This is a genomic window from Massiliimalia timonensis (genome assembly GCF_900186585.1).
Taxonomy (GTDB): Bacteria; Bacillota; Clostridia; order Oscillospirales; family Ruminococcaceae; genus Massiliimalia; species Massiliimalia timonensis.
Genome location: NZ_FYDD01000003.1, coordinates 288,358 through 346,028, shown reverse-complemented (window position 1 = coordinate 346,028; position 57,671 = coordinate 288,358). Strand labels below are relative to the sequence as shown.

Here is a 57,671-nt window from a genome sequence, read left to right as displayed (position 1 = left end):
GTGAAATCGGCCATAAGCACGGGATCCCGGTGATTGCGGATTCCACCTTTACCACCCCGTACCTTTGCCGCCCGATCGAATTCGGCGCGGATATCGTGATCCATTCCGCCACCAAATTTTTGGGCGGTCACTCCAACGTGATGGGCGGGATCGTTGTGGATTCCGGGAACTTCCAATTTAAAGGGAACCCGCGTTTCCCGCTTTACAATGAACCGGATCAAAGCTATCACGGCGTTGTCTTCGGTGATCTTGGCAGTCAGGCGTTTATCCTGCGCCTGCGCGCGCTGGTCACCCGCGATTTAGGCGCCTGCCTGTCCCCGTTCAATGCGTTTATGCTGTTACAGGGGATTGAAACCCTTTCCCTGCGGATGCAGCGCCACTGCGAAAACACCAAAAAGGTGCTGGAATACTTATCTTCCAACGATTCGGTTTCCTTCATCAACTATCCTACCCTGCCGGACAGCCCATACCGTCATTTAGCTGAAAAATACCTTCCTTTGGGCGCGGGGGCTGTGTTTACCTTCGGCCTAAAGGGCGGAAAGGAAGCAGGGCGCAAATTTATTGACAGCTTAAAGCTGTTAAAACACGTCGCCAACGTTGGGGACGTCCGTTCTTTGGTGATCCATCCGGCGACCACTACCCACAGCCAGCTTTCTTCCGAACAACTGAAAGCCGCAGGGATCAGCGAAGAAACAGTGCGCCTTTCCATTGGTCTGGAGGATGCACAGGATATTATTGCCGACCTTGACCAGGCTATTAAATTGGCTGTAAAATAAGGAAAACTTTCAAAAAGCGTTTCCCGGAGAAACTCCGGGAAACGCTTTTTTAGGTGTCTCGTCTAAGGGGAGTTATTGATTTATCTTTGCTAACATCCATCGGGCCGCTTCTTGGGCTGTTATGCCAGTTACGTCAAGATGTATCGTTTCCATCTTTTCATAGAGAGAACGCCGCTCTAAGCTTCTTTCTATCGTTTCTTCATCGCGTTTTCCCTCCCGAATATCCTTTTCCAGCCGCCTTACCAGTTCTTCCTTGGAACAGTTCAAGGTAAAGCAGGAAAGCCTGTCATATCCCGCTGTGATTCGCCGCAGAATCTCTTTTATGATTTCTTCCTCCTGCATCACCCAACAAAACAAAACCGTTTCATAAACAGAACAGCGCAAAAAGTTAGAAAGCAGTGTGCTGATATTTTCCAAGACCATCTCTTTTGTTTCCGGAGTCACCATAAAAGGATTCATATCCCAGCACCAATCACCATCTAAAAATACGCAATGGGTGAGCATACTTTTTAACTGTTGGCAGACAGTGGTTTTCCCTACTCCCATTGTCCCATTGACAAAAACCAGATGCTTCACCTATTTCCCGCCCCTTTTTTGATTCTATACCGCCGCCGATGATAAAAACAGGAAGCCTATCGGCTTCCTGTTTTTTAGTGAATTTTACTTAAGTACTTCGGCTTGATATGGAAGACGTACATGGAGATCAGCCGGGTCACTGCAATATCGTAAAGGAAAAACACCGCGTTTCCCAGTACCAATAAAATCCACACGCCGACCTTCAGCATTTCAAAATCCTGCATGACCTCGCTCATGCCAAGGACATAGATCATCACACAGTAGGAAACGACTGCCGCCGCGTTAAACAGGGCAAATTTCACCACCCACTGCACCGCCTTTTGGCTCAGGGTTTCAATTTTCCCCTTAACGATCGGATAATATCCCAAAAACGCAATAAACAGTACCACCGCTTCCTTGTTTGGTGTAACTACCAGCGATAAAAACGATACGGCCGCAAAGGCGATCAACGCACTGCGAAAGCCGAACTCAATGACCAGCACCGTTAAAAGCACCCCGGAAATAGCCGGCAAAGCGTATTCCGCAAAGGGAAACACGCCGGTAAAGAACATCATTACAAGGCTTAAGCAGGAAACGATCCCCCCAAGGGCTATCCGCAAACTCTGTTTCATCACAGCACCCCTTAACAGCAGGAGATCAGGTCACCGCCCATGCACTCACAGCAGCAGTCCGCACAGATAAGTCCGCTGCACATATCGCACGCTGAGCATCCGCCGGCATTCTGTGTAGTGCGGTATGGATTTGGGTTATTGTTATACCCGTTTCCAAAGTTGCCCTGCTTCTGCCACATGATGCGGTTCATTGCCGCACGGTATTCCGGATTATTCGGGTTTAAACGGCATGCTGAGGAGAAGTGGTTCGCCGCATCTTCCAGCCATCCTCGTGAGAAGTAAATGCTGCCCTTTAAGAAATACCATTCCCCGTCACGCATATTGGCTGGGACCCCGTCAAGCAATTCTTCCGCTTCCACCAAACGATTCTGCTGTATCATTCTGCGAATATCCCCCAAATGATTCGAGGAGGAAGAATAAGAAGCTTCGCCCGAAGCCTGATAGCTGTCGCGGCTAGTGGCAGAAGTATCTACTGTCTGCCCCTTGACCGGGCCGTGTAGCCGGCGTTCATTCATGATCAGCTCAAACGCCTCGTCGATCTCTTTCTTCTTTTGCACCGCAACATCCTTAAGCGGACTTTCCGCATAGCTATCCGGATGATATTTTGTCACCAGATTCCGATAAGCCTCTTTTACTTCATCATCACTGGCAGAAGAATTGATTCCCAATACGTCATATGGATTTGTCATTCCTTAATTTCCTTCCCACTGGATTCTAGTTCCGCTAAATTCTGCGAAACCTGATTTTTTTGATTTTTCTCTATTACTGATTTTAAGCTGCTGTGCAATCCCAGATAAATCAAATTATCCAGAATCGTCTTGTACCGTTTGATATTCAACAGTTCATATGCCGCCGCGATCTCTCCCACCGTCAGGTTTACGGCTCCGGCCGCATATTCCCGGATCTTTCCAAAATCAGGCGTACCCTGTACGGCTGCCCTGCGGTAAAAAATATTGTAGCTTCCGGTTTTGGCATCGTCCTCCAAATCGTCCAAAGCATCGATAAAGTATACATAACGCCCTACGAGATACCCCAAACGGGACAACACCTTTTTTTCTGTTTCCTGTTCGGAAAGTTCGGCAAATATCATCGACAAAGCCCTTGCCGACGGTTCTGCCGCCCGGTCCACACTCAGGGAATCGCTATGCTCCACCGCAAACTGCTCGGCCATACATTCGCCGACGATCCGGTCGATCTCCGGATGCATACGCTTTGCCTTTTTGCGTGCACAAGCAGCAAAAGGAAGCAAAGCGTATGCCTTGATTTTCCCGCTAAGCCCGCTATCCAAAATATTATCTTTTAACTTGTAATAAAACATGATCATCGCAGTAGAAGCACTGAATGTCAGATCATCACATGCCATCAGGCACGGCTTCTTTTTTAACGGATTCACCATACATTTTTCCAGCCTGAATCCACCGCACTTCTGCTGCAAAGACAGGGAAATCATAGCAAGAAAGGTAAAATCATAGCTTAAGGTCATTCTGGCAAATGGGCCATATCCCTTTCCTAATTGCTTGCACAAACCACAGTAAACCGCCTTATAGGTGTCAAATTCTTTCATCTTCATTTCCGGCTTAAACGGTTTGATATATCCAAACAACCACGTTCCCCCGTTTCTATTACTTGCAATACCATTATCTTACTGTAAATTCAGCATAAATTCATGAAAAATCTGTAAAATCTCTTCCTATTCCGCCTCATTTGAAAAATCAAGCTTTAAATTGTCACTGTCAGCGCTTAAAGAAAGAACTTTCGGCGGGTGTTCAAAGTGTTCGATCAGCAGGTTCGCCACCTTGTCCTCCACTTCTCGGCGGATTACCTTGCGCAGGTCACGGGCCGCAAATTTGCCGCCCTCCGCAAGAGTTGTAACAGCTTTCAGCGCGCTGTCGTCATACCGGAACGAAATTCCCTTGTCTGACAGCGGCTCTTTCAGTTCATCCAGCATCAGGCCGGTGATCTGTTTCAGGTTTTCCTCGGTCAGCGCGTGGAACACGATGATCTCATCCACACGGCCCAAAAATTCCGGCCGCAAAAACTCTCCTAATGCTTTCATCGCCTTTTCCTTTGCCAGTTCGTCAACAGACCGGTTAAAGCCTACAATCCCGGATTTATCAGAAGACCCTGCATTAGAGGTCATCGCGATCACGGTGTTTTCAAAGTTCACCGTTCTGCCCTGAGCGTCTGTTACCCTGCCCTCGTCCAAGATCTGCAATAAGATATTCAGCACATCCGGATGCGCCTTTTCGATCTCATCAAATAAGATCACCGAATAGGGCTTTCTCCGCACCTTTTCAGTCAGCTGGCCTGCTTCGTCATACCCGACATATCCCGGAGGAGAACCGATCAGCTTGGACACCGAATGCTTCTCCATGTATTCGGTCATATCCAAACGGATCAACGGTTCTACCGAGTCAAATAATTCCTCGGACAGCACCTTGACAAGCTGTGTTTTTCCTACCCCGGTCGGCCCGACAAAGATAAAGGAGGCCGGCCTTTTTACTTTAGAAAGTTGGACCCGGCTGCGACGGATCGCATTGGAAACCGCATGGATCGCCTCGTCCTGCCCAATGATCTTCTCTTTCAACCGGTCGTCCAAGGTAGCCAGCTTTTTGTATTCATTTTCCTGAATCTTGGCCGCCGGAATCCCAGTCCACAGTTCAATGACCCGCGCAATATCCGAAACTTCTACTTCAATATTCGCAATCCGCGGTTCGATCTCTTTCAGTTTTTCTTTCACAACGATAATATCCGCTTTTGCCTTCGCTATTTTTTCATAGTCAATCGCTTCCGGATCAGCTTCCAGCTCCTCTTCCTGATCCAGCAGGGTTTTCAGCTGTTTGGTCAACTTTTCATACTCTGTCAGATCCGCGTTGCGGATCGAACAGCAGGAACAAGCTTCATCCAGCAGGTCGATCGCCTTGTCCGGCAGATAACGGTCGGTAATATACCGTTCCGACATAGTAACGGCGAGGTGCGCGATGTATTCAGACACCTTGACCTTATGGTGCGCTTCATAATACTTTTTCACACCCATTATGACCTTTAAGGTGTCCTCCAGGCTCGGTTCCTGTACCTTGACCGGCTGGAACCGGCGTTCCAGCGCGGAATCCTTTTCAATATTTTTGCGGTATTCGTTAAAGGTAGTCGCGCCGATCACCTGAATTTCCCCGCGGGAAAGCGCAGGCTTTAAGATATTTGCCGCGCTCATCGAGCCCTCTGAATCGCCTGTTCCGACAATGGTATGGATCTCGTCAATAAACAGGATGATATTTCCGGCGCGTTTTACCTCGTCGATCAGCCCCTTGACCCGGCTTTCAAACTGGCCGCGGAACTGTGTCCCTGCTACAAGGGCTGTCATATCCAGCAGATAGAGCTCCTTGTCCTGCAAGCGGAACGGCACCTCGCCTTTTACGATCCGTTGCGCGATCCCCTCCGCGATCGCGGTCTTTCCTACGCCCGGCTCCCCGATCAGACAAGGGTTATTTTTAGAGCGGCGGGAGAGGATCTGGATAACGCGGTAAATCTCGCTGTCCCGGCCAATCACCTCATCCAATTCCCCGCGCGCGGCGCGTGCAGTCAGATTGGTGCAGTAGGAAGTCAAAAATTTCCGCTTTGGTTCATTCTTTTGATTCTTTTTGGCATCTTTCTTTTTCCCGCCTCCAGCCTTTTCCGCTTCTTCCGAAATGGCATATGTGCTGGAAGGGTCGGCGTCTTCCGCATCAGAATTTATATTTCCGCCCCCAAACATATTCTGCAAAAATGGCGGCATGGTGTCCATCCCTCCCATTTCAAAGGAATCTCCATCCATGAAATCCGACATTTGGTCGCTCATTTTTTCAATATCTTCATCGGTTAGCCCCATCTGCTCCATCAGGGAATTTACCTGAGGAATCCCAAGCTCTTTGGCGCACTTCAAGCACAGGCCCTCGTTGACCGCCTTATCCCCTTCCATTTTAGAGATGAACAGGACTGCCATCCTCTTTTTACATCTGCTGCAAATCATTTTTCCTTCTCCTTAAACTTACCTGTCCTACGACTGATGTCCGGTATGATCCGTCTGCTGCACAGACGCTTTCAGGATCTCTTTACAGGTCTTGTTTCCTTCTGTTTCCTTATTTTTCAGCTTGAAAAATTCCGGAATGTATAAAATAAATGCGAGCGCCGCAAATCCTACCATGATCCACACCAAAGACGCCAGCAGCATATTGGAAATATGCACGTTGAACACAGCGTAGATCATCACCAGATAGAACACCACGGTAGACACCTTCCCAAACCATCTGGAGGAAGGCAGCTTATGCCCTTTGCGTAACAAACGGTATCCCGCTACCAACATTATAAACTCTTTGGCGACCAACAGGCATAGAATAATTATAAATTCTTTGTGTCTAATCGCTAAACAAATACAGACCGACAACTGGGTCAGTTTGTCTGCCAAAGGGTCCAATATCTTTCCCAGATGGGTGATCTTATTATATTTCCTGGCAATAAACCCATCTAAAAAATCGGTGATTCCGGAAGCCATCAGGATCAATGCCGCAACCCAGCTGTAATCGGGCGCAGCAAAAAACAAAATGACAAATACCGGAACCAAAACGATCCGTCCGAGTGATAGCACATTAGGAATGTTCATAATCCTTCTTTTCTCCACTTCTGAAGCTTTTGCTTCTCCTTTTTATCCAAACCGGAAGAACGGCATCAACCCGTTCAGCCATTGAAATACATAAGTCCGCTCTACGATCTTAACCCCACCTGCAACACAGGACAATACAATACTGATCAGCAGCACGAAAAAGAACACGGCAAGCAATGCCTGCAAAATGCCGACCAAGCCGCCCGCCAGATGATTCAGCCCACCTACAACGGGGATATGGTCTAATATCCCACACAGGCCGGCAACCCACCGCACCAGAAACAGGCAGATAAAAAACAACACCAAAAAAAGGATCACCCCGGCCGCCGACGCTACCAGCGGCATGATCACATATTCTGCGATCCCTTCCGCCGCGCTCTGTGCCGCCTCCTGCGCCGAGGAGGAGATCTGCGCCGCCAGTTCTTCCTGGGTACCGAAGCGCGCCATCCAGCTTTGCAAAAAAAGCGGCGCATTTTCATACATCTGCTCCACGGAAGCCGTTAAACTATCGTTGCTCCCGGCGATCTGTTCTGTTGTGTAGGACACGATCGGAGCACGGCACCATTGCGCAATCTTGTTGCCCAGCCACTGGCTCACCCATGAGGCTGCGGCGGCTGAAACGACATATCCAACGACATAAACTGCTGTGCGCACAAACCCTCTGCGATAGCCCAGCCAAATAAAAAAAATGGCAATCAGCACGATCGCTGCATCCAAAATGATCGGCCAAAATTGTTCCACGATTGTTCTCCTTTTCCTACTGTTATTGTATCAAATTTCTTTCCTGCTATCCCAGTTCCTCCAACCGGTCTGAGGAAAGGCCGTAGATCCCGCCATTTAACACAGCAAGATACTGGCTTTCGTTTTTATTATCAACAGTTTCACCCTTTTCTAAGGTTTTAGAATAAGAGTAAACCTTGTTTTTTGTCAACACATAAATTTTATGATTTTCACAAGCAATATCAGTTATCCGTTCCGGGATCGTCACACCGGCTTCTTTTTTCCCTTCCAGATCCACTGTGATAAGATCCGTAGAATTTGGGTCGGAAGCATTCGTCACAGCCAGAATGAATTTTGCGTCATCTGACTGCTCAACCCATGCCAAGGTTCCCGGATAGGTATAAGTGCCTGTTTGTTTGCCGGCTTTATCGAAAAAAAATGCTTCTTGTTCGCAGGCCAAGACAATGTTTCCGCCGTCTTTTACCGATATGGAAACCGCCATGGAGCCGGTTACCGCTGTTTTAAAGATCTCTGTTTCTTTATTAAAGCGTATCCCGTACACTACAGTCGAAAACGAACTCCCCTCCACTGTCTGTGCGGCGATCACGCAGCTGTCATCCCCTGAAAAGTCAAGAGCCATCACATATTCGTTCATGTAATAATTGCATACTGGTTCGCCAAGCGTATTGTCATAAACACTGACCCCGCTGGTATAGCTGCTGTCCGAATACGCGACTGCCACATACCCTTTTTCGTTAATTTCCGCAAACAAAATCTGATTCTTTAACTTTAAGGTTTTCACTGTTCCGTTTTTGTGGTCTACCCGCAGGGTGTACCCTCCCTGCCCGTAGGTCAGCGCATATTTTCCAGACGTTTTTGTAACCGGCTTGGAAAACCCATGCACGACGCTGTTCTGACGCTGTGCCAGCCGGGAATAAAAGTTGACCGCCCCACCGGTCGTAACAACTAGACTTTCATCGGCAACCTGCAGGTCTACCGGAGATTCCCCCCGCATATTGATGGGAAACTGGGCAGTTTCTTCCTCTTTCGGCAGCTCGTTTTCCACCCATTCCCAAACCATCAGGCCAAGTGCCACGGCAGCAATCACCACTAAAGCCGCTGTGATCCATTTTTTATATCGTTTCTTTTTTTCCTGCTTTTGCCGGTACTCATTGATATTATACAGTTTTCCCAAACCATTCATCTCCATATTCTACTCGATTCAGATATAACCCCTGTGGTTTGGCAGTCCTTCCCGCCAGCGTCCGATCCCTTTGTTCGATGATTTCCCGAATAGAATCCGGCGGGATTTTCCCTTCGTTGATCTCTAATAATGTTCCGACCATGATCCGCACCATATGATACAAAAAACCGTCCCCGGATACCCGAAAGCAAACCATATCGTCCTCTTCCCGGCAGATAGAAGCCTCGTAGATCGTGCGGACCGTTTCCATCTCTTTCCCTCCGGCCGCACAAAACGCCCGAAAGTCGTATGTTCCGACAAAATCCTGCGTCGCCTTTTGCAGGCACGGAAGATCCAGCGGGTATTTGTACTCGCTGACCAGCCCATCCAAAAACGGGCTGCGGATCTCCGAGTTCCAGATCCGATACAGGTATTCCTTTCGCAGACAATGGTACCGCGCGTGAAATTCCATTGGGACTTCCTGGCAGCGCTTCACCGCAATATCCGGAGGCAGCGCATGATTGAGCGCGATCGGAAACCGATCCTCCGGGATACGGCTTTCCGTCTTCATATTGAAATAAAAGGAATTTGCATGCACGCCTGTATCGGTGCGGGAACAGCCTGTGATGTCATCCCTTGAGCCGGTCACTGCCTCAATGGCATCCTGTAGCACCTGCGCCACCGAAAGCGCGTTTTCCTGCACCTGATAGCCATGGTAGCGGGTCCCTTGGTAGGCGATCTCAAACAACAGATTTCTCATGCTCAGTTCCTTTCCAGTAAAATTTAAAGGAGCGTTGGGGCAAACAGGTTCAGTACGATCACAACCGCAAAACACAAGGCCATGCAGGCCGCGCCGTACCAGTCCAGCCTGCTGTAATGCAGCTGGCGCATCCGGGTGCGCCCCTCGCCCCCGCGGTAGCAGCGGCATTCCATGGCAAGCGCCAACTCTTCCGCCCGTCGGAATGCCGACACAAACAGCGGGATCAAAATCGGGATCATCGCCTTGATACGCTGCCGCAGTCCACCTGATTCCATATCAGCGCCGCGTGCTTTCTGCGCCGACATGATCTTATCGGTTTCCTCGATCAAAGTCGGGATAAACCGCAAAGCAATGGTCATCATCATCGCCATTTCATGCACTGGAAACTTGATTTTATTCAGCGGCTTCAGCAGCTGTTCAATCGCGTCGGTCAGGGCAATCGGCGAGGTGGTATAAGTCAAAAGCGAGGTTCCCATGATCAGGAAAATGATACGGATCACCATTTTAAGGGCAACCAGTATCCCCTCCAGGCTGATCGTCAGAAATCCCCATTGAACCAACGGCGTACCGCTGACAAAAAAGATGTTCAAAACCGCGGTAAAGATGATAAGCGGCAGGATCGGCTTAATTCCCTTGAGCACCATTTTCATCGGGATCTTGCTGATCTGGATCGCGACGATCAAAAAGACGATCGGCACCAGAAAGCCTATTTCCGTACCTACGCAAAACAGCATCACAATATAAACCAACGACAGGATCAGCTTCATTCTCGGGTCCATGCGGTGGATCACTGATTTTCCCGGGAAATACTGACCGATCGTAATATCCCTAAGCATGGAACCCCTCCTTTTTCTGTGTATAGAGCCGCAGAATCTCCCTCTGGGCCTGCTCTACCGTATAAACATTCTGGGATACGGAAAGCCCTTCGGAGGAAAGGCGTTCAAACACCCGGCTCACCTGCGGGACAGAAAGCCCCATACGCGTCAGTTCCGCACTGCGGGAAAATACCCGCTCCACGGTATCATAATCAAACACCCCGGCATGGTTCATGACCAGCACCTTCCCGGCATATTTGGCAATGTCCTCCATACTGTGGGACACCAGAAGGATCGTGCTTTGCGTCTGCTGATGGTATTCCCGGATCTGCCCTAAGATTTTGTCACGGCCTTTCGGGTCCAGCCCGGCGGTAGGCTCGTCCAAAATCAAAACCTTGGGCCGCATGGCGATTACCCCTGCGATCGCTACCCTCCGTTTTTGTCCGCCGGAAAGATCAAACGGGCTTTTTTGCGCATACTTTTCCTTAAGCCCTACAAATTCCATTGCTTCTGACACCCGGGTGTGGATCTCCTCTTCAGATAATCCCATATTTCCCGGCCCAAACGCAATATCTTTATAAACAGTTTCCTCAAACAGCTGGTATTCCGGGTATTGGAACACCAAACCAACCTGGAAACGGACATTTCTGATATTCTTTTTGTTTTCCTCCGCCCAGATGTCTTTTCCATCTACCATAATCTTGCCGGAAGTGGGCTTTAATAGCCCATTAAAATGCTGAATCAGGGTCGATTTTCCAGAGCCGGTATGCCCGATCACCCCAACAAACGCTCCCTGTTCGATCTCTAAGCTGACATCCCCCACCGCTACCTTTTCAAAGGGCGTTCCCTCACTGTAGACATGGGATAGATGCTCTGTTTTTATGATTGCCACGTTTTTATCAGCCTTTCTGTTTTCTGTGGTCACAGCCTGATAAGGTCTGTGCCGGATTTTTCCTTTTGTCCTACTGTAAAAGCTGTTTTAAAACCGCCGTACATTCTTCTTCTGTGATCACATCATCTGGTACCGGAAGCCCCTCCTGTTTCAGACGGTGGCATAGCTCCGTCACCTGCGGCACATCCAGTCCAAGCTCTTTCATCTTATCCACCTGAGAGAAAATCTCCCGCGGGGTCCCGGTCATTACCACATCGCCGTGGTCTACTACGATGATCCTGTCAGCGTGGACCGCTTCATCCATGTAATGGGTGATCAGCGCAATGGTGGTGCTGTGCTCCCGGTTTAATTCCATCACCGTGTTCAGTACCTCCCGCCGGCCCTTGGGGTCCAGCATTGCAGTCGGCTCATCCAATACGATACATTCCGGACGCATCGCAATGATTCCCGCAATGGCCACCCGCTGCTTCTGCCCGCCGGAAAGCTGATGCGGCGCATGCTCTTTAAACTCATACATATCCACCTTTTTCAGCGCATCGTCCACCCGCTTCCGGATTTCAGCAGGCTCTATCCCCAGATTTTCCAAAGCAAACGCCACATCCTCTTCCACAATGGTCGCGACAATCTGGTTATCCGGGTTTTGAAACACCATTCCGATCTTTTGTCGAATATCAAAAACCCTGTCCGGCTGCGCGGTATCAATTCCATCTACCAGCACTTTTCCGCCGGTTGGCAGCAACACCGCATTAAAATGCTTGGCAAGGGTGGATTTTCCAGAGCCATTGTGCCCCAGTACCGCCACAAACTCCCCTTCATGGATCGAAATATTGATGTCGTTCAGGACAAGGACATTTTCCTCCTCAGCCCTGACATATTCAAAATGCAAATGTTCGGTCGAGATCAGTTCCTTCACTGTTCACCATTCCTTTTACTCTTCTGCTTCCCACAGCGCGGTGGAGCCGCAGGGAAGCACATATCCGCTTTCTTCTACCAAAAGCCCGATCTCATCGGCAGAAACCCTGCCCTTATGCTGTTTTCCAACTGTGACGCCCAGCAAATATTCCATCACCGACGGCGACAGCCCGGTCGTATAGGAATTCAGCGCAAAGAACAGCGGATCGTCAGACATCACCTGCGCGCATAGATCCACCAGCCGGTATACCTGCTCTTCCAGCTTCCAAACCTCACCGCCCGGCCCCCTGCCGTAAGACGGCGGGTCCATGATGATCCCGTCGTACCAGTTGCCGCGGCGTATTTCCCGCTGGACAAATTTTTCACAGTCGTCTACGATCCACCGGACCGGCCGGTCTGAAAGGCCGGATAGCCCGGCGTTTTCCCGCGCCCATGCCACCATGCCCTTAGAAGCGTCCACATGGCACACGCTGGCCCCCGCGTTTGCACACGCAAGCGTTGCCCCGCCGGTATAGGCAAATAAATTTAACACCCTTACAGGCCGGCCGGCAGACCGGATCTTTTGTGCAAAATAATCCCAGTTGACCGCCTGCTCCGGGAACAGCCCGGTATGCTTAAAGCCTGTCGGCCTGATCTGGAAACGCAGGTCCCCGTACGAGATAGTCCAGCTTTCCTTTACCTTTTTCTGAAACTCCCAATGCCCGCCCCCTTTATTGGAACGGAGATAATGCCCGGCAGCTTTCTGCCAGCCCGGGTTTTCCCGCGGGGTGTCCCAGATGATCTGCGGATCGGGGCGGATCAGCAACACGCCGCCCCAGCTTTCCAGCTTTTCCCCGCCGGAAGTATCAATGATTCGGTAATCTTTCCAATTTTTTGTAACTCTCATCTTTACTCCTGTTTACTGCTGTTGTGCCTCAATCACCGCGCAAACCTCATCGCAGTAACGCTCGATCTCAGCAAGGTCGTTTCCTTCTACCATCACACGGATCAGCGGTTCTGTCCCGGATGCGCGCACCAGTACCCGTCCGGTATCTCCCAACAGGTCCTGAATTTCCCGGATCTTCTGCTTAATTACCTGGTTGGAGGCCAGCAGTTTTTTACCATCTTGACGGGCAGTCACACCCTTTAAAACCTGCGGCACCCTTTTCATGATAGAAGCCAGTTCCGACATTTTCTTCCCGGAGCGCTTAAAGATACTCAAGATCTGCACTGCGGTAAGCTGGCCGTCGCCGGTCTGCGCATAGTCTTTAAAAATAATGTGCCCGGATTGTTCACCGCCAATGACATACCCGTATTTGAGCATTTCTTCCAGCACATAACGGTCGCCTACAGAAGTACACACCAAATTGATGTCGTGCTCCCGGGCAAAATTCTGCATCCCAAAATTGGACATAACAGTAGCCACCAAGGTATTTTCATTCAGCCGTTCCCGCTGCTTCAAATCATAAGCGGCAATCGCCATCAGCTGGTCACCGTCGATCATTTCCCCGTTCTCGTCAAAGGCCAGGCAGCGGTCTGCGTCGCCGTCAAAGGCAAACGCCATATCGCAGTGGTTATCCAGCATAAATTTACGCAGGCTTTCCATATGGGTAGAACCGCAATTTTCGTTGATATTCAGCCCGGTTGGGGAAGCATGCAGTACATGGACCGTAGCCCCTAGCTGAGTGAACAAAGTTTGGGCTGTCTGGGCGGCAGAACCATTTGCACAGTCCAGCGCCACCGAAATCCCGGTAAAATCATCCTCTACTGTATCCACAACATGGTCGATATAGTCCAGCATCGCCGAATCCCGGCGGTAGACCCGGCCCAGTTTATTTGGCGCGGCCAACACGATTTCCTCCGGCGCGTCTAAAATCAGCCGTTCGATCTCATTCTCCACATCGTCCGGGAGCTTATACCCGGTACGGGAAAACAGCTTGATCCCGTTAAATTCTGCCGGATTGTGGGAAGCGCTCACCATAACGCCGGCATCCGCGGAGTATTCCCCCACCAGCCAGGCGACCGCCGGTGTCGGCAGTTCTCCCAGCAGCTCCACGTCCACCCCGACGGAACAAATCCCAGCCGATAACGCGCTGACCAGCATCTGCGAAGACAAGCGGGTATCCTGCGCAATGATCATTTTCGGGCGTCTGCGCGCCTGGCGGATCAGCACCTGGGCGGCGGCCCGCCCAATCTGCATCGCCATTTCGCAGGTCAGGGATTCATTCGCGATCCCTCTCGCTCCATCAGTTCCAAACAATCTACCCATCTTTATAAAATTCTCCTTCAAACAAAATACAAATTTTTATAAAAACTGCTGCCCCTGCGGAAGGATCCCCAAATGCTGGTAAGCCAGCGGGGTAGCACATCTTCCACGCGGCGTGCGGGACAAAAATCCAAGCTGCATCAAATAGGGCTCGCAAACGTCTTCCAGCGTCACCGATTCTTCCCCCATAGCCGCCGCCAGCGTTTCCAGCCCCACCGGGCCGCCGCCGTAATTGCGGATAATGGTCGTCAGCATGCGGATGTCGTTGGTATCCAGCCCCAGTTCGTCAATCTCCAGCCTTTCCAAGGCAATATCTACAATCTCTTTGGTAATGGTGCCGTTGCCTAACACCTGCGCAAAATCACGCACCCGCTTTAACAGGCGGTTCGCAACACGGGGCGTCCCGCGGGAGCGCTTCGCCAGTTCCAAAGCCCCTTCTGGGTCGCAGTCGATCTCCAAAATTCCGGCGCTCCGCAGAATGATCTGTGAAAGCTGTTCCGGCGTGTATAACTCCAGCCTCAGCAGCATCCCAAACCGGTCCCTTAACGGGGAGGTGAGCTGTCCCGCACGGGTGGTAGCGCCCACCAGCGTGAATTTCGGCAGGTCGATCCGAATAGAACGCGCCGCAGGGCCTTTCCCGATAATAATATCCAGCGCAAAATCCTCCATAGCGGGATAAAGCACCTCTTCCACCGCCCTGGACAGGCGGTGGATCTCGTCAATAAACAAAACATCGTTCTGGCTTAGGTTTGTCAGCAGCGCGGCCAGATCTCCCGGCTTTTCAATCGCCGGCCCGGAGGTGATGCGGATATTGACGTTCATCTCGTTTGCAATGATATTCGAAAGGGTGGTTTTCCCCAGCCCCGGAGGGCCGTAAAGCAAAACATGGTCCAGCGCCTCATCCCTTGCCTTTGCCGCCTGGATAAACACAGACAGGTTTTCTTTGACCTTTTCCTGCCCGACATATTCGTCCAGCGTTTTAGGACGGAGGGAAAACTCTACATCTACATCCTCCTGGGTGAACTCAGGTGCAACCATTCGATTTTCAAAATCCAGTTCTTTCCCGTTTTCAAACACCTTGATCCACTCCCTGCTATAAGTTTGACGCCAAGCCCTTCAGCCCGGCCTTGATCATATCCTCCACCGAAGTGGACGGATCCAGCGAAGAGATGACGGCCGCGGCCTCGGACTGGGGATACCCCAATACCACTAAGGCGCTGATTGCTTCGGCCGCATTCCCGGTCGCCACGGCCGCCGGTGCTGCGCGCCTGCCGGTCACGCCATCCGCCACCTGTTCTTTGGAAACCTTGTCTTTTAATTCCAGCACGATGCGCTGAGCCGTTTTCAGCCCGATCCCCGCGCTTTTTGTCAAGGCCTTTGCATCCCCGGAAGCAACACACAGCGCGAACTGCTCCGGCGTATGATCGGACAAAATGGAAAGCGCCGCCTTCGGCCCTACCCCATTGACGCTGATCAGCATTTTATAGCAGTTAAGCTCCGACGCGTCATAAAAGCCGTAAAGCTCCATCGCATCCTCACGGACATGCAGATAAGTATATAAAAAAACCTCTTCCCCGACCGGAGGTAGGGTCGAAACGGTAGTCAGGGTCGTTTTTACACCGTACCCTACCCCGCCGACGTCCACCACCACAAAGTTTGGTTCCGTCACCTTTAAAATCCCATGTAAACTGTAAATCATTCTTTTTTCGTTCCTTTTCTATTTCCCGGCCGCCTTCCATTGCTTGGCAAGGCGTTTCTGGTTCATCAAAGAGGGGGCAGTATGCGCATGGCAGATCGCGATCGCCAAAGCGTCTGCAACATCGTCCGGCTTGGGGATGGCCCGCAGGTTTAAAAGCTGTTTGGTCATCTCCTGGACCTGAGTCTTAACTGCTTTCCCATAACCCACCACCGCCTGTTTTACCTGAAGCGGCGTGTATTCAAAGCAGGGCACCCCATGCAGGCTGGCCACCAGCAAAATGATCCCCCTGGCCTGCGCCACGTCGATCGCCGTTTTCTGGTTGGTGGTGAAAAACAGCTTTTCGATCGCGACTGCGTCCGGTTTGTGAAGCTCGATGATCTGCGTAAAATCATGGTAGATGATCTCCAAGCGTTTGGAAAACTCCGTTCCCGCTTCGGTGGTGATCGCGCCATAATCCAATGTGGTAAAGCGGGAACTATGGTATTCCACCACGCCAACCCCCACAATCGCATATCCCGGGTCAATTCCAATAATCTTCACGTTCCGCCCCACCTGTTCCAGCGTTCTTTTCTTCTTTAAATGCCAATCACGCATGATTCAAATTATTATATCATATTTTTGCTTTTGGGGCAAATATTACCTGTTGATAAGAAATACAAAAAATAAATCCTTCCCTCTTGATTTTCCGTGCAAATAGAGGTATTATAAAAAAGCGGAAAAAACTTTGTCCCAACCGCTTTACAAATATAGGGGCATATGCTATAATTTATTTACTTTGCCGTGGTTTGCGGGATATTGCCCACTAGGTTTGGCAACCTGCCAAACGGGATTTCATCTGGCCCCTTACTACGACGAAGCAGAATTTGAATGAGGTGAAAACAAATGCTGAGAAAAGAAGAAAAAAACGCAGTTATCGCTGACAACCGTCTGCACGAAACCGACACTGGTTCCCCGGAAGTACAGATCGCTGTACTGACCAAAAGAATCAACGACCTGCAGGAACACTTTAAAGCGCATCCGCATGACCACCACTCCAGAAGAGGGCTTCTGAAAATGGTCGGCCACCGCCGCAACCTGCTTGGTTATCTGAAGAAAAAAGATATCGAACGTTATCGTGCTGTGATCGCAAAATTAGGTTTGCGTAAGTAATTGTTGCACCCAAAAGGGCAGATGGAAACATCTGCCTTTTCGTGTGTTTACCAAAGGCTGATCCCTGCGTGAACATTTTTCAAAAACCCAGGCTGTCATACTGAAAACGGTAGGATTTTAGCATTAAATCGTACGCTGAAACATTTGTTTCAGCGCAGGATTTATTGCTAACCCTGCCGACTTTCCGCAAACAGCAACATCAAAAAGGAGGCAGAATATATGCTAAATAATCCAAGAACCTTTACCACCACCTATGCCGGCCGGCCGCTGACCGTTCAGACCGGCAAAACCTGCGAGCTGTCCAACGGCTCCTGCTGGGTGCGCTATGGCGACACTGTCGTTATGGCGAATGTCACCGCTTCCCCAAAACCGCGGGAAGGGGTAGACTTTTTTCCTTTATCTGTAGACTATGAAGAAAAATTATACGCAGTCGGGAAAATCCCGGGCTCTTTCTTAAAAAGAGAAGCACGGCCAAGTGAAAATGCGATCCTGACTTCCCGTATGGTGGACCGCCCGATGCGTCCTCTTTTCCCGAAAGATATGCGCAACGACGTTTCTATCGTCATGACCGTTCTGGCCACAGATATTGACAATTCTCCGGAAATCGCCGGTTCTATCGCGGCTTCTATCGCGGTCAGCATCTCCGATGTTCCGTTCAACGGCCCAATCGCAACTATCAGCGTTGGCTTAGTAGACGGCGAGATCGTGCTCAACCCGATTACCGCGCAGCGTGAAAAATCCGATTTGAACCTGACCGTTGCGGGTTCCCGCGACAAAATCGTCATGATTGAAGCGGGCGCCAACGAGGTGGACAATGAAACCATGCTCAAGGCGATCGAGACCGGTCACGAAGAGATCAAAAAAATGGTCGACTTCATTGCTTCTATCCAAGCGGAAATCGGAAAAGAAAAGTTCACCTTTGAATCTCAGGAAGTTCCGCACGATATGTTTGACGATGTGGCGGCGATCGCTTACGAAGATACAAAGCTTGCTCTGGATACCGACAACAAGCTGGTTCGCGACGAACGCCTGCTGCCGATCTACGAAAGAGTTTACACCGAACTGGAAGAAAAATATCCGGATTCTCAGGTCAAATTAGACGAATGCATGTACAAGCTCCAGAAAAAGATCGTCCGCGAATGGCTGTTTGAAGGCAAGCGTGTAGACGGCCGCCAGATGGACGAGATCCGTCCGTTGGCCTCCGAAGTCGGTGTTCTGCCGCGCGTTCACGGAAGCGGGCTCTTCACCCGCGGCCAGACACAGGTCCTTTCTGTTGCGACCTTAGGTCCGATCCGGGATATTCAGAATTTAGACGGAATTGATGAAAATTCCACCAAACGTTATATGCACCACTACAACTTCCCGTCCTACTCGGTTGGGGAGACCCGCCCAAGCAGAGGCCCGGGGCGCCGCGAGATTGGGCATGGCGCGCTTGCTGAAAAGGCATTGGTTCCGGTCCTCCCAAGTCTGGAAGAGTTCCCGTATGCGATTCGTGTAGTTTCCGAAGTCCTTTCTTCCAACGGTTCTACTTCTCAGGGTTCCATCTGCGGTTCTACTTTAGCGCTGATGGATGCGGGCGTTCCGCTGAAAGCTCCGGTTGCCGGTATCTCCTGCGGTTTGATCACCAAAGAAGACGGTTCTTTCACCACCATGGTCGATATTCAGGGACTGGAAGACTTCTACGGCGACATGGACTTTAAAGTGGGCGGTACCCACAAAGGGATCACTGCAATCCAGGTGGATATCAAGGTTGACGGCCTGACGATGGATATTATCCGCGAAGCCTTTGAAAAGACTGAAAAGGCAAGAAATTACATCTTAGACGAAATCATGCTCAAAGCCCTGCCGGCTCCGCGTGAAACGGTTGGCGAGTTCGCACCGAAAGTGCTTCAGACCAAGCTCCCGGTGGACAAGATCAAAGACGTTATCGGCAAAGGCGGCAGCGTAATTCAAAAGATCTGCGCGGAATGCGACGTGAAGATCGATATCGACGACGACGGTTTGTGCGTGATCATGGGTGTAAACCTTGACAATGCAAGACGTGCGCTCTACATGGTGGAAACCATTGCAATGGATCCAGAGGTCGGCGCGATCTATAAAGGGGTTGTGACCCGCCTGATGAACTTCGGCGCGTTTGTAGAGATCGCACCGGGCAAAGAAGGCTTGGTACACATCTCCAAGCTGGAAAACCACCGTGTTGAAAAGGTGGAGGATGTTGTTTCTGTCGGCGATGAAATCGTGGTAAAAGTGATCGAGATCGACGACCAGGGACGTATCAATCTTTCCAGAAAAGATGCGATCGCTGATATTGCTGCCAAACAGGCTGAAAAAGAAAACCAGTAACACTAAAATCTGCAAGAGAGGGAATTTCGGTTCCCTCTCTCTTTTTTCCGTGATATTTTTCCCAAACTATGCTATAATAAAATCAAAAAGAAAAGGAGATTGGCTGTGAGTAACTTAGAACCAAAATATGTTGCGGACTCCTTGACCGAACAAACACAAATGATCCTGTCAGAGCACATCAATGGTTTCGGACGTTTATTCGGCGGCAGGCTGATGGAATGGATCGACATTGTTGCCGGCGTTGTAGCCCGGCGGCACTGCAACCACAATATCACAACCGTCTGCATTGATAAACTGCATTTTAAGGCCCCCGCTCACGTCAACGACATTGTTGTCCTGCACGGAAAGATCACCTATGTGGGACACACTTCTATGGAAGTACGGGTAGATACCTTTGTGGAAGACTTAAACGGGCGGCAGCGTCCCATTAACCATGCTTATGTCGTTATGGTAGCGATCGATGACAACGAAAAGCCAACTGAGGTTCCCGGGCTTATCCTGACCAACGAACAGGAAAAAGCCGAATGGGAGGCCGGAAAGCGACGCTCTGAGCTTCGGCGGCAAAGACGCAAGGATCTGTTTTAAAAAAAGACCGGAACTGCAAAAGCAGTCCCGGTCTTTTTCATCTGTTCGATTTAAAAACAGAACCCCGCCCTCTCTGTCAAAGAGGGCGGGGGCTATGTATGCTCAACAGATCAGCGTATCAAGTGTCACCATCGAAAGCTCATCCTTCAGCATTTTTGAGATTCTGCCAAATTCCTTTTTCACCTTACATACCTTGACCTTTTGTCGGTTACAGCCTACTGCAGTGTCTAAACAGCGGCTCAGGTAGCAGTCTCCCTCTATCACGCAGACCACATCATATAAACTGATCTGCTTGGAATTGCGAGCGATCTCATAACCGCCTTTAATGCCTTTAAACGATTTTACCAAATCCTCTGCAACCAGCTTTCGCAGGATCTTTAATGCAAAGCGCAGGGTTACATCGGTTTCCTCTGAGATCTTTTTTGCATCGACCCGCTGGTCCATTTTTGCCAAATACAGCATGATGCGGATCGCGTAGTCGGTCTCCAAGGTAATATGCATATCCTTCCCCCGTTCCGATGTAAATAGTATATTATTTTAGTCTAATTATACCACAAAACATTCGGAAAGTAAAGACCAACTTAATCAATGAAATCTTTCAGCTTTTTGCTGCGGCTGGGGTGGCGGAGCTTTCTAAGCGCCTTTGCCTCGATTTGGCGGATCCGTTCACGGGTCACGTCAAATTCCTTCCCAACTTCTTCCAAGGTACGGCTGCGGCCGTCCTCCAATCCAAAACGCAGGCGCAGAACCTTTTCCTCCCGTTCCGTCAAAGTTCCAAGCACTTCGCTTAACTGCTCCTTTAACAAGGTATGGGATGCAGCGTCAGCAGGGGCTGGGGCGTCATCATCCGGGATAAAATCGCCCAAGTGGCTGTCTTCCTCTTCCCCGATCGGCGTTTCCAAAGAAACCGGTTCCTGTGCCGCGCGCATGATCTCGCGCACCTTATCCACCGGCATATCCAGCACCTCCGCGATTTCTTCCGCACTTGGGTCATGGCCGTTTTTGTGCAACAACTGGCTGCTGACCTTTTTGACTTTATTGATGGTTTCTACCATGTGCACCGGAATCCGGATGGTGCGTGCCTGATCTGCAATCGCGCGGGTGATCGCCTGGCGGATCCACCATGTCGCATAGGTGGAAAATTTAAACCCTTTGGTATAGTCAAACTTTTCCACAGCTTTAATCAACCCAAGATTCCCCTCCTGGATCAAATCCAAAAACTGCATTCCGCGCCCAACATAACGCTTCGCAATGCTGACTACCAAGCGCAGGTTTGCTTCCGATAAGCGTTTACGCGCATAGGCATCCCCTTCGTTCATACGGGTCGCCAGTTCGATCTCTTCTTCTGCGGATAACAGCGGTACCCGGCCGATCTCCTTGAGATACACTTTCACCGGGTCGTCGATATTTACCCCTTCCGAAGCCAACGCGGCCTCTAATTCCAGATTCAAAGATTCATCTTTGGTAAAATCCACATCCTCTTCCGGATTATAGTCCTCGATGATCTCAATATTCAGCCCTTCCAAGGAATCGTACAGTTTATCCATCTGTTCCGCGTCAAAATCCAACTCCTCCAGCGCGTCGGTGATCTCCTTGGTCGTCAGTTTTCCCTTTGCCTTGCCCTGTTCCATCAGGTCGACAACTGCTGATTTCTTTTCTGTAGCCATATCTATTCTCCCTCAAATAATTCTTTCTATCTGTGAAGCAGGCTTTCCCCTGCACGGATCCATTTTAAAAACGTTTCTTTAAATTCTCCCGGTAACGCTCCAGTTCCTCTGGCGTAGCGTTTGCCAGATCGATCGCTTTCAAACTGTTTTTATGCTGTTTTAAAACCCTTATGCAGTCCTCCAGCACCTCTCGAGAAAAGCGATTTTCATCTGTCCGAGCCAAAATCTGCGAGATCCTGCCCATCTCCGGCTGGGTAAAATAAGGGGTAAGCGCAGAAAGCACAATCTCATTATTTGCCTGAAACAGCGAAATCATACAGGATAATACTTTCCGGTTGAAGCTTGTGACAAAATCTTCTTCCCTTATTTGCGACAAAATCTGTACTGTATCCTCCGGATTCCGCAAAAGGTACGCAATAATCTGTTCTTCTGCAAGCGCCTCTTTGTAAAAATTCGCTTTCTCCGGATTGATGCGGTCTGTCGCGGCGCGCGTTTCTTTTTGAATGCTGTTCCACTCGTCTTTTTCCTGCTGGCGTCTTTTCCTTTTGATCGCAGAGTCTACCTGCGACAGAATACTCGCGACCGACACCCCGGTATCTTTCGACACCAGTCCCGCATATACCTCCCGTTCCATCCGGTTTTGGATAGAAGAAATCACACTGATGCTCTGGCGGACATATTCCACCTTGTCACTGGTGTTTTCCAAATCATATGCAGCCTTGAGCTTATTTAGTTCAAATTCCACTACATTTCCCGCATCGTCCAGAAGCATCTCGAACCGCCGGGCGCCAAACTTTTTGATATATTCATCCGGGTCTTTCGCCCCGGACATCTTTAAAATCTTAGCGGAAACTCCCACCTCGGACAACAGGTTGATCGCGCGGTGCGTCGCTTTTTGCCCTGCTTCGTCCGAGTCATAGGCGATCACCACCTCTGTTGCATATTTGCTGATCAGGCGGGCCTGCTCCGCAGTAAGCGCTGTCCCCAAGGTGGCCACCACATTTTCAAAACCAGCGGCATTGATCGAGATAACGTCCATATACCCCTCTGCCAAAATCAGCCTGTTCCCTTTCTGGTTTTTGGCAAAATTCAGCGAAAACAGGTTCCGGCTTTTCTTAAACACCAGCGTATCCGGCGAGTTCAGGTATTTGGGCTTGCTGTCATCCAGCACCCGGCCGCCGAACGCGATCACATTCCCACGCAGGTCAATGATCGGGAACATCACCCGGTTTCGGAACTGGTCATAATAAGAACCTTTCTTTCCTTTTACCACCACGCAGGCGGCCTCCATTTCCGGATAAGAAAATCCCTTTTTCCGCAAGTGGTCCCGCAGGGCGTTCCAGCTGTCCGGGGCATATCCAAGCCCGTATTTGGTGATCGTTTTATCAGAAAGCTGGCGATTTTTAAAGTAATCATAACCGGCCTTACCTGCTGGAGATTTCAAGCAATGATGAAAAAATCTTGCCGTTTCTCGGTTAATTTCCAGAATCCTGGTTTTCATTTGGCCGGTCTTGTCGCTTTCTCCATCCTCCGGAACGGTCAGCCCCGCCCGTTTCGCCAAAAAGTGGACCGCTTCGACATAGTCTAGGTTTTCGATCCGCATCACAAAGCTGATCACGTCCCCGCCGGCCCCGCACCCAAAGCAGTAAAACGACTGGGTGTTCGGGTAAATGACCATTGAGGGCGTTTTTTCCGAATGGAACGGGCAGAGCGTTTTTTGGTTTCGTCCCTCCCGTTTTAACGGCAAATAAGAGGATACCACATCTTCAATATCACAGTGCAGCAAAAGCTGCTGGATAAAACTTTTTGGGATTGCCATGCAGTATGCCTCCTTTCTTATGATCCACGTTCAATATTTTCCCCATGGAAACGAAAATGCCCGCTGATGCGGTAACGGCTCAATGCATCCTCTTCCCGGTTAGGCTGGCCAGCATTGTGCAGCAGGTAGGGAACGCCCTTTTGATTCCGCTGATCAGACACAATCCCAATGTGCCCCGGCTTGTCAAAGGTAACGATGTCCCCGGGCTGCCATTGCTCGATCTCGTTTAAGTCAAGCGTCAGGCTTTCCGCATATTTTGTAAAATACACCTTCAGGTTCCGCACCCGTCGGAAATCAATATTCGGGTCCGGCTGACCGTTCGTTGCCGGATAGTCCTCAGGGTGGGCCGCAATGTCCTGATCCACCAGATCCTTTAAAGAATACCCCGCGTTTTGAAACGCACGCCAAACCAAGTCTGCGCAGCAGCCCTCTCCCTCCGGCGGATAACCACCGTTATAATAAGCGGCGCTGTACTTTGGGCGGTTTTGAGCGTCTTGACGCGCGCCCAATAAAATATCGGTGTAATCGTCTATCCCATTTTGGTTATAGTCTACTGGACTGAGCACCCGCTCGATCCCGAATTTTTCTTCCGCCTCTTTTGCTGACAATGGAGCCGGGGCAAACCAGCCAAACCAGCGGGAAGCCCAGATGAAACCAGTCAGCAAAAGTGTCAAAATAACCACCGCCAGGATCATCCGGCCCCAGCGGATACGCCGTCGTACCATATTTTCCTCCTTTACCGGAACATTTTCGGTACAAACAAATCGTTATATAGCGAAATCGCGTAAATATCTGTCATTCCCGCCAAATAATCACACAAAGCCCGTTCTTTCCCCTCCTGTTCCATCACCGTATGATACAGGGGCGGCAGTTCATTGGGATGCTTTTCAAAATGGCGGTACAGCTGTACCAGCAGTTCCTGCGCTTTTCCCTCTTCCCCTTTTGCCAAGGGGTTGCGGTAAACGCTTTGAAACATAAAATCCCGAAGGCTGCGATGCGCTTTCCATACCTCATCGCTCATCCGGATTTCATTTTTTCCAAAGCTATTTTCAATGATCGATTCTATCAGCGTAGTGATCCGTTCACTTTTTGTCCGGCCTAATATGTATAAGCAGTCATAGGGCAGCTCGTCCGGGCCCAAGATCCCTGCCCGGATCGCATCCTCGATGTCGTGGTTGATATATGCGATCTTATCCGAATATTCGACAATTTTTCCCTCTAAGGTCGCCGCGTCCGCGCCCCCGTCAGAATGGGTCGCGATCCCGTTCCGCACCTCATAAGTCAGGTTCAGCCCTTTTCCTTCCCGTTCCAGCCGGTCTATCACCCGTACGCTTTGCGCGGCATGTTTAAATTCAAAGGAAGCGACCGAACTCAAAGCCTTTTCCCCGGAGTGGCCGAACGGCGTGTGGCCTAAGTCATGGCCCATTGCGATCGCTTCGGTCAGGTCTTCATTCAACCTCAGCGCCCGCGCCAATGTCCTCGAAATCTGCGCCACCTCCAGCGTATGGGTCAGCCTAGTGCGGTAATGGTCGCCCAACGGCGCCAAAAACACCTGCGTTTTGTGCTTTAGCCTCCGAAACGAAGAGGAATGGATGATCCGGTCGCGGTCACGGGCAAAATCTGTCCGGATCGGGCACGGCTCTTCCTCACGCTGCCTGCCCTTACTGTTCACCACAAGGGTCGCATACGGAGAAAGCATTTGTTTCTCCTGCTCTTCGGCATATTTTCTGGGTTCAAATTCCATCGTCCATTTTCCCCCTTTCTTATAATATATACCCGCTTTCCATGGCAAAATCCTGCCCATTTTTAAAAAATCGGAATTTCACACAGAAAGCTCTGCAAAACAACATCTTTTTCTATATAAAACAGAAATCACGGAATATCTTCAAAGGATTCCCCGGTTCTCTGCGGGGATATTTGGCCGTTGGTCAGTTCGGTCACCGCCTTTAAAAATTCCTGTTCTGCTTCTGTTCGGATCACCAGATCTATACTGACCTGCTCCCCAAAATCGGTGGAAAGGATCCGCAGCGGGTAATTGGGGAACAAATACCCCAGCTTTCCATACAGGCCGTAATCAAATACCATGCGGTAATGCCCGCAGACACACATGTTCATGATCTGTGCCGCGTCAACTGCGATCTTAGAGGTATGGGAATATGCCCGCACCAATCCGCCGGCCCCCAGCATGATGCCGCCAAAATAGCGGGTCGCCACCACACATACGTCAACGATCCCTTCCTTTTCCAAAACGTCTAAAACCGGCCGGCCGGCTGTTCCCTGCGGTTCTCCGTCGTCAGAACAGCGCTTGATCCCGCCTTCCCTTAGGACATAAGCATAAACGTTGTGGGTCGCATCCCAATATTCTTTCCGCTTTTCATTTAAAAAGGAAAGCGCCTCCTCCTCTGTGCGGCAAGGCTGGATCGACCCGATAAACCGGGACTTCCGTTCCACAAACTCCGCCTGCGCATATTTTAAAATTGTGCGGTAAGACTGCTCCAAGCAGATTCCCCCTTTTCAGCATAAAAAACTTTAAGCGGTGCAAAAGCATTGCACCGCTTCTATAAAGTCTGATTCAACTACGCACAGCAATTATTTCATGCCAAAACGTTTCTTAAATCTGTCAACACGTCCGCCAGTATCAACCAGTTTCTGTCTACCGGTGAAGAACGGATGACATTTAGAACAAATTTCTACTCTGATTTCGTCCTTAGTGGAACGAGTTTCGATCACATTGCCGCAAGCGCAAGTAATTTTACATGGCTTGTACTCCGGATGGATTCCTTCTTTCATTCTTGTTCACCTCGCAAATCCTCTTATTTTGTAAACGATAGATTTTGCCATCGTTTATAAGGAATTATACCTCAATAGAGATGTCCTCACAAATATGTATCATATCATATCCGTTTGAAAAAAGCAAGCCTTTTTTCCGTCTGCAAAAAATTTATTTTTATACAGAACAAGGTCCCGGTCACATGGAAGGACAACTGCCTTTAGATCACTTCCAGATAGTCCTTATCCGGGAGCCGCGGGAACGCCGTCTGCGGAAGCGTCTGGTACCAGAATGCGACAGAGGCAATATCGTCCTGCAAAGGCAGGTAGCGTTTTCCTTCCCGCCAGCCCAGCGCTTGGATCGTCACCTTCAAGTTCTTTTCAAACCGGACCGGATCCATCACATGGAAACGGTACATCCCAAAGCGCTTCTGTACCTTATAGAGTGTGTCCACCGAGGTTTGGTAAAATCCCGAATAAGGCGTTGTAAAAGGAAGATACCGGTCATGGGTCACAGGATCCTCGAAGTCATAGGAGCCGCAGAAATAATCCTCTGTTCCAGTTCCGCAGATCGTGGGATATTCCCCGTCGTCATCCAAAAAGAATTTGATCTCCCCTTCGCCCCACCAAAGGTTGTTGTTCACGCCCCATGCCAGATAGGTCCCCACATAATGCCCCTTTCCGACCACATGATCTAAGATCACATAGTTTTCTTTATAAGGCAGCGGGTTTACCCGGCGGAACTGTGCGTGGAAGTAAGCGCAGTCCTCCGGCACCTTGGTTAAGGCGTAGTCGATCTGGTAATACATGGTCACTTCCTCTTCTGCCCGGTTTTCAAGGGTTATGCGGCACTGCCGGCGAAAGGGCATTTCCCAGTAGCAGTTAAACGCGCTACCCGGGTTGACGCAGACCGGCAGGGAAGAAATCTGCGCATATTCCTGCCACCCGTTGCAGAAGAAATCCCCGATCGGACATTCCACGGAGGGATTTTCTGACCCCTCCCAATAGATACGCAGGATCGTATTCCTCCATTTCCCGGTCGGGGTCAGCCAGATATGCTGGACCGCCCCGCTTCCGGTTATATTGGCTATCTCAAATACTTCGCCCGGCTTCATCACGATATATGGGTTTACTTTCCAGCCCTTTCCCAAATCGCGTGCGGCCATTTTTGCGGAGCCCTGTTCCAGCTCACACATGCCGCCCTTACCCTTTTCCCCGGTAAAATTTTCCGGGCTAATGGAGCGGGTCTGCGCATTTGATAGTCTTGACAGGTTCCCCATATTCATATTCAGTCCGTTGAACATCGCTGTTCCTTCTTTCTTTTCAAAGCTGTGTCATGTATTGACAACATTTTCCGGATCCCCGTCCAAAAACGTCCCAAGATTTCTTACCGCAATATCCATCAGCCGCTGGCGGCTTTCCTTCGGCGCCCATGCGATATGCGGTGTGATCAGGCAGTTTTCTTCTCTCAGCAAAACATTGTCCGGGGAGATCGGTTCGGTAGAAACCACATCTACCGCCGCCCCCGCTACCTTTCCGCTGCGCAGGGCCTGTGCAAGGTCCTCTTCCTTTACCAGCGGCCCGCGGGAGGTATTGATCAGCAAAACGCCGTCTTTCATCTTGTTCAGATTTTCCTTGCAGATCATCCCCTCTGTAGAGGGGAACAGCGGGCAGTGCAGAGAGATCACATCAGAACAGCCAAACAGCTCGTCTAATGAAACCAAAGCAACCTCTTCATTGTTTTCCCCGGGATATTCGTCAAACGCCACTACTTTCATGCCAAAAGCGCGGGCGATCTGGGCGGTGCGCCGTCCGATCCGTCCATATCCGATGATCCCTAAAGTCTTTCCGGCCAGCTCGATCAGCGGGTAATTGGAATAGCAAAAATCCGGGCAGGCCGCCCAATCTCCCTGTTTGACAGAGCGGTTATGCTCCCCAACATGGTGACATAACTCCAAAATCAGGGCAAACGCGTACTGGGCTACTGCATCCGTTCCATAAGTGGGGATATTGCAGACCGGGATCCCTTTATCCTTCGCCGCTTTGGTGTCGACGACATTATATCCCGTTGCTAAAACGCCGATAAAGCGGACAGACGGGCAGGCCTCCAAGATCTTTTGGGTGATCGGGGTTTTGTTGGTGAAGACGATTTCTGCATCTCCAATCCGATCTATCACCTCTCCCGGTGCGGTACGGTCATAAACTTCTACCGTACCGTACTGTTCCAACCCCGCCCATGACAAATCACCCGGATTGAGCGTGTATCCGTCTAATACCACGATCCTCATCGTTTTCCTCCTTTTTTACACCTGCGCCCAAGCCTTTTCCAGAAATCGCTTGCAGCCGCTTAATACCATATCCGGTTCTTCATCTCCAAATGGTTTTACTTCAAAACTCATCACTGGCGGGCGTTCTGTATTTAAAAATCCGGCAGCCAGCAGCGTCCTTAAATAGCTTACAGCGTCTTCCAACCCGTTCGCACTGTTCGGGAAACCAAAGCGGGGATGCTGGTCTCCATAGCCATCACAGTCCGGGAGTACCACTGCATTCCCAATATGCGCGTGGGTAATATAATCCCGGATCGGCAGAATCGATTCTTCCACGCTTTCCCGGATCAGCGGGAAATGGCTTAAATCAACCAGCAGCCCAAAATTATCATAGTCCTTTCGTACTTCTTCCGCAAAGCGTTTGGCAAGCGGGGTCGGGCCGATCAGGCTCTTTTTGTCTACATCGTAGTCAAAAATTTCCAGTTCGATCCTCAGGCCGCCTTTCGATTTAGCGTAGGCGCACGCTTCTCTGGTAGAATCAAGTAGCGCCTGGAAAGATTCCTCCTTTGTTTCCTCCTGATAAGGCCCGCTTAAAAAGGCAAGCCCGACCGCTCCTAATTCATACGCTTCGTCGATCCCCTCCTTCAGGCTGTTTAAGGCAACCGTTCGTTTTTCTTCATCTAGGTCATTGATATTGTATCCGGTTGTCAAAAACCGGGGCTGCGCGCCATAGCAAACAGTCATATTCGCTTGCGCGAGGTAGCGCGCAATCCGTGCGCGCGCCTGTGCGTCCTTGATCCAGGAGATCTCTAATGCATCAAAATACGGATCTTCGATCAACTTCTTCAGAATTCGTTCTGTTTCCGGCGAATCCCCCTTCATAATCGCCGGGTAGGACATGAAAGAGATCGTCCCCACCTGCATATATTGCCTGATACTTTCTTTCATCGTTTCTGCGCTCCTTTTTCCATGTTTTCCCGTTCAGCCGTTATGACGTAATACGGGGTCTGCTTCTTCATGTCAGGGAAGATCAGCCCATTGCCAAGCTGGTCCACTACTTCCAAATAATAAAGAATATGCCAGTCCATGTTCAAATATTCTTTTGGGATCACGGCCCGGAACACTCCGTTTTCTTCTTTCATCATCACTTCATGCATCGGCTCAAACTGGTTGACATAGCTGTAATGCAGGGAGACCTTCCACAGCGGCGTACTGCTGTTTATCTGCGCGGTGATTTCAGTATCCTTGCCTAATACAAACTGGCGCACAGGCTGATGGGAAACTTCCAGTTTGGACGGCTCTTTCTGGCAGGAGATCGTCACTTCTTTTGTTGACCTTCTTCCGTTCGTATCAGCCGCTTCGATCTGACAATGATGCTCTATCCCGGATTTTTCCGCGAAAGCCGCATAGATGTCAATACTGTATTCTGAAGTGGAAAGGCGCGTCATCTGATAGGATTTTCCGTCACAAACCAACGATACATTCCCCATTTTAAAAGGCGTGGTCACCGTCGCATGTACGGCCGGTTTTTCCCGGCTGACAGTGACAAACGGCATGGCTGCAATCGCTGGTTCTGCCTGTTTCACAACAATTCCGGACAGGAACCAATCTTCCCCATCAAGAGATACCGTCAGATAACCATTATCAACATGGACCGCCGCACGATACTGGTATTCCTCCACTGGATACAATACCTGCTCTTCAAAGCTTACATCTCCTACTGTGATGTTCATTGGACCGTGCACCTTTGCCTGTGCCGTGCAGTCACAGCAGAATACAACAACTTCATAATCACCGTTTTCAACGTCGATCCTGAAATCAGCCCGGCCGCTTCCCATGACAGCGTCTTCGGTCAGCGCATTCCTGAACCCTTTCATCTGTTCTACCGGATAGCGTTTCCAGCTGTCCCGGCAATATGGGTCGATCTGCAAATCAAACAAGCGAGGCGTTTCCATAGCTACACTGGTAATTTCCTTAGAAGTCGTCCAGCCATATCCCTGCTCCTTGGTATAGACGCTTTCCGGAGAAACCCCGCAAAAGCCTTTGCAGACAGAATAATCCCGCAGCATTGGGAACGGATAGAACGAATGCATGATCGGTTCCCCTGTCATCGGAGCGCCGAAATCAAATCCCGTTTGGAACACTCCAAACTGCTCCGCCTGCTTTAACAGCTGCCCAAGATGCAGTTCGTCTTCGTATACCAGCGGCAATTTGGATTTCCAACAGCCGGCATCATTTGGCCCTGTTACCATTCCGTCATGGTAGTAGTCCTGCGTGATCGAAACGATCCGTTCCCAATAATCGGTCGCTTTTTGGATCTGGCAGTATGCCTTTTTCAAAAAGCCAATATCCCGAGTTTCATAGAACAGTTTTAGGTTCACAGCCGCTTTTGTTTTCACCGCATGGTAAAGCGCCAAAAAGCTCATGGCGGAGAAATCAATCACAGTGGACTTCAGTTCTTTAGAAGCATCTGCCGTATCCAGCTTAGAAATCGCCCGTAGGGTTTCTTCTCCCATCTTCTTAAAGTGCGCCGCACTTTCTAACGGAGTCATCAAGCCGCTGGGCTCGTGCTTTAATAAGCGTTCCACAAACGGCTCAATAGTGTCAATCACACACTCGTCGGAGGTCGGTGTCTGCAAGTAAAGGTCTAATAATCCCCCGGTGTCGATCTCCGGCCAGATGTACATGTTATAATCGCTGAGCATGTACTGGACTAAAAACGTCAGGATATTGCTTCCCGCTTCATACACGTCCAAAACCTGCTCTGCCTGTTTTCCGAACCGCTCTTTCATTGGCAGCATCCAAGCACGTTCCGGACACTCAGGGTTATAGCTAAGGCGTCCGTAAAGTGTCTCAAACATCCAGTAGCGGCTGTATTCATGCTGATAGTATTCGTCCTCCGAATGTTTCAAGATCCGCCAGTTTCCGGGAGCATTTCCATAGCCTTTTTGCGCGAGTTGGAGGTTTATTTCAAAGCCGCTTTCCCCTCCCAGCTTTAAAGAACGGGCAAACCGTTTCACATATTCCGGATCGCCCCACAGCATCACGCGCGGAGAGCCTAAACTCCAGACCTGATAGATAAAGTCGGTTTTCATCGGCTGTTTTAAGAAATCAGAATAGCTATAGCCCGGATCGATTTTGGCAGGCTGGTAAGGCGCGCCCATAAACTCGCCCCAATATTTGCAGGAAAGCCGGGTCATCGGCACCATTTGCAGGGCGTTTTCTACCGTTTGAGGTTCTGCCAGCCAGCAGCGGAAATCAAAAATAAAAGGACGGTCCGCTTCGTGCATAGCACGGAATAAGGTATCGGTAAAAAATTCGGTCTGCTGGTCGGTCGGGATCCCAGATTCCCAGTTTGCACGGATCTGCAATCCCTGAATATCCGGAAATTCCTCAATGACCTGCTTCATGGAAGTGTAGGTGTAGTCTTTCAGATTTTCTTCTGTCAAGTTTACTACGTCGCAGGCCTGCACCCCAGCCATTTCCTTGTGTTTCCATGGGCTTACCTGCCAAATCCCTAAGATGAAGTCGATGCCCCGTTTTTTTGCCTGCCGTGAAATAAAAGCAAGCATATCATGGTTTTTGCGGACCAACGCGTCGGTCAGGCTTTGCGGGCGGATCTCCGGATATGTTTTATTTCTCAGGAAATAGGCGAACATCGGCACCAAGTAAGAGGTTTGATGGCTGAAAACCAGATTAAAGGAATTATACCTGTTCTTCGCCATCTCATCAAAGTATTCCACCCAGTACTGAGGGTTATAAAACCATTCCTGCTCTGTGTCATAGTTATGTAAAAAGGTATAAAGTCCACGGGTTTTGGTATATGGTTTTTCAAACAGTGGGGCCATTTCCGCCAATGTCTTCCCATCCTCAAACCGTTCTATGATCTCCTGACATCCATATAAAAGCCCCGTTTCATCCGAACCCACCAGTAAATAGGTGTTCTGGTCCAGTTGTTCCAGCGCATAAGCTTCTGCACAGCCCGAAAGCTTCTGGAGCTGTGGCATAGACTGGTAATTCACCGTTTCTCCGCGGCCCCATACACCCGCAAGGATCCTTGCCGTTTTTTCTAACGGCTGCTTTTTTAACATATTAAGCGCATACAGCCCCAGTTCTTCCAAGTGCCCTAGGGCCTCGATCTGTGTTTTGTTCATTTGCTTTCCCCTTTTCTTTCCTTTTAGCCCTTTTCACCGCCAACAGTGATCCCTTCGATAAAAGAGCGCTGGAACAGGCAGTATAATAAAACGGTTGGCAAAAAGCTGATAACGGCCGACGAGAACACCAAACCGTAGTTATTGTTCGTTACGGTACGGAACTGGGTCACCCCCAGAGTGATCGTCCACAGTTTGTCATCAGTCAACACGACCAGCGACAGGTCAAATTCATTCCATGCACCAATCAAGGTGAAGATGGCAAGCGCCAGCATCCCCGGTTTCGCCAGCGGCAGGTAAACATACCAGAATGTCTGGAACGCGTTGCTCCCGTCAAGCTGGGCGCACTCCCCAAAGGAGTCAGGTAGATCCTTAAAAAAATTCCGCATCAAAAAGGTTGCGAATGGGATCCCTGTCCCAACGATCGCAATAATCAACCCCAGCCGGGTATTTTGCAGATTCCAGTTGCGCAGCTGCAAAAAGATGGACAGCACGATCGCCTGCATGGGGACCGACATTCCAAATAAGTAGCAGTAAAACACAAATGGGTATTTTGCAAGCCAAAGCTTTGCAAAGGAATACCCAGCCAAGGTAGTGATCGCCAAGCTTAAAACAGTAGCCCCCAGCGTAACGATGATCGAGTTGAAAAAACGCAGCCCAAGCCTTGCAGATTCCCATGCCTGCGGGTAGTTGGAGAATTTGGGATCCTGCGGGAAAAAGTTCCTCCCGGTAAAGATCTCTCCGGTCCCTTTTAAACTGCTGCAGATCACCCATAAAAACGGGATCAGAGCCAGCAGGGTAAACAGGATCAAAACAGCCCCCGAAAACCAATGGATATGTTTTATTTTTGTTCCCCTTGTCATGCTTCTTTCCTCCTACATATCCGCATTGATCTTATCGCTGAAAACGTTGAACGCAATGGTGATGACCATAACCAAAATCCCTAATATTACCGCAGCAGCAGAGGCTAAGCCGTAATCATATTCCAAAAACGCTGTCTTGTATACAAACAGGGAAAGCAGATGGGAGGAATACTCCGGTCCGCCCCTTGTCATTGCCCATACAGTTGCAAAACCCTTTAGCCCGTTGATCAGCGCCATGCTGATTACAAAGGTCAAAATACTGCGCAGTCCGGGAATAGTGACATGGATAAACTGTTTGAACGCGTTCGCGCCGTCCATCCGCGCAGCTTCATAAAGGGAAACATCAATATTCTGTAATCCTGCTAAAAACAGCACCATATAATATCCATATGCCTGCCAGCAGCTTGCCATGGAAGTAGAATAGATCACCAGATCGGGGTCTGCCAGCCATTGCAGGGCCAGGCTATCCAGTCCAATAGCGGATAAAAGGTTATTTAGAATCCCATAGGTCGGGTTAAAGATCTGTGTCCACATTACCGCAGAGATCGTGGTGGCAATTACGTTTGGCAAAAACAAGACCGTTCTAAAAAAACCCATGCCCCGTTTTAGCCGTGAAATCAAAAATGCAATAAAAAAACCTGTTCCACAGGCAAAAAACAAATGCATGACCGCCCAAATAAAGTTATTCAACAGTGATTTTTGGAACTGCGGCTTTTGAAATGCGGTTTGGTAGTTTTCCAAACCCACAAAATTCATAGTGGGCTGAAGCCCATCCCATTCGTTAAAACTGATCTGAACTGTCCAGATAATTGGGATAATCACAAATGCGATCAGCAAAATAGCTGTAGGGATAATAAACACGATCGAGGTAGCAGCATCCGTACAGCTTCGTTTCCGGCGATTATTCCAAAAAGGAGTGGCAGCGTTCATTGAAAAAATCACATCCTCTCAATCAGGCTGGATGCCTGCACGGACAGGCATCCAGCCTCCTATCCCCGATATTATTTTGCGTCATCTGCTTCTTTTGCCGCCTGAATTGCTTTTACCGCTTCTTCCGGTGTTTTCAACCCAGTCAATACCGCCTGATTGGATTCATAATAAGCAGTCTTTTCATTCGCTGTGGTGTAAACGCTTGGATTAAATCCAGCGCCGCCTTCCATTGCTTTTACCGCTTCCAAAGCAACCGGATCACCCTCCAGTTTCCCTTCCGGAACAATTGTAGTCGGGCAGGTACCACGTTTTTCCACATCGTAAAAGTCGATCTTATCATTGATCACATAATCCAAGAATACCAAAGCGCCTTCTTTATTATCAGCATTTTTATTGATCACCCAGCTTTGTGCCAACCCCGCTGTTGGCGCCGATGTTCCTCCGCACTGGCTCGGGAACATAAAGGTTCCAAAATCTTCGTTTTTACACATTTCCTGATCAACAAACTGCTGTAAATATCCGTTTGCGATTACCATCATAGCGCCTTCACCCATCGCGTGGCGAGTCTGTCCTTCAATCCCGGCAATCGCTGCGGCATCATCGTTGATGTATCCCTTGTCGACCCAATCCTTCAGATTTTGGTATGCGGCGATCATTTCTGGACAGTCCCAGCTGGAATCGCCGTAAAGAATATCAGTCATCTTTTCATAGCCCACATTGGACTGGATCAAATTCCCCATTAAATGCCCCAGCGAGAAGTTGTCGTTTGCACCCAAAACGATCGGTTGTACGCCCGCATCTTTTAAGGTTTGCAGGACATTTTCAAATTCTTCCCAGGTGGTCGGCGGTTCAACACCTGCGTCTTCAAAGATCGCTTTGTTGTAATACATTTGGAAAACGTCAACGTTGTCTACAACCTCATAGATCCTGTTGTCAAAGTTATGGAGTGCATCCATCACATAAGGAACGGTTTTATCCGCCCATCCGCGTTCTTCATAATAGGGGGTCAGATCTTCCAGCATCCCAGCTTGCGCCAACGGCAGCACACGTCCCGGCCCGGAGTTTACCATCAGAATATCCGGGGCGTCGTCTGCGGACAAAGTCGCCTGGATCGCCCCTGTATCCACAGCCTGAGAGAGTTTCCGCTCTACCGTATAGCCCGGATTTTTTTCACAGAAATCATCTACAAAACGCTGCCAGAAGTCATCATCATAGGTCATAATCTCCAGATGCTTGTTTTCTTCCGGAGCAATTTTCCCGCCGGTGGATTCGTTGGTCCCGGCGCCAGAAGTCGGCCCGCAACTGCCTAGTAATCCAGCTAACAGCATGGTAATTATTCCCGTTGAAACAATTCGTTTGCCTCTCATCTTTAAAGCACTCCTTTAATATATGGTTTGTTCTACTGTTATACCATACAGGCTCCATATGCCTGTTTCTAAACGATCGGTTTTCCTTTTCTTTTCACGGCCTCCCTGGCCGCTTTTATGACCGCACCAGCATCCACCTGGTATTTTTTTAGCAGTGCAGGATAAGCTCCGCTTTCTGTAAAGCAGTCCTGTATCCCCACCTTCACCAACGGCGCATAGCAATCCCGTTCTGCCATAACATCTAGTACCGCCGCGCCCAGCCCACCGATGACGCTGTGCTCCTCTGCCGTCACAACAGCGCCGGTCTGCTTGACCGAAGCCTCTACGGTCTCTGCGTCTATCGGCTTTATGGTAAACAGGTCAACGACCCTGGCTTCTATTCCTTCCGCGCTTAACCGTTCTGCCGCCTGCAGGGCTTGAGAACACATCACGCCGCAGCTAAAAATAGTGATGTCTATTCCTTCCCGCAAAACACTTCCCTTTCCGATCTTTACCGGTTCCTGCCGAGAAAGAGGCGGCATTGCTTCCCGGGACAATCTAAAATAGACCGGCCCGTCAATTTCCATGGACTGGCGCATGATCTCCTTTACCTGCACCGCGTCGGAAGCCACCAAAATCGTCATGTTCGGAACAGCCCGCATAATCGCAATATCATCTGCCGAATGGTGGGTCGCACCATCATAAGAATCGGAAAGCCCGCCATAAGCACCTGCCAACCGCACCTTACAGTTCATGTAAGCAATCAAGCTCCGGGCCGGCAAAAGACCGATCGTGGTGATAAACGCCGCAAAGGTGTTCACAAACGGAACCATTCCCGCTTTTGCAAGCCCAGCCGCCATAGAGGTCATGTTTGCCTCCGAAATCCCAACATTGAAAAACCGGTCAGGAAATTCCGATTGGAACAAGCAGGACTTAGTAGACGAAGAAACGTCGGCATCTAAAACGACCAATTCCGGATATTCCTTTCCCAGTCGCACCAATTCCGCTCCATACACATCACGAATTGCTGGTTCCATCTTTATCCCCCCTTAACTCAGCGATCGCCTTTTGGTACTCTTCTTCGCCGATCGGTTTTCCGTGCCAGATGTTCTGCCCCTCCATAAAGGAAACGCCTTTTCCCTTTACCGTGTCCGCCAAAATAACTGTCGGCTGGCCTCTGTGTTGTTTTGCCCCATCAATAGCCTCGCACAGCTGTTCTAATTGGTGTCCGTCGCAACAGATTACATGATAGCCAAATGCCCGCCACTTTTGTAAAAGCTCCGGCATCGGCATGATCTGCTGTGTTGTCCCGTCCAACTGAACATGGTTATAGTCAACGATCGTGATCAAATGATCCGCCTGGAATTTGGAAGCGGACATCGCCGTTTCCCAAATAATTCCCTCATTGAGTTCCCCGTCGCCAAGGATCGCATACACATAGCTGCCGTTGTTCCCTTGCAGTCGGTCGCCTAATGTAAGCCCCAATGCCGCCGAATACGCCAACCCCAACGGGCCGGAAGAGATCTCTACCCCCGGAAGTTTTTCCGCGCAGGGGTGCCCCTGCAGACGGCTGTCGATCTGCCGTAAGGTCTTTAGCTCCTCTTTCGGAAAAAATCCCTTTTCCGCCAAAAGCAGATAAAGCATCGGCGCCGCATGGCCCTTGCTGAGTACAATCTTGTCGCGGGCAGGGTCTTTCAAATTTTGGGGCGAGATGTTGGCCTTTAAAAAATAAAGCACGGTTAAAATTTCACAGCAGGAAAGCGATCCGCCCGGATGCCCCGTGCCCTTTTGATGTAACAGGTCGATGAGTTCGATCCTCAAATTCCGGCACAAAGCTTCATACCGCGCAAAATTTTGGTATGTACCTGTCATTTTTCCGCCCCCTTTTTTGCGTCAAATAATGGTTTTAAAAATTCGATGCCACGTTTTGCCGCAAGGTCGGGCGTTGGCTCCGGCAAGATCTCAAGCGAACACCAGCCGGTATATCCGATCTCTTCCAATGTGTCCAAAATTTTTGCAAAGTCCAAATGGCCTCTTCCCGGCGAATAGCGGTTGGAGTCTGCTAAATGCACATATCCCACCTGATCCGCATTCCGTTTGAAGCTGGCGCAGATGTCATCGTCTTCAATATTCATGTGGAATACATCCGGCATCACCCGAAGGTTGGGGTGTCCAATCTTTCTGGAAAAGGCGGAAGCTTCTTCCACCGAGTTTAAGAAATTGGTTTCATACCGGTTCACCGGCTCCACCACAAGCTTGACCTCGTACTTTTCCGCATACGGCAAAATTATATGCAGTCCCTGTAAAAATAATGCTTCTACTTCTTCGCGTGTCTGCCCGGGGCCAACAAATCCACGCGCCCGCCCTATATTGACGATTCCGCCATGTTCCGAAGCGATCTCGATCAGGCTTTGGAACACCCGGACGGTCTGTTCCCGTATCTCACTCTGTGGGTGGGTAAACCATAATTTAGAGGCGGCAAACACCTGGCCCGTGCTGATACAGCTTACCGGAACTGGGTACCTGCGAAGAATTTCTTTCAACCCTTCATCCTTGAATTCATCAGCCGACTTCAATGCCAGTTCAACACCGTCGAACCCATATTCCACCGCTTTTTGAATCGCCTGTTCAAACCCGCGCCAAACCACAAACGCAGAATCACCAGCCTGTTTGGAGGCGACCGCAATTGACAAACGCATATCCATCCTCCTTATAGTTGCTCAAAATCAATCTGTTTCAATTTGCAGAACATCTTGATCTGCTCGGTATAATCCCCGCTGATCGCGTGGATATGGTTGCTGTGGTACCGCGAGATTAGCTCTTCCGGATCAGAGGATACTTTGGCATATCCATGCGGCCAGGCTGGACAGGTTTGCTCCAGCATCTCCTCCGGCATATCGTGGAACTGACCCACAAACACCTGAAATTGATACGTTTCATTTTTTCTCGTCAAACGGGCAAAGGTCATCTGGCTTTCCCCGGCAATGAATTGAACGTGCGCGCCTTGTCCCCCGTATTTGGGAATGACCGGGCAAAGGGAAACCTTTTTCAAGTTCTCCCGATAATCATCGCTTTGCGCTGCGTACCAGGTAGAGCAGGCTCCGCAGTTGCAGAACACAAACAAATCTTCCTGTTTTAAGAAATGCCTGAAATCGCTGAACAGGACCGGTTTTCCGGAAATCAGTTTCAGCACCTGCATTGTCAGCGCGCCGTCGCTGTCTGCTTCACAAGAAAAGACGACCGGCTCTTTCGGACCATCCCAGTCATACGGGTCGTTGCAAAAGGCCGCTGAAATACATTGCGGATAATAGTACTCGCTGAAATCATAGTGGCATTTCACCCCTACAAAGGAATAACCCCGTTCCCGGATCAATTCCTTTAACGCTATGTAACATTTGATCTGCATGATCAGGGACCCACGCGTTAGCTTTCCCCCGTCATAGCAGATGCGGCGCAGGTTGTTTTCCAGCCATGAAAGGGCTTTCTGCGCCTCTTCGTCAGGCACCAGCTGCGCCCTGCGCAGAATTTCCAGCTGATCTACATGATCCACATCGACCCCAAATTTACTCAGCCATAAATCAGGATTCACACTTCCCGAAACCATCCCGATGCTCCTGCCGCCGAATAAGCCATAGACCTGCCCCTTCAAACGGCTGGCCGCATAAGCCGCATCCAAAAAGGCAAATACTTTTTTTTGCACAGTTCCTTCCGTGATATTGCCCCAGACCTTTTCACAGGAAAAACCAATTTGCTGGATCCCATTGACCGCCGCCTGTAATCCTCCCAAGCCAGGATAAAGCCCATTTACCGGCGCAATCGCCAAAAGCGGCACTTCCTGAAACAGGCTTGCCAGCACCGCATAGTTCGGAAACGCAAACACCGGCACATTCAGGATACATGCATCCAGCTGATACCCCTGCATCTTGCGGGAAACCTCTGCAGCCTGACAATTAGAAAAAATCGTTTCTGCTGTGAAAACCTCAATATCACCATGTTGTTTTAATACATCTGCAATCTGTTGTTCACACCCAGCAATGTATTCTTTCAAGGTATCATGGACCCGTTCCCTCCCATCTGAAAAGGATAAAATTCCAACTTTTTTCGTAGCCCCCACCTCCGATTTTGAAACGTTTAAATATTTTGGTAAATTAATAAAATCCCTTTCAGGATTTTTCTTTATTTGCATCTTATCAAATTTTCATCTATTTGTCAATACTTTTTTAAAAAAATATAAAAATTTATTTATACTACACAATATCAATAATCTTTTTCAAGAGTACTTGACGTTTGCCCATGAAACATATTATAATGGAAACAGATGGAAAGTTGAAACGATATAAGGAAGTGATAATTTGATTACAATAAAAGATATTGCCAACTTGGCGGGGGTATCTGTCGGAACGGTTTCCAATGTAATCAATGGCACCAAAAATGTTTCTTCCACAAAAAGGCAACTGGTAGAACAGGCGATTCAACAGCTAAACTATGTTCCCAATTCTATTGCACGGACGTTAAAAACAAAGGTTTCTAAAACAATCGGCTTGATCGTTCCAGACATTAGTAACCCTTTTTATTCAGAGCTTGCCAAAGGAGTGGAAGACCACCTCAACGAATATGGCTATGCCCTGTTTGTCTGCAACAAATACCGGACTGCTGAAAAAGAGCGGCAGTATTTGGACAGTCTGGTAGAGAAAAACTCAGATGGGATCATCGTGGTAAAACCTATGCTGGAGCAGGAAGATCTGGAGCGCTACGGAAAACGCTGCAATCTGATCCTAATTGACACCGACTTGTCGCCCAATGACTATTTTGGAGTCATCAATGTCGACGATGATGCCAGCGCATACCAGCTCACAGAACTGATCTATAATATGAACCACCGTAAAATCGCCTATTTTTATGGCGCACAAGGGGCGCGCAGCGACTCCCAACGTTTTAACGGCTACAAAAAATGCATGGAGGAGCATGGTATCTTTTCACAGGACCTTGTTTATGACTGCGGTAGCTACGACATCCAAGGCGGGTATTACATGGCAAATGAAATGTTCGGTCAGGGAAACTTCCCAACCGCAGTCTTTGCTTCCAACGATATGATCGCGATCGGTGTCATCCAATCTGCTTTCGACCACGGGCTGCAAATCCCGCAGGACATCTCCGTGGTTGGCTGTGATGATATTTCTATCAGCGCGTGCCTGCGCCCCACGCTCACTACCATCTCCCGTCCCAAATACCAAATGGGGGCTGTCAGCGCACAACTGATCACTGATTCCCTGTTAAAACAAAAGCCATTTTATTTCAAGGAAATGCTGTTAACTTCTAATCTGATGGTGCGTCAGTCCCTTGGCTCGCCAAAAATAAAATGATCCTGTCTGCCAAAAACAGGCCTCAACAAATGTTGAGGCCTGTTTTTTTATTCTAGAACCCTAAAATTTTTGTGAGATCTTCTTTCAGCACCTGGTCCAGAGCATATGCGTCTTCTTTTTTATCTTTCACAGTGGTGTAATAAGCTTTGATTTTTGGTTCTGTCCCGGAAGGACGGATGCACACGCTAGCCTGATCTTCTAAATGATAGAAGAGAACCGCTGAATTTGGCAGTGCGATCTTTGTTTTTTCCCCGGTCTCCATATCAGTGGTTTCCCCGGTTATGTAGTTGTCTACGCCCAGTACCTTGAGCCCGCCGATGGCGGTTGGAACGTGTTCCTGTAGATTTGCCATGATCTCGTTCATTCGTTCCATTCCAGCCGCCCCCTCGCAGGTAAAGCTCTGCTGGGTATGGTAGTAGAATCCATAGGTCTCATAGATCTTTTCCAGATATTCCAGCACAGTGATCCCCTTGGACCGCAGATACGCTGCCATTTCACAGATCATCATAGAGGCCACAACCGCATCTTTGTCACGTGCATGGGTCCCGATCAAATAGCCATAGCTTTCCTCAAACCCAAAGATATAGCGTTCCGGATGCCCGGCCTGTTCCAGTCCATAGATCTGCTCGCCAATAAATTTAAAGCCTGTCAACACCTGCCGGAACTCCACGCCGTAATGCTCGGCAATTTTTTTCGCAATCGCAGTAGAAACAATGGTAGAGATCGCTACCGGGTCTTCCGGCATCGTTCCCTTTGCGATCCGCTGGGAGCAGATGTATTCCATCAGCATAGCGCCTACTTCATTTCCGGTGATCAGAACATATTCGCCTGTTTTATCCGGAACCGCAATTCCAACACGGTCACAGTCCGGGTCGGTTGCCAGCAAAAGGTCCGCTTTTTCCTGTTTGCACAGCTTCAACCCTAAATCAAGCGCTTCGGCGATCTCCGGATTTGGGAACGGGCAGGTCGGAAAATGTCCATCCGGTTTTTCCTGCGCCTTTACCACGACCACGTCTTTGATTCCGATCCGGTCTAAGATCATCCGTACCGGCTTGTTTCCCGCGCCGTTAAGGGGCGTATAAACGACCTTCAACCCGGCCTCCTTCACTACATCCCGGTTGATCGACTGCTTCTGGATCTCCTGCAAAAAGGCTTCCAAAACATCGTCAGAAATCACTTCGATCATGTCGGAGTCCAGCGCTTCCTGATAGCCGACCAGTTTTACCCCGCTAAAAATATCGACCTTTCCGATATTTTCGAGCACTTGGTTTGCACCTTCCAGGGTGATCTGGCAGCCGTCATCTCCATATACTTTATATCCGTTATATTTAGCCGGGTTGTGGCTGGCTGTTACCATCACCCCTGCGCTGCAATGCAGGCGGCGCACCGCGAAAGACAAGCACGGAACTGGCATCAGCTCTTTATAGATATATGCCTTGATCCCATTTGCCGCCAAAACTCTGGCCGTTTCCTTAGCAAAGACATCCGATTTAATTCTGCTGTCATACCCAATTGCAACGGTGCCGTTTTTATATTTTGCATTGATGTAGTCTGCGAACCCCTGCGTGGCACGGCGGATGACATAAATATTCATCCGGTTAGTCCCAGCGCCAAGTACACCCCGCAGGCCTGCCGTTCCAAATTCCAGATCTTTGTAAAAACGGTCCTTGATGCTCTCCACATCTCCGTTTATCGCCGCCAGTTCCTCCTGCAGGTCCTTGTCCTCTAAGTCTTGCCTAACCCAACGCTGATACAGCTCCATTTCTACCATTGCCAATTCCTCCTTAAAATGCTCAATTTGATTCTTCACTTCTATTATACTGGAAGTTCATGTCCAATCATGCCGTAAATTGCCAAAGAAAGGATCCCAATATAGAACAAAGTGATCGGAAAACCCCGGAACGCTTTTGGAACAGCTTTGCTGTTCAGACGGTCATAGGCAATATAGGTCAGATAGGTCGCCAAGGTAAAGCCCAAGCCGGTGCCAATTCCAAAGCCGATAAAGCCCGGCAGATCCAATTCGTATTCGGTCGCGAGCAGGAGTGCCCCCAGCACCGCGCAGTTAAAGGCGCACCGGTGAATAAACATCAGCATGATGTCCCGGTTTTTTAACGGCAATCGGTGCGTGATAAACAGCATCACAATATAAACTACAGCAATAATCCCAACATACACCAACGGCAGGATATAAGAATAATACTGTGTTTCACGGACAAACGGCAGCACCAGGTACGCACCGACCGAAGAAACTGTGGTGATCACTGTCATAATGATCCCAAAGGATAAAATTTGATAACGTTTGCGGATGATCCAAAGCGAAGTAGAAGACCCCAGCGCACGGGAAAAGATGGTATTTTCCGTAAAGGTGGCCAATAGCGTATAGACCAGCATCTTTCCAAAGAAGGTCATCGTAAATTCTGCAAATGTCATGACCGATCCCCTCCTTTTCTCGCTTTTGGTTCTCCGTGCAGGTACAGCCTAAACCGCTGAACACCGGCAGCCAAAAAACCAAGCAGGATAAACCCGCCAAACGGCAGCATAAACCCATAGATCTTCAGCGGAATATTGATCTCGTGCTCCATTAAGGTGCCGTTTCCAAGCAGTTCACGCAAAGCGGCAACTAAAACGATCACTACAAAAAATCCCAGCACATGGGAAAATACGTCCAGCATCATGGAAAGCCTTTTTTTCTTTAAAAAACGGGTTTCCGTTTTAGTCACGATCAAAGAGTTGGTGATGAGCAGCGGCAGAAAAATCCCCACCTTGAACACAGAGCCCGGGAACATCAGATCCATAAGATAGGAAACTGGAATAAACAATAGACCCGCCACGATGACATATAAAATGACACGGATCGCATAAGGCAGTGCCTTTGGCACAAAGGAAGCGACCACCACCGCGAAAAAGGTGATCAGCATAAAGCTCATTCCAAGAACCAGCCCATTTTGCAGGGTATTTGCGGCCGCAATTACCGGAGCAATCACAAGCCCGCGCTCTAAAACCGTATTGTTTACTAAAAGCCCGTCAAACTGGTCGATCTGCTTTTTGTTTTTCTGATAAAAGCGCCTAAACACGACGTCCACCTGCCCTTCTTGCACGGCGTGCGTGCAGGGTTTCACTGTCTGTCATCAAAGCCCCCAGCGCAGGGACCTTTTTCAAAAGCCAGTCCGCAAGCCGGTCAAATTCTTTGGTCAGCGCATTGGCAAGCAGCAGTACAAATACAAATTCCACGTCCAAAGCGCCCGCCGACCGGAAAATCATTGTCATTAGCCCCAGGAAAACCCCATATAAAAGCTGTCCGATCGCAGTCAGCGGCGAAGTGTGCGGGTCAGATGCCATAAAGATAATCCCGAACAGCAGCACACCAGAAGTAATTTCAAATATAACAGAATTCATCCGCCCGGTGCTTGTACGCGCAAACAGGCAGGCATAACAGGCAACCGTAAACAAGAATGCCCCAGTGATCCGGTAGGAGATCGCTTTTCTGAAGCAGAGGAAAATAAAGATCGCAATCAATGCAATCACACAGGTGGCTCCCATCGCCCCGGGATATTCGCCAAGCAACAGCGAAAAACGGGAAATCTGCGGGGTTCCGCCGACATTCATAACAGAAGCTGGAGAAGTTGCATATAATACGCCAGACTCCTCTGTAATATGGAACGACAACGGCAGCCATGTTCCGGGAACAGGGAAACGGAGCACCTGTTCTGGAAAACTGATGCTCATAAATGCAACGCCGATAGCGGCCGGGTTAAAGATATTCCTTCCCGTACCCCCAAACGCGTATTTCCCTACCAGCAGTCCGCTTACAACTGCAATGATCACAATATAATAATCCACGCTTGCCGGCATCAGCATGGCGATGATCAGCGCTGTTACCACAGAGGAATAGTCATGCCGTTCTGCACGCGGCAGCTTAAACAGCCACCGCTTGCAAACAAGCTCCATCAAAAGAGCCGTTGCCACTGAGATTGCCGCAATAACAGCGGGCCTAGGTCCAAAAAAGTAAACAGGCACCGCCAGTAAAGCAAGCAACGCTACTATTACGGAAACACAATGTTCCGAAATAATCATGGTTTTTTTCATGATGAGGAACTCCTATCTGCTGAGATTTTCTCAGAAAAATGCCCACTGGATTTTAATTCCTCCCGTGGGTTTCAGTTCTGTTTCCAAACGAAATCGTATAAACTTAATATAAGGCCTTCCGCCTACTTTTCAAAACAGAAAAATGGTGATTTTTTGAAAATAGAACAGCTTGATGATAAAACGGTCCGGATCCTATTAACTGCGGAGGATATGGAGCATCTGGACTTAACTTATGACGAAATGGACTACAGCAACAACATCACAAAACGCGCGGTCTATTTGATCCTCCAACAGATCAAAGCGCAAACTTCTTTGATGCTTGATGAACACCGGCTTTTTATTGAGGCTTTCCCCGATTCCAATGGAGGATGTATCCTTTACCTAAACCTGATCGAAAAAAACACAGGCCCACGCCCCCAAAGGGAACGGTATAGCTTTGATACCCCCATGGTCTTCGGGTTTGAAACGCTGGATATCCTAACCGCCGTCTGTAACAGGCTGGTCCGGGAGTTCAGCCACCTGATCGTGAAAACAGAACTTTATCTTTACGAGCGGGAATACCGCCTGCTGCTGTACACCTACTGCAAAATGGAGGAACGGATCCTGCACCTGCTTCGGGAATACGGTACTTACCTTGGAAAAGGGTCGGTCCTTTGCGCATTCACCAAAGAACACGCCCGTCCGCTCCTAACAGAAAATGCTATCGAAACGATCGTGCAATATCTGGATTAAAGGGCGGTAAACGCCTCTACTACTTTGCCCGGCTCTTCCGCGCCAAATACGCAGGAGCCGGCCACCAGAACATTGGCCCCAGCCGCCGCAGCCTGAGGGGCTGTTTCAAAATTGATGCCGCCATCCACTTCGATATCCAGCGCAGGGTTAACATTTTGCGCATATGCGCGCAGTGCTTTCACCTTGTCCAGCATATCGGGCATAAACTTCTGCCCGCCAAAACCGGGCTCTACCGTCATGACCAGCACCATGTCCAGATCTTTTACAAAAGGGTACACCGCTTCTACCGGAGTTTGCGGCTTTATGGAAACTGCCGCTTTTTTCCCGCAGGATCTTATCAGGCCGATCGTTTCCTGAACATCGTCTTCCGCTTCCAAATGGAAGCACACCAGATCAGCCCCTGCCTTACAGAACTGTTCGGCATACTGTTTCGGGTGTGAGATCATCAGGTGAACGTCCAGAAACATATCCGTGCATTTGCGGATCGATTCTACAACCGGCACGCCGATACTGATGTTCGGGACAAAATGCCCATCCATTACATCTACATGGAGCATCGCGGCTCCGCTTACTTTATGGATGTCCCGTTCCAGGTTTGCAAAATCTGCCGCCAAAATAGACGGGGATACCTTTGCCATAATACACATACGTCCTTTCTGTAAAAAGCCCGCTTGAATCCATTTAACCATCTAATACCTATATTTTACTAAATGAAAGAGGTCACGTCAACAAAATCCCCGAAAATTTATGGATTGTTTTAATTTAAAATCAGGAATCCTCCGTCTGCTTTTGCACAATCACAGTTTTTCAGGAGCTTTGCCAAACAGGATATGGGGAAACTATGACACAGGTTTGATCAACAAGCCAGCCTTCAAAATAAAACTTCCCAAATGGTGAAAAGAGCCGCCGTATTTTCTTTTTCTAATAACGGCTGCTTTTCTTTCATGTCTGTTCAGGAAAAATTTTTTCTCCCCAATTTCAATATATTCGCTGAGTGAAACGGGCACAATCTTTAAAAAATCTACTTGCCTTATAGGATATTGCTATTTTTATAAAGCCCTGCACGGTAGCGGTTTTTTAAAACCCGCATAAGATAAAGTACAGTCCTGTTTTAAGAATGGGCGGAAAAAGTGACCGTATTAAGTCCGGTCCGCAGGGGAGCTTTGCCGCATACCGTTTTAAAAGGCGTGGACTGTTCAGATATATGAAAAGCAGCAGAGATTCTCTCTGCTGCTTTTTTGTACTGTCTTATTCAGAAATGACCTTTCCGCTTAAATCTTCCTGAAGCTCCACCTCTACGTCAAAGGTGTTCGCATTCCCGTTTTTCACCCGGTATATCGTCAACGTTACCGTTTCCCCGGGCGTTTTCTGATTCAGGACGCTGGATACCTCTTTGATAGATACAACATCCGTCCCATCGATCTTGGTGATAATATCCCCTGCATTCACTCCTTGGGTATAGGCGTCGGAGGATTCATCCACCTGTACTACCCGCAGCCCTGCGGGAGTACCGCGCAGCTCCGCCAGTGCCTGCGGAATGGACTGAAAAGTGATCCCGATCCGGACGCGCCCTGCAACATAACCATTTTGAATCAGATTTTCCACAATTGGCTTCGCTTCGTGAATTGGAATCGCGAACCCGATGCCTTCGTATTCCGTAGCCGCAATTTTAGAAGAGTTGATCCCAACGACCTGGCCGTATTTGTTGACTAACGCTCCTCCGGAATTTCCCGGATTGATGGCAGCGTCTGTTTGGATGCAGTCCATGGTGTACCCAGAGGCTCCAATCGCAATCGTACGGTTGATCCCGGAAATGACGCCTTGTGTAAAGCTGCTGGAAAGATTACGCCCTGTCGGATTTCCGATCGCGATCGCCTTTTCCCCTACTTTTAACGCTGTGGAATCCCCAAACTCCGCCACTACCAGATTTTCTTTCTGGATCTTTACCACCGCAAGATCGGTGCGGGTATCCACCCCGATCAGCGTTGCCTGGCAGTAATCCTCATTGTTCAGATAGATCTCGATCTTGTCGACCGGGGTGGAGGTCACATTCCCTGTTGAAGGGTCCTCCTGCATCACCACATGCGCATTGGTGATGATATACCCATCCTCTGACATGATGATCCCGCTGCCCTCGCCATAAGCCTGATTGGCGGCAGCCGATTCCTTGGTATAGACTACGACGCCGACTACGGAAGGCATTACCTTTGTTGCGATTTGTTCCGAAGTCAGTTCGCCGGTCGCATCCAATGTTTCTTCATCGTCCGATTCTTCTGGGATCGAAGTGATCTCCAGCGCGGCCGCAGAAGATTCTGGCATTTCTTCCGAAACGTCCCCTGTCCTTCCGCTGTCCGGATGCTCTTTATAAATCATGTAGCCAATTCCGACAAACACCACAAAGGCAAACAAAATGCACAAAAGGATGATAAATACCTTCATACCTCCGCCGGAACCCTTCCCTCCCTTTTGAGGCGGTCTTGGTGCGGAGTAAAAAGTGTTCTGCCCCTCATAATACTGCCGTTCTCCCTCTGAAAAGGCCGGATTGATGTCAACCCCGTTAGAGCTCTGCCAAGAGTTGTTTTGTTGGTTTGGGTCCGGTGAAGACCCATATGGGTAAGAATTCATTGAGAAACCCCCTATTTTTCTATCTTTGCATTACTATGAATTTTTCTTGAATTTATTCTGGCTTTTTCCCTTTGCCGATGGCAGACTGAACAGGAATTCGCAGTATTCTCCCTGCACGCTTTTTACGATAATATCCCCGCCGTGCAGCGTCACAATGGAACGCACGATATAAAGCCCAAGGCCTACCCCGCTCTTATCCAGCCCGCGGGAACGGTCGGTCTTATAAAACCGATCAAATACCCGAGGGATCTCTTCTTTGCTCAATCCCTCTCCGGAGTTTTTCACACCAATCACAGCGCGGTTGCCCTCTTTAAAGAATTCAAATTCTATGTAACCGCCTTCGTTGGCAAATTTGATCGCATTTTCCGTCAGGTTGTAAATGACCTGGTGGATCAAGTCCTCATCAGCGTCAACATAAACCTTGTCATGATCCAGCCCACGGATTTCCAGCCCCTTGTCTTCGATCTGGCGTTCCAAACTGAACAGCGTCTGGCAGATCGTGTCTACCATTTCAAAGGGATGGTTATTCAGCTTCATCTCACCGGCCTCGATCTGGGAAAGGTTCAGCATAGAACGCACAATCCGGGACAAGCGTTTCACCTCATCTGATACGGTGCGCAGGTATTGCTTTTGTTTCTCCGGCGGGATCGTTCCGTCTAAAATCCCGTCAATGAACCCCCCGATCGTAGTCATCGGTGTCTTTAATTCATGTGACACATTGGAAATAAAGCTGCGGCGCATAGTCTCTAGGGTAGAAAGCGACTGCGCCATGTTATTTAACGCCATGGCGAGCTGTCCCACTTCATCATAGGATTCCACAGTCAAGCGGGTGGAGAAGTCCCCGTTCCCAAACTGCTGCGCCGCTTTGGACATTTCTTTTAACGGACGCACCATAGAGTGGGTGACAAAATAAATGATCACGCACACCAACAGCAATACAAACAAAGCGGAAACAGCAAACATCTGGAACACATCGATCAAAAATTTCTGCATAGATTCGGTGGAATCCGTCGAGGTCAGCACATATCCAAGACACTGCCCATCCTGTGAATAAACAGGAGCGCCGACTGTTACGTTGTGGCTGCTGTAGATCCCGCCAAGGGTCCCCATCTCTTTATAGATCCCATCTTCCTGCATCGAACTCATAATAGACGCCGAAAGCTGATAGGTCGTATGCCGGCATGGGTACGCCTCCGTACAGTAAACGGTCCTGCCATCCGTCCCGACCAAAAATACTTCCGCATCCACTGCGTCCGCCAAAATATCAAAATAGCTTTTGGGCTGGTTGATCACGATCGCATGATCGGAATTGATGTTTTCCTCTACTACCGCCACCGCTTTTTCCAGATTGGACTGGAGCATATCGTATTTGTCTTCCTTAAAATACTGGGAAGCAAACAGCATGAAGGCTGTCCCCAAAATCCCGATACTGACTAGAATCAAAGAAGCACAAACCGAAAAATATTTCATAAAGATACTTTTTTGCATAAACGGTGTTTCCTTTCCCCACAGGGATTTTCTGCTTCAGGACGAAAAAAACCTGTTCCAAAACAATTTTTGTTTTGGAACTAGGTAATTTTGCTATTCATTTACTTCAAATTTATATCCAACGCCCCAAACCGTTTTTAAAGCCCACTGGTCGGAGACTCCTTCCAGTTTTTCTCTCAGTCTTTTGACATGGACGTCAATGGTACGGGAATCCCCGTAATATTCAAAGCCCCAAACCTCGTCTAAAAGCTGGTCGCGGGTGTATACCCGGTTTGGATTGGAAGCCAGATGGAACAGCAGTTCCAATTCTTTCGGCGGGGTGTCGATCACCTTTCCGTCGACCTTTAACTCATAACGGGTCATATTCACGACCAGCTTGTCATAGGATACTTCCTTCACTTCTTCCGCCTGATTATTCTGGCCGATCCGGCGCAGGACCGCCTTGATCCGTGCGATGACTTCTTTGGTGTCAAACGGCTTGACGACATAATCGTCCGCGCCCAGCTCCAAGCCAAGCACCTTATCGAAGGTCTCGCCCTTAGCTGTCAGCATAATGATCGGCACATTTGACTTTTTCCGGATCTCCCGGCAAACCTGCCAGCCATCTAAACCGGGAAGCATAATATCCAGCAGCACCATGTCCGGAGCCAGTGCGTTAAATTTTACGATCGCCTCTTCCCCATCATGGGAAAGGATCACGCTGTAGCCCTCTTTTTCCAGATACAGGCGAAGCAGCTCGCAAATATTCTGATCGTCGTCTACTACTAAAATTTTTCCTAAAGACATAGAAACGTCCTCCTTTTTCAGGGAAATCTATTTTTGAATTGATTAAATCCTTTTAACAAATTCATTTTTCTTGTTTTTATTATACATGATTCTCGTTTTCCTTTCAACCGAATCTATGAACAAACCATAAATCTTTTACGATGAAAGTATAAAATTTCATGGATTTTCGCATGATAATTTGTTTTACATTTTTCCAGTTTTATTGTATAATAAGAATTTGATATCAAATCATATATTTGAAAAGAAAGAATAGAGGGAACAGCATGAAATTAGGAATGGTCGGCCTGCCAAACGTTGGGAAAAGCACCCTGTTTAATGCCTTGACCAACGCTGGCGCAGAATCCGCAAACTATCCGTTTTGTACCATCGAGCCAAACGTAGGAGTCGTATCCGTGCCGGACGAACGGCTCAACTACCTCGAAAATATGTACCATCCCAAAAAGTTCACCCCAGCCGTACTGGAGTTCGTGGACATTGCTGGACTGGTCAAAGGCGCTTCCAAAGGAGAGGGACTTGGGAACAAATTCCTTTCCAATATCCGTGAGGTGGATGCTATCGTCCATGTCGTGCGCTGCTTTGAGGATCCGAACATCGTCCACGTTGACGGGCAAATCGGCCCAAAACGGGATATTGAAACCATCAATCTGGAACTGATCTTTTCCGATATTGAAATTTTAGAGCGCCGCCTGTCCAAATCTATCAAAGCGGCAAAGGCAGACAAAAAGCTTCAGGGGGAAGTTGATCTGCTGGAACGTCTGATCGCCCATCTGGAGGATGGAAAAACCGCCCGTTCCTTTGATTTTACCGAGGACGAGCTGGAGATGATCAAGCAGACGCCGCTTCTTTCCAATAAGCCTGTGATCTACGCGGCGAACCTCTGCGAGGAGGATTTCTCAGGCAACCTGGAAGAGAACCGCTTTTATCAGGAAGTCTGCGAAATCGCAAAGGAAGAAAACGCGGCCGTTCTGCCGATTTGCGCAAAGATTGAAGAGGATATCGCCGATATGGACGCCGAAGAAAAGAGCATGTTCCTAGCGGAATTGAACCTGAAAGAATCTGGGCTTGACCGGATCATCCGCGAGGGGTATTCCCTGCTGGGATTGATCTCTTTCCTGACTGCCGGTTCTGACGAGGTGCGCGCCTGGACGATCACCCGCGGCACCAAAGCGCCAAGAGCGGCTGGGAAGATCCATACCGACTTTGAAAAGGGCTTTATCCGGGCTGAGATCATCAGCTTCGACGATCTGGTCGCCTGTAAGACTATGGCGGCCGCTAAGGAAAAGGGCTTAGTCCGGCTAGAGGGAAAAGAATACGTCATGCAGGATGGGGACATCGTAAACTTCCGCTTTAACGTATAGTTTTTATTGCTTCAGCAAAAGGAAACACAGCAATTCTTGACCTTACGGGGGCGGCGATATGTGGTTCATTGCAGCGGTCCTATCCTCTTTTTTCGCCGGGATCACCACGATATTGGTAAAGTGCGGCATCCAAAAAACTGATTCCGATCTTGCCACAGCGATCCGTACAGGGATCGTCCTGATTTTTTCATGGCTGATGGTCTTTCTGGTCGGTTCTTTTGACGACCTTTCCGCGGTCAGTACAAGATCACTTTTCTTTTTGGTTTTATCAGGGATCGCGACCGGCGCCTCGTGGCTGTGCTATTTCAAGGCGTTGTCTATCGGAAACGTAAATAGGGTCGTGGCAATCGACAAATCAAGCGCAGTACTCTCTGTCCTGCTCGCGATCGTTTTCTTTCAAGAGACCAACCATCTTGCGGGAAAACTGGCCGGAACAGTTTTGCTGGCTGTCGGTATCCTTTTGATGGCGGAACAGAAAAAAACAGCACAAACGGCAAAAGAGAGGGCTTGGATCATTTACGCAGTTTTATCCGCTGTGTTTGCGGCCCTTACTTCGATCCTTGCAAAGGTGGGTATCACCGGAGTAGAATCGAATTTGGGAACCGCGATCCGCACAGGCGTTGTGCTGATTATGGCGTGGGGCGTGGTCTTCTCCCATGGAAAGCAAACAGGGCTCCGTTCTCTGGAACGGAAAGAGCTTCTTTTTATTGTGTTATCCGGCCTTTCTACCGGCGCTTCGTGGCTATGCTATTATTATGCGCTTCAAAACGGGATCGTCAGCGTGATCGTTCCGATCGACCGGTTAAGTATTGTCGTTTCCGTTCTGTTTTCGTTCCTTGTTTTCAAGGAGCGTTTATCCAGGCGGGCCTTGATCGGCCTGCTATTGATGATAGTAGGAACCCTTATCATTGCATACTTCGCTTAAAAAGGCGGCAAAGATGAACTATCTTTGCCGCCTTTTTCATTGCTCCTTATGTTTTCCCAGCGCATTGACCAGCATCTGATACGCCATTTCCTGTTCACATTCTGTACTGCGCCGGCCGCACAGCCGGGACAGAAGACCTGAACAGATGCTCGTCAGGACAAACTGCCGGTATTGGGAGGGATGCCCGGCCTCCAGAACACCTTCCTTTACCCCCTGATCCAGCATCTGATCCAGCAAGGCAAACAATTCATCCACCGCGGCGTCAAAGCTGTCCCGGTGCCGCTCCATCGTCTGCAAAAGCTGTTGGGAAAGATTGCTTGCAAGAAAAAGCTGGAGCATATTCATTCCGGATGAAAAGTCACGGTAAATGCATCCAAATACTGCCTCACATTGTTCTTTAAAGCCCTTTTCGGAAGCAAGTCCTGCCCGCAGCTGTTCCAGTTCCTGCTCCAAGTGATATAGGAAAGCCTTGGCAATCAACTCTTCCTTGCTGGAAACATACTCGTAAACCGTTCCCTTGCCAATTCCTGCCTGCTGTGCAATGTCCGCCACCCGCAGATCAGAGATCACTTCGCCCCGGCGAAGCAGGGCATTCACTGCTTCATAAAGGGCGATCTCTTTTTCGCTGAATTTCCGGTACTCAAAGCACGTTTCCTTCTGTTTCATGTTTTTGCTCCTCATCTTCAATGACGATCGGTTTTAAGTCTTTGCGGCGCAGCAGGTCATAAATGCAAGGCACGACAAACAGGGTCAGCAGCGTCGCATAGGTCAGCCCTCCGATCACAACGATCGCCAACGGCTGTGTCATCTCTGACCCGGTTCCAACCCCGATCGCCATGGTGGACATTGCCAAAACCGTAGTCATCGCAGTCATTAAAATCGGCCGTATTCTAGTATGTCCTGTCTGCACCAAAGCTTCTTTTTTCTCCATACCGTCCAGCCGGAGCTGATTCGTATAATCTACGAAAACAATCCCGTTGTTTACTACAATGCCTGCCAGTACCAAAAATCCCAGCATCGCTACAACGCTTAATTCGCTTCCTGTCATTACCAGCGCCAGAAGTCCACCCGTAAAGGCGAGCGGCAGGGTAAACAAAACGATAAACGGCGACACCAGGGATTGGAACTGCGCCACCATGATCAGATAAATGAACAAAACAGCCGCCCCGATCATCAGCACCAGATCACTCAGCGATTGGTTGATCGTCTCGTTCTCCCCGCTCAGGGTCACGGTATATCCGCTCGGAAGTTCATAATCGTCAAGCTGTTTTTCCACATCGCGGCTCACCAACCCAATGTTATGGTCTTCATCCACCAGCGCGCTGACCGTCATGGTACGGGTCTGATTATCATGGCTGATCGACAGCGGACTTTCCGCCTCTTCGATCGAAGCAATATCGCTTAATTTCACGGTCACATCTTTCTGATCTTTCGTTCCCTCCAGCTCGTAGTTCCCCAAATTGCTGCGGGTAACGTCCGAATCGTTGAGGATGATCACCGGGTAATCCGCGTCGTCGGCAGATAAAGTCGTAGCGTTCGTTTCCGTGCTGATCGCACCGCTTACCGCCTGATAGACCTGGGCTACTGTCAGCCCATATTCCATGGCCTTGTTTTTATTCACAATCACACGGACTTCGGCAGAAGCATCCTCCAGACCATTGGTAATATCAGTCGTACCTTCTACCCCTTCCAGAATACCGGTCATATCCTTTGAGATCTGGGCCATTTGATCCAAATCTGTTCCATGGATCACAAGCTCGATCCCAGAACCTCCCAGCATCGACATATCCATAGTAGAGGCCGCAATATCCACTTCGCAATTTAGATCCGCGGTCTTTTCCTCCAGCATTTTGGCGACTTCTTTGTTCGTGTGCTTTTTGTCTTCATCCAGCAGGATATAGAACGTCATCTCGCCCGGATCGGAGGTTCCCATCCCCATGATATTTCCAGCCTGCATAGCGCCTACTGTCTGTACATCTTCTATTTCCAAGGCGCGTTCCATAAAGGTGTCGCTCATCTGGTAAGTATCCTCCTTGTCGGAATCATCCGGCATAGTCAGGGTCGCAGACATTTGGGTGGAATCCACATCCGGCATAAACGCTGTCCCCATCCGCGCCACCAGTACACCAGATAAAATCAATAAAATAATGGTAAAGCTCAACACATAAACCTTTTTGCGCAAACAGAAGCGAAGCAGTTTTTCATAGCCGTTTACCACCGCATCAAACCACGGATGTTTTTTCTCGTCCGCCTTGTTTAAAATCGTGGAGGACATGGTCGGCACTAAAGTCAGCGCCACAAAAAGGCTCGCCACCAAAGAGTATGCGATCGTCAGCCCCATATCCGCAAACAACTGGCGGGTCAAGCCGTCTGTAAACACGATCGGCAGAAATACACAGATGGTAGTCAAGGTGGAGGAGGTGATCGCTCCCGCCACCTGTTTAGCCCCCTGCACTGCCGCCTTGCGCTTATTCACACCAAGGTTGCGCAGCCGGTAAATATTTTCAATGACGACGATACTGTTGTCCACCAGCATCCCAACGCCTAGGGCAAGCCCGGACAAAGAGATGATATTTAGCGTTACACCGCTGAAATACATCAATACCATCGCAAACAGCAGGCTGATCGGGATGCTGGTTGCAATGATCAAAGTCGGCTTAAAGGTCTTTAAAAATAGCAGCAGTACGATAATCGCCAAAATACCGCCGTACAATAAGTTATCTAATACGCTCTTTATGATGATGTCAATGTAAACGCCCTGATCCATCAGCGCTGTAATATGAAGATCCGGGTTATTTTCCATTAAGCTGTCCATTGCGGTATGCACCGCATCTGTCGCCTCCGTAGTGGACGCGGTACTGGATTTTTCAAAGGAAAGCAGGATCCCGTCATTCCCGTTAATCTTCGCGTAGGTTTCCCCGGCATTATCCGCCCAAGAAACTTCCGCAACATCTTTCAGATAAATATCCCCTAGTCCATCAACTCCCGTAGAGAATAAAAGCAGGTCCTTAATCTCTGTTTCATCGGCAAACTCATCGCCTACCTTGATCAGGTATTGGGCGTTTCCCTCGCTTAAATATCCTGCGGGCATAGAGAAGTTTTCCGCCTGAAGCATTTTTTGGATCATATCAACGGTAATGACACCATCCAGCCCCGCGTTTTGATAGGCCTCCTCCCGCTGTTCCTCAAATTGCTGTTCCGCTTCCTCCAGCTTGCCTTCTGCGTTGGTAAGCTGGACAGATGCTTCCGTCAGCTTCTGGGTCAGGGTGATCTTTCCGGATTCCAGTTCTTTTTCCTGCTCTTTCAGTGTATCCAATGCATCATATGCCTGGATCCCCTGCTTTGCCTGGGTGATTCCGGTATCCGCCTGGGTGATCCCATCCTGTAACAGCTTGATCTGCCCGTCTATTTCTGTGGTATCCAAGCCGGCTTCTGCCATCTGGTCACGCATATCCTGCGCGGTTTCAAGCTGTCCGGATAGTGTTTCCTTGGTCTCTTCCGCCTTGGAAACGGCATCCTCCAGTTGCTGTTTCGTCATGCCGATTTTATCAATCGCACTCTGCAATTCCGTCTTCCCGTCCTCCAGCTGAGAAGAAGCGTCTACTAATTTTTGTTTCTGTTCTTCACTTTGGCTTTCAAAATCCGTGCGCTGATCCTTCAGCTTTTTCTTGCCTGACTGAATTTCGTCCTCTGCTTTCGATAATTCCTCATCTACATTTTTCAGGATCTTGTCGTTCAGCGCGTCTATTTTCCCCTGATCCAGTTTGATTTGCAGCTGTTCTTCTACCAAACCGGTCGCTGTAACAGACGCAATCCCGTCGATCCGTTCAAACTCCGGCACAACGGTGTTCTGTACAAACTCCGAAACCTCGTAAGAATCCATTCCATCCACGTCGACACTGGCCATCATGACCGCCATCATATCCGGGTTTAATTTCATCATGGACGGTGTTCCGACCGTGTCGTCAAAGGAGGACGACACACTGCTGACCGTATTGTTGACGTCGATCATGACGGAATCCATGTTGATATTCTGGTTAAATTCCAGCATGACCATGCTGAAATTTTCACTGGAGGTAGAAGTGATATTCTTCATCCCGGCAGTGGTAGAAAGTGCCTGTTCCAAGGGCTTCGTTACAGATGATTCCACCTTTTCCGGGCTTGCACCAGGATAAGCTGTGGTGACGATCACATAAGGAAAGTCGATATTAGGCATCAGGTTCGGCGTCATGTGGGTAAATGAAATAAATCCCAGCACCAAAACCATGATCACCGCCACTACTACAGTAAACGGCTTTTTTACACTGAATTCTGAAAGCATACACATTTTTCCTCTTCTACGCAAATTCGACCGACCAGTCAGTCGGCTACAACACAGTATAGCATAAAAAAAGTTTTCTGCGCAACCAAAACCTTCCCTTTTACAAATAATTTACAACTTTCAGCATTTTTCTAAGCACTGTTTTTTTATGGCTTTTATGCTATACTGTTGGTAAATCAACGATATTGATATTGCGGGGGGAAGAAAGATGAAAAAACGTCAATGTAAGATCACCGTGTTAAGGAAAGAATTGTATCCCGACTTGCAGCGGCA

53 protein-coding genes and 1 pseudogene (2 of these 54 only partly in view) are annotated in these 57,671 nt (G+C 49.2%); 9 read left to right on the top strand and 45 right to left on the bottom strand.

Annotation, left to right across the window (positions count from 1 at the left end):
- On the top strand, positions 1-776 hold the 3' portion of the coding sequence (locus tag CIB36_RS03625; RefSeq protein ID WP_093988237.1) for an O-acetylhomoserine aminocarboxypropyltransferase/cysteine synthase family protein. Its footprint begins 505 nt before the window's first position; only the last 776 of its 1,281 coding nucleotides appear in the window; its start codon lies beyond the left edge, outside the window; it ends in the stop codon at positions 774-776.
- A gap of 72 nt (positions 777-848) precedes the next feature.
- Here the strand turns inward: CIB36_RS03625 and CIB36_RS03620 are convergent, their stop codons facing one another.
- The 17 genes from CIB36_RS03620 to ruvC form a co-directional block, all read right to left on the bottom strand.
- A complete protein-coding gene (locus tag CIB36_RS03620; RefSeq protein ID WP_093988236.1) occupies positions 849-1,352 on the bottom strand; it encodes an AAA family ATPase in 504 nt (167 codons plus the stop codon).
- A 74-nt stretch (positions 1,353-1,426) separates the two neighbouring features.
- The gene (locus CIB36_RS03615) at positions 1,427-1,963 is read right to left on the bottom strand and encodes a hypothetical protein (RefSeq protein WP_093988235.1); all 537 of its coding nucleotides are present in this window, start codon (positions 1,961-1,963) and stop codon (positions 1,427-1,429) included.
- Between the two features lie 11 nt (positions 1,964-1,974).
- Positions 1,975-2,652 carry a J domain-containing protein gene (locus tag CIB36_RS03610; protein ID WP_093988234.1) on the bottom strand — a complete coding sequence of 226 codons (678 nt, stop codon included), beginning with the start codon at positions 2,650-2,652 and terminating at the stop codon, positions 1,975-1,977.
- The gene (locus CIB36_RS03605) at positions 2,649-3,566 is read right to left on the bottom strand and encodes a DUF5685 family protein (RefSeq protein WP_093988233.1); all 918 of its coding nucleotides are present in this window, start codon (positions 3,564-3,566) and stop codon (positions 2,649-2,651) included. The genes CIB36_RS03610 and CIB36_RS03605 overlap by 4 nt, the downstream gene beginning before the upstream one ends.
- Positions 3,567-3,653: 87 nt before the next feature.
- Entirely contained in the window at positions 3,654-5,969 is a 2,316-nt protein-coding gene (locus CIB36_RS03600; RefSeq protein WP_093988232.1) for an ATP-dependent Clp protease ATP-binding subunit, read from the bottom strand.
- A gap of 27 nt (positions 5,970-5,996) precedes the next feature.
- Positions 5,997-6,599: a CDP-alcohol phosphatidyltransferase family protein gene (locus tag CIB36_RS03595; protein WP_093988231.1), complete on the bottom strand. Its 603-nt coding sequence runs from the start codon at positions 6,597-6,599 to the stop codon at positions 5,997-5,999.
- A gap of 42 nt (positions 6,600-6,641) precedes the next feature.
- Complete coding sequence (locus CIB36_RS03590) at positions 6,642-7,340, bottom strand: CvpA family protein (RefSeq protein WP_158662568.1); 699 nt, start codon at positions 7,338-7,340, stop codon at positions 6,642-6,644.
- A 46-nt stretch (positions 7,341-7,386) separates the two neighbouring features.
- Entirely contained in the window at positions 7,387-8,514 is a 1,128-nt protein-coding gene (locus tag CIB36_RS03585) for a DUF5711 family protein (protein WP_093988229.1), read from the bottom strand.
- Positions 8,498-9,262 (bottom strand): tRNA pseudouridine(38-40) synthase TruA, encoded by a 765-nt coding sequence (gene truA / locus CIB36_RS03580; RefSeq protein WP_093988228.1) that lies wholly within the window; start codon positions 9,260-9,262, stop codon positions 8,498-8,500. The genes CIB36_RS03585 and truA overlap by 17 nt, the downstream gene beginning before the upstream one ends.
- A gap of 23 nt (positions 9,263-9,285) precedes the next feature.
- Positions 9,286-10,098 (bottom strand): energy-coupling factor transporter transmembrane component T family protein, encoded by an 813-nt coding sequence (locus CIB36_RS03575; protein ID WP_093988227.1) that lies wholly within the window; start codon positions 10,096-10,098, stop codon positions 9,286-9,288.
- Positions 10,091-10,969, bottom strand: a complete 879-nt coding sequence (locus tag CIB36_RS03570) for an energy-coupling factor transporter ATPase (RefSeq protein ID WP_093988971.1) — start codon at positions 10,967-10,969, stop codon at positions 10,091-10,093. Before CIB36_RS03570 ends, CIB36_RS03575 begins: the two co-directional genes overlap by 8 nt.
- Positions 10,970-11,039: 70 nt before the next feature.
- Positions 11,040-11,882, bottom strand: coding sequence for an energy-coupling factor transporter ATPase (locus CIB36_RS03565; RefSeq protein WP_093988226.1), 843 nt, complete (start codon positions 11,880-11,882; stop codon positions 11,040-11,042).
- A 15-nt stretch (positions 11,883-11,897) separates the two neighbouring features.
- Positions 11,898-12,767, bottom strand: a complete 870-nt coding sequence (locus tag CIB36_RS03560) for a class I SAM-dependent methyltransferase (protein ID WP_093988225.1) — start codon at positions 12,765-12,767, stop codon at positions 11,898-11,900.
- Between the two features lie 12 nt (positions 12,768-12,779).
- Positions 12,780-14,129, bottom strand: a complete 1,350-nt coding sequence (glmM, locus tag CIB36_RS03555; RefSeq protein WP_093988224.1) for a phosphoglucosamine mutase — start codon at positions 14,127-14,129, stop codon at positions 12,780-12,782.
- 36 nt (positions 14,130-14,165) lie between these two features.
- Positions 14,166-15,164 (bottom strand): Holliday junction branch migration DNA helicase RuvB, encoded by a 999-nt coding sequence (gene ruvB / locus CIB36_RS03550; protein WP_093988970.1) that lies wholly within the window; start codon positions 15,162-15,164, stop codon positions 14,166-14,168.
- 55 nt (positions 15,165-15,219) lie between these two features.
- Positions 15,220-15,825 (bottom strand): Holliday junction branch migration protein RuvA, encoded by a 606-nt coding sequence (ruvA, locus tag CIB36_RS03545; RefSeq protein WP_093988223.1) that lies wholly within the window; start codon positions 15,823-15,825, stop codon positions 15,220-15,222.
- Between the two features lie 18 nt (positions 15,826-15,843).
- The gene (gene ruvC, locus CIB36_RS03540; RefSeq protein ID WP_093988969.1) at positions 15,844-16,365 is read right to left on the bottom strand and encodes a crossover junction endodeoxyribonuclease RuvC; all 522 of its coding nucleotides are present in this window, start codon (positions 16,363-16,365) and stop codon (positions 15,844-15,846) included.
- A gap of 342 nt (positions 16,366-16,707) precedes the next feature.
- Here ruvC and rpsO point away from each other — a divergent pair, with 342 nt between their 5' ends.
- The 3 genes from rpsO to CIB36_RS03525 all read left to right on the top strand — a co-directional run bounded on the left by rpsO (position 16,708) and on the right by CIB36_RS03525 (position 19,902).
- Complete coding sequence (gene rpsO / locus CIB36_RS03535) at positions 16,708-16,974, top strand: 30S ribosomal protein S15 (protein ID WP_077533993.1); 267 nt, start codon at positions 16,708-16,710, stop codon at positions 16,972-16,974.
- Positions 16,975-17,193: 219 nt separating this feature from the next.
- Entirely contained in the window at positions 17,194-19,317 is a 2,124-nt protein-coding gene (locus CIB36_RS03530) for a polyribonucleotide nucleotidyltransferase (protein ID WP_093988222.1), read from the top strand.
- 159 nt (positions 19,318-19,476) lie between these two features.
- Complete coding sequence (locus CIB36_RS03525; RefSeq protein WP_093988968.1) at positions 19,477-19,902, top strand: acyl-CoA thioesterase; 426 nt, start codon at positions 19,477-19,479, stop codon at positions 19,900-19,902.
- Positions 19,903-20,004: 102 nt separating this feature from the next.
- On the opposite strand, the gene CIB36_RS03520 is transcribed toward CIB36_RS03525, so the two are convergent.
- The 18 genes from CIB36_RS03520 to CIB36_RS03435 all read right to left on the bottom strand — a co-directional run bounded on the left by CIB36_RS03520 (position 20,005) and on the right by CIB36_RS03435 (position 39,900).
- Positions 20,005-20,403, bottom strand: a complete 399-nt coding sequence (locus CIB36_RS03520) for an RrF2 family transcriptional regulator (RefSeq protein ID WP_093988221.1) — start codon at positions 20,401-20,403, stop codon at positions 20,005-20,007.
- Positions 20,404-20,483: 80 nt separating this feature from the next.
- On the bottom strand, positions 20,484-21,569 hold the full coding sequence (gene rpoD / locus CIB36_RS03515) for an RNA polymerase sigma factor RpoD (RefSeq protein ID WP_093988220.1): 1,086 nt from the start codon (positions 21,567-21,569) through the stop codon (positions 20,484-20,486).
- Positions 21,570-21,633: 64 nt separating this feature from the next.
- Positions 21,634-23,388 (bottom strand): DNA primase, encoded by a 1,755-nt coding sequence (gene dnaG / locus CIB36_RS03510; protein ID WP_093988219.1) that lies wholly within the window; start codon positions 23,386-23,388, stop codon positions 21,634-21,636.
- A 17-nt stretch (positions 23,389-23,405) separates the two neighbouring features.
- On the bottom strand, positions 23,406-24,113 hold the full coding sequence (locus CIB36_RS03505; protein WP_229408176.1) for a DUF1287 domain-containing protein: 708 nt from the start codon (positions 24,111-24,113) through the stop codon (positions 23,406-23,408).
- An 11-nt stretch (positions 24,114-24,124) separates the two neighbouring features.
- A complete protein-coding gene (locus CIB36_RS03500; protein ID WP_093988218.1) occupies positions 24,125-25,132 on the bottom strand; it encodes a deoxyguanosinetriphosphate triphosphohydrolase in 1,008 nt (335 codons plus the stop codon).
- A 128-nt stretch (positions 25,133-25,260) separates the two neighbouring features.
- The gene (locus CIB36_RS03495; RefSeq protein WP_093988217.1) at positions 25,261-25,887 is read right to left on the bottom strand and encodes an IMPACT family protein; all 627 of its coding nucleotides are present in this window, start codon (positions 25,885-25,887) and stop codon (positions 25,261-25,263) included.
- 90 nt (positions 25,888-25,977) lie between these two features.
- Positions 25,978-26,178 carry a 50S ribosomal protein L31 gene (rpmE, locus tag CIB36_RS03490; RefSeq protein ID WP_093988216.1) on the bottom strand — a complete coding sequence of 67 codons (201 nt, stop codon included), beginning with the start codon at positions 26,176-26,178 and terminating at the stop codon, positions 25,978-25,980.
- A gap of 200 nt (positions 26,179-26,378) precedes the next feature.
- On the bottom strand, positions 26,379-27,461 hold the full coding sequence (locus tag CIB36_RS03485; protein ID WP_093988215.1) for a glycoside hydrolase family 172 protein: 1,083 nt from the start codon (positions 27,459-27,461) through the stop codon (positions 26,379-26,381).
- 30 nt (positions 27,462-27,491) lie between these two features.
- Positions 27,492-28,445, bottom strand: coding sequence for a D-2-hydroxyacid dehydrogenase (locus CIB36_RS03480; protein ID WP_093988214.1), 954 nt, complete (start codon positions 28,443-28,445; stop codon positions 27,492-27,494).
- A 15-nt stretch (positions 28,446-28,460) separates the two neighbouring features.
- Positions 28,461-29,372 (bottom strand): sugar phosphate isomerase/epimerase family protein, encoded by a 912-nt coding sequence (locus CIB36_RS03475; RefSeq protein ID WP_093988213.1) that lies wholly within the window; start codon positions 29,370-29,372, stop codon positions 28,461-28,463.
- A complete protein-coding gene (locus CIB36_RS03470; RefSeq protein WP_093988212.1) occupies positions 29,369-32,578 on the bottom strand; it encodes a hypothetical protein in 3,210 nt (1,069 codons plus the stop codon). Before CIB36_RS03470 ends, CIB36_RS03475 begins: the two co-directional genes overlap by 4 nt.
- Before the next feature lie 23 nt (positions 32,579-32,601).
- The gene (locus tag CIB36_RS03465; protein WP_093988211.1) at positions 32,602-33,438 is read right to left on the bottom strand and encodes a carbohydrate ABC transporter permease; all 837 of its coding nucleotides are present in this window, start codon (positions 33,436-33,438) and stop codon (positions 32,602-32,604) included.
- 12 nt (positions 33,439-33,450) lie between these two features.
- Entirely contained in the window at positions 33,451-34,368 is a 918-nt protein-coding gene (locus CIB36_RS03460) for a carbohydrate ABC transporter permease (protein ID WP_093988210.1), read from the bottom strand.
- A gap of 71 nt (positions 34,369-34,439) precedes the next feature.
- Complete coding sequence (locus CIB36_RS03455) at positions 34,440-35,735, bottom strand: ABC transporter substrate-binding protein (RefSeq protein WP_093988209.1); 1,296 nt, start codon at positions 35,733-35,735, stop codon at positions 34,440-34,442.
- A 68-nt stretch (positions 35,736-35,803) separates the two neighbouring features.
- Complete coding sequence (locus CIB36_RS03450; protein WP_093988208.1) at positions 35,804-36,751, bottom strand: transketolase family protein; 948 nt, start codon at positions 36,749-36,751, stop codon at positions 35,804-35,806.
- Positions 36,732-37,586 (bottom strand): transketolase, encoded by an 855-nt coding sequence (locus CIB36_RS03445; protein ID WP_093988207.1) that lies wholly within the window; start codon positions 37,584-37,586, stop codon positions 36,732-36,734. The genes CIB36_RS03450 and CIB36_RS03445 overlap by 20 nt, the downstream gene beginning before the upstream one ends.
- Positions 37,583-38,413: a sugar phosphate isomerase/epimerase family protein gene (locus tag CIB36_RS03440; RefSeq protein WP_093988206.1), complete on the bottom strand. Its 831-nt coding sequence runs from the start codon at positions 38,411-38,413 to the stop codon at positions 37,583-37,585. The genes CIB36_RS03445 and CIB36_RS03440 overlap by 4 nt, the downstream gene beginning before the upstream one ends.
- A gap of 11 nt (positions 38,414-38,424) precedes the next feature.
- Positions 38,425-39,900: an L-fucose/L-arabinose isomerase family protein gene (locus tag CIB36_RS03435; protein WP_093988205.1), complete on the bottom strand. Its 1,476-nt coding sequence runs from the start codon at positions 39,898-39,900 to the stop codon at positions 38,425-38,427.
- 166 nt (positions 39,901-40,066) lie between these two features.
- Here CIB36_RS03435 and CIB36_RS03430 point away from each other — a divergent pair, with 166 nt between their 5' ends.
- Positions 40,067-41,077 carry a LacI family DNA-binding transcriptional regulator gene (locus tag CIB36_RS03430; protein ID WP_093988204.1) on the top strand — a complete coding sequence of 337 codons (1,011 nt, stop codon included), beginning with the start codon at positions 40,067-40,069 and terminating at the stop codon, positions 41,075-41,077.
- Between the two features lie 52 nt (positions 41,078-41,129).
- On the opposite strand, the gene CIB36_RS03425 is transcribed toward CIB36_RS03430, so the two are convergent.
- Genes CIB36_RS03425 through CIB36_RS03410 form a run of 4 tightly spaced genes read right to left on the bottom strand, consistent with a single transcriptional unit; the run spans position 41,130 to position 45,163 of the window.
- Complete coding sequence (locus tag CIB36_RS03425) at positions 41,130-42,848, bottom strand: phospho-sugar mutase (RefSeq protein ID WP_093988203.1); 1,719 nt, start codon at positions 42,846-42,848, stop codon at positions 41,130-41,132.
- 44 nt (positions 42,849-42,892) lie between these two features.
- Positions 42,893-43,507 (bottom strand): Rnf-Nqr domain containing protein, encoded by a 615-nt coding sequence (locus CIB36_RS03420; protein WP_093988202.1) that lies wholly within the window; start codon positions 43,505-43,507, stop codon positions 42,893-42,895.
- Positions 43,504-44,160 (bottom strand): Rnf-Nqr domain containing protein, encoded by a 657-nt coding sequence (locus tag CIB36_RS03415; protein ID WP_158662567.1) that lies wholly within the window; start codon positions 44,158-44,160, stop codon positions 43,504-43,506. Before CIB36_RS03415 ends, CIB36_RS03420 begins: the two co-directional genes overlap by 4 nt.
- Positions 44,144-45,163: an RnfABCDGE type electron transport complex subunit D gene (locus CIB36_RS03410; RefSeq protein WP_093988200.1), complete on the bottom strand. Its 1,020-nt coding sequence runs from the start codon at positions 45,161-45,163 to the stop codon at positions 44,144-44,146. The genes CIB36_RS03415 and CIB36_RS03410 overlap by 17 nt, the downstream gene beginning before the upstream one ends.
- Positions 45,164-45,316: 153 nt before the next feature.
- Here CIB36_RS03410 and CIB36_RS13230 point away from each other — a divergent pair, with 153 nt between their 5' ends.
- Positions 45,317-45,895 (top strand): adaptor protein MecA, encoded by a 579-nt coding sequence (locus CIB36_RS13230; protein ID WP_158662566.1) that lies wholly within the window; start codon positions 45,317-45,319, stop codon positions 45,893-45,895.
- Here CIB36_RS13230 and rpe read toward each other — a convergent pair.
- The 4 genes from rpe to CIB36_RS03380 form a co-directional block, all read right to left on the bottom strand.
- Positions 45,892-46,533 (bottom strand): ribulose-phosphate 3-epimerase, encoded by a 642-nt coding sequence (gene rpe / locus CIB36_RS03395; RefSeq protein ID WP_093988198.1) that lies wholly within the window; start codon positions 46,531-46,533, stop codon positions 45,892-45,894. The two genes, CIB36_RS13230 and rpe, sit on opposite strands and share 4 nt — an antisense overlap.
- A gap of 610 nt (positions 46,534-47,143) precedes the next feature.
- Positions 47,144-48,520, bottom strand: a complete 1,377-nt coding sequence (locus CIB36_RS03390) for a S1C family serine protease (RefSeq protein WP_093988197.1) — start codon at positions 48,518-48,520, stop codon at positions 47,144-47,146.
- 33 nt (positions 48,521-48,553) lie between these two features.
- Positions 48,554-50,008 carry a sensor histidine kinase gene (locus CIB36_RS03385; protein WP_093988196.1) on the bottom strand — a complete coding sequence of 485 codons (1,455 nt, stop codon included), beginning with the start codon at positions 50,006-50,008 and terminating at the stop codon, positions 48,554-48,556.
- Between the two features lie 93 nt (positions 50,009-50,101).
- Positions 50,102-50,794: a response regulator transcription factor gene (locus CIB36_RS03380; protein ID WP_093988195.1), complete on the bottom strand. Its 693-nt coding sequence runs from the start codon at positions 50,792-50,794 to the stop codon at positions 50,102-50,104.
- Between the two features lie 263 nt (positions 50,795-51,057).
- On the opposite strand from CIB36_RS03380, the gene ychF reads away from it, so the two are divergent.
- Complete coding sequence (gene ychF, locus CIB36_RS03375) at positions 51,058-52,152, top strand: redox-regulated ATPase YchF (protein ID WP_093988194.1); 1,095 nt, start codon at positions 51,058-51,060, stop codon at positions 52,150-52,152.
- Positions 52,153-52,210: 58 nt separating this feature from the next.
- On the top strand, positions 52,211-53,077 hold the full coding sequence (locus CIB36_RS03370) for an EamA family transporter (protein WP_093988193.1): 867 nt from the start codon (positions 52,211-52,213) through the stop codon (positions 53,075-53,077).
- A 36-nt stretch (positions 53,078-53,113) separates the two neighbouring features.
- Here the strand turns inward: CIB36_RS03370 and CIB36_RS03365 are convergent, their stop codons facing one another.
- Positions 53,114-53,743 carry a TetR/AcrR family transcriptional regulator gene (locus CIB36_RS03365; RefSeq protein ID WP_093988192.1) on the bottom strand — a complete coding sequence of 210 codons (630 nt, stop codon included), beginning with the start codon at positions 53,741-53,743 and terminating at the stop codon, positions 53,114-53,116.
- On the bottom strand, positions 53,718-57,398 hold the full coding sequence (locus CIB36_RS03360) for an efflux RND transporter permease subunit (protein WP_093988191.1): 3,681 nt from the start codon (positions 57,396-57,398) through the stop codon (positions 53,718-53,720). Before CIB36_RS03360 ends, CIB36_RS03365 begins: the two co-directional genes overlap by 26 nt.
- 208 nt (positions 57,399-57,606) lie before the next feature.
- Here CIB36_RS03360 and CIB36_RS13475 point away from each other — a divergent pair.
- Positions 57,607-57,671, top strand: a pseudogene (locus CIB36_RS13475) (TIGR04076 family protein); its annotated part runs 256 nt beyond the window's last position; the annotation flags it as partial.

Coding starts and splice junctions, on each gene's coding strand:
- CIB36_RS03615 (WP_093988235.1), bottom strand. CDS start 1,963: ATGAAACAGAGTTTGCGGATAGCCCTTGGGGGGATCGTTTCCTGCTTA.
- CIB36_RS03610 (WP_093988234.1), bottom strand. CDS start 2,652: ATGACAAATCCATATGACGTATTGGGAATCAATTCTTCTGCCAGTGAT.
- CIB36_RS03600 (WP_093988232.1), bottom strand. CDS start 5,969: ATGATTTGCAGCAGATGTAAAAAGAGGATGGCAGTCCTGTTCATCTCT.
- CIB36_RS03595 (WP_093988231.1), bottom strand. CDS start 6,599: ATGAACATTCCTAATGTGCTATCACTCGGACGGATCGTTTTGGTTCCG.
- truA (WP_093988228.1), bottom strand. CDS start 9,262: ATGAGAAATCTGTTGTTTGAGATCGCCTACCAAGGGACCCGCTACCAT.
- CIB36_RS03575 (WP_093988227.1), bottom strand. CDS start 10,098: ATGCTTAGGGATATTACGATCGGTCAGTATTTCCCGGGAAAATCAGTG.
- CIB36_RS03560 (WP_093988225.1), bottom strand. CDS start 12,767: ATGAGAGTTACAAAAAATTGGAAAGATTACCGAATCATTGATACTTCC.
- glmM (WP_093988224.1), bottom strand. CDS start 14,129: ATGGGTAGATTGTTTGGAACTGATGGAGCGAGAGGGATCGCGAATGAA.
- ruvB (WP_093988970.1), bottom strand. CDS start 15,164: ATGGTTGCACCTGAGTTCACCCAGGAGGATGTAGATGTAGAGTTTTCC.
- ruvA (WP_093988223.1), bottom strand. CDS start 15,825: ATGATTTACAGTTTACATGGGATTTTAAAGGTGACGGAACCAAACTTT.
- rpsO (WP_077533993.1), top strand. CDS start 16,708: ATGCTGAGAAAAGAAGAAAAAAACGCAGTTATCGCTGACAACCGTCTG.
- CIB36_RS03530 (WP_093988222.1), top strand. CDS start 17,194: ATGCTAAATAATCCAAGAACCTTTACCACCACCTATGCCGGCCGGCCG.
- CIB36_RS03525 (WP_093988968.1), top strand. CDS start 19,477: ATGATCCTGTCAGAGCACATCAATGGTTTCGGACGTTTATTCGGCGGC.
- CIB36_RS03520 (WP_093988221.1), bottom strand. CDS start 20,403: ATGCATATTACCTTGGAGACCGACTACGCGATCCGCATCATGCTGTAT.
- rpoD (WP_093988220.1), bottom strand. CDS start 21,569: ATGGCTACAGAAAAGAAATCAGCAGTTGTCGACCTGATGGAACAGGGC.
- dnaG (WP_093988219.1), bottom strand. CDS start 23,388: ATGGCAATCCCAAAAAGTTTTATCCAGCAGCTTTTGCTGCACTGTGAT.
- CIB36_RS03505 (WP_229408176.1), bottom strand. CDS start 24,113: ATGGTACGACGGCGTATCCGCTGGGGCCGGATGATCCTGGCGGTGGTT.
- CIB36_RS03500 (WP_093988218.1), bottom strand. CDS start 25,132: ATGGAATTTGAACCCAGAAAATATGCCGAAGAGCAGGAGAAACAAATG.
- rpmE (WP_093988216.1), bottom strand. CDS start 26,178: ATGAAAGAAGGAATCCATCCGGAGTACAAGCCATGTAAAATTACTTGC.
- CIB36_RS03485 (WP_093988215.1), bottom strand. CDS start 27,461: ATGTTCAACGGACTGAATATGAATATGGGGAACCTGTCAAGACTATCA.
- CIB36_RS03480 (WP_093988214.1), bottom strand. CDS start 28,445: ATGAGGATCGTGGTATTAGACGGATACACGCTCAATCCGGGTGATTTG.
- CIB36_RS03475 (WP_093988213.1), bottom strand. CDS start 29,372: ATGAAAGAAAGTATCAGGCAATATATGCAGGTGGGGACGATCTCTTTC.
- CIB36_RS03470 (WP_093988212.1), bottom strand. CDS start 32,578: ATGAACAAAACACAGATCGAGGCCCTAGGGCACTTGGAAGAACTGGGG.
- CIB36_RS03465 (WP_093988211.1), bottom strand. CDS start 33,438: ATGACAAGGGGAACAAAAATAAAACATATCCATTGGTTTTCGGGGGCT.
- CIB36_RS03460 (WP_093988210.1), bottom strand. CDS start 34,368: ATGAACGCTGCCACTCCTTTTTGGAATAATCGCCGGAAACGAAGCTGT.
- CIB36_RS03455 (WP_093988209.1), bottom strand. CDS start 35,735: ATGAGAGGCAAACGAATTGTTTCAACGGGAATAATTACCATGCTGTTA.
- CIB36_RS03450 (WP_093988208.1), bottom strand. CDS start 36,751: ATGGAACCAGCAATTCGTGATGTGTATGGAGCGGAATTGGTGCGACTG.
- CIB36_RS03445 (WP_093988207.1), bottom strand. CDS start 37,586: ATGACAGGTACATACCAAAATTTTGCGCGGTATGAAGCTTTGTGCCGG.
- CIB36_RS03440 (WP_093988206.1), bottom strand. CDS start 38,413: ATGCGTTTGTCAATTGCGGTCGCCTCCAAACAGGCTGGTGATTCTGCG.
- CIB36_RS03435 (WP_093988205.1), bottom strand. CDS start 39,900: ATGCAAATAAAGAAAAATCCTGAAAGGGATTTTATTAATTTACCAAAA.
- CIB36_RS03425 (WP_093988203.1), bottom strand. CDS start 42,848: ATGGTAGAAATGGAGCTGTATCAGCGTTGGGTTAGGCAAGACTTAGAG.
- CIB36_RS03420 (WP_093988202.1), bottom strand. CDS start 43,507: ATGACATTTGCAGAATTTACGATGACCTTCTTTGGAAAGATGCTGGTC.
- CIB36_RS03410 (WP_093988200.1), bottom strand. CDS start 45,163: ATGAAAAAAACCATGATTATTTCGGAACATTGTGTTTCCGTAATAGTA.
- rpe (WP_093988198.1), bottom strand. CDS start 46,533: ATGGCAAAGGTATCCCCGTCTATTTTGGCGGCAGATTTTGCAAACCTG.
- CIB36_RS03390 (WP_093988197.1), bottom strand. CDS start 48,520: ATGAATTCTTACCCATATGGGTCTTCACCGGACCCAAACCAACAAAAC.
- CIB36_RS03385 (WP_093988196.1), bottom strand. CDS start 50,008: ATGCAAAAAAGTATCTTTATGAAATATTTTTCGGTTTGTGCTTCTTTG.
- CIB36_RS03380 (WP_093988195.1), bottom strand. CDS start 50,794: ATGTCTTTAGGAAAAATTTTAGTAGTAGACGACGATCAGAATATTTGC.
- ychF (WP_093988194.1), top strand. CDS start 51,058: ATGAAATTAGGAATGGTCGGCCTGCCAAACGTTGGGAAAAGCACCCTG.
- CIB36_RS03370 (WP_093988193.1), top strand. CDS start 52,211: ATGTGGTTCATTGCAGCGGTCCTATCCTCTTTTTTCGCCGGGATCACC.
- CIB36_RS03365 (WP_093988192.1), bottom strand. CDS start 53,743: ATGAAACAGAAGGAAACGTGCTTTGAGTACCGGAAATTCAGCGAAAAA.
- CIB36_RS03360 (WP_093988191.1), bottom strand. CDS start 57,398: ATGCTTTCAGAATTCAGTGTAAAAAAGCCGTTTACTGTAGTAGTGGCG.